At 69.7% G+C, this 48,612-nt stretch carries 43 protein-coding genes; 22 read left to right on the top strand and 21 right to left on the bottom strand.

The genetic code is table 11. The features are described from left to right. The first annotated feature begins 897 nt into the window (after nucleotides 1–897). From ACWEPL_RS40920 to ACWEPL_RS40900, 5 genes are read left to right on the top strand one after another with little or no spacing between them, the layout of a single operon-like run. Nucleotides 898–1,230 carry a hypothetical protein gene (locus tag ACWEPL_RS40920; RefSeq protein WP_452439366.1) on the top strand — a complete coding sequence of 111 codons (333 nt, stop codon included), beginning with the start codon at nucleotides 898–900 and terminating at the stop codon, nucleotides 1,228–1,230. Next, nucleotides 1,227–1,853 carry an ATP-binding protein gene (locus ACWEPL_RS40915; RefSeq protein WP_452439365.1) on the top strand — a complete coding sequence of 209 codons (627 nt, stop codon included), beginning with the start codon at nucleotides 1,227–1,229 and terminating at the stop codon, nucleotides 1,851–1,853. The genes ACWEPL_RS40920 and ACWEPL_RS40915 overlap by 4 nt, the downstream gene beginning before the upstream one ends. Then, a complete protein-coding gene (locus ACWEPL_RS40910) occupies nucleotides 1,799–2,563 on the top strand; it encodes an alpha/beta fold hydrolase (RefSeq protein WP_452439364.1) in 765 nt (254 codons plus the stop codon). Before ACWEPL_RS40915 ends, ACWEPL_RS40910 begins: the two co-directional genes overlap by 55 nt. 31 nt (nucleotides 2,564–2,594) lie before the next feature. Then, nucleotides 2,595–3,860 carry a cytochrome P450 gene (locus tag ACWEPL_RS40905; RefSeq protein ID WP_452439363.1) on the top strand — a complete coding sequence of 422 codons (1,266 nt, stop codon included), beginning with the start codon at nucleotides 2,595–2,597 and terminating at the stop codon, nucleotides 3,858–3,860. Continuing rightward, nucleotides 3,857–4,576 (top strand): IclR family transcriptional regulator, encoded by a 720-nt coding sequence (locus ACWEPL_RS40900; protein ID WP_452439362.1) that lies wholly within the window; start codon nucleotides 3,857–3,859, stop codon nucleotides 4,574–4,576. Before ACWEPL_RS40905 ends, ACWEPL_RS40900 begins: the two co-directional genes overlap by 4 nt. A 50-nt stretch (nucleotides 4,577–4,626) precedes the next feature. On the opposite strand, the gene ACWEPL_RS40895 is transcribed toward ACWEPL_RS40900, so the two are convergent. The 3 genes from ACWEPL_RS40895 to ACWEPL_RS40885 all read right to left on the bottom strand — a co-directional run bounded on the left by ACWEPL_RS40895 (nucleotide 4,627) and on the right by ACWEPL_RS40885 (nucleotide 9,543). Next, on the bottom strand, nucleotides 4,627–6,384 hold the full coding sequence (locus tag ACWEPL_RS40895; protein WP_452439361.1) for an ABC transporter ATP-binding protein: 1,758 nt from the start codon (nucleotides 6,382–6,384) through the stop codon (nucleotides 4,627–4,629). Between the two features lie 142 nt (nucleotides 6,385–6,526). Next, complete coding sequence (locus tag ACWEPL_RS40890; protein ID WP_363970882.1) at nucleotides 6,527–8,215, bottom strand: ABC transporter ATP-binding protein; 1,689 nt, start codon at nucleotides 8,213–8,215, stop codon at nucleotides 6,527–6,529. Nucleotides 8,216–8,292: 77 nt separating this feature from the next. Next, nucleotides 8,293–9,543, bottom strand: a complete 1,251-nt coding sequence (locus ACWEPL_RS40885) for an MFS transporter (protein WP_452439360.1) — start codon at nucleotides 9,541–9,543, stop codon at nucleotides 8,293–8,295. A 45-nt stretch (nucleotides 9,544–9,588) separates the two neighbouring features. Between ACWEPL_RS40885 and ACWEPL_RS40880 the strand changes: the two genes are divergently transcribed. Genes ACWEPL_RS40880 through ACWEPL_RS40860 form a run of 5 tightly spaced genes read left to right on the top strand, consistent with a single transcriptional unit; the run spans nucleotide 9,589 to nucleotide 16,599 of the window. Further along, nucleotides 9,589–13,083 carry a nitrate reductase subunit alpha gene (locus tag ACWEPL_RS40880; protein WP_452439359.1) on the top strand — a complete coding sequence of 1,165 codons (3,495 nt, stop codon included), beginning with the start codon at nucleotides 9,589–9,591 and terminating at the stop codon, nucleotides 13,081–13,083. Further along, the gene (gene narH / locus ACWEPL_RS40875) at nucleotides 13,083–14,690 is read left to right on the top strand and encodes a nitrate reductase subunit beta (RefSeq protein WP_452439358.1); all 1,608 of its coding nucleotides are present in this window, start codon (nucleotides 13,083–13,085) and stop codon (nucleotides 14,688–14,690) included. The genes ACWEPL_RS40880 and narH overlap by 1 nt, the downstream gene beginning before the upstream one ends. Continuing rightward, complete coding sequence (narJ, locus tag ACWEPL_RS40870; protein WP_355197250.1) at nucleotides 14,687–15,253, top strand: nitrate reductase molybdenum cofactor assembly chaperone; 567 nt, start codon at nucleotides 14,687–14,689, stop codon at nucleotides 15,251–15,253. Before narH ends, narJ begins: the two co-directional genes overlap by 4 nt. After that, nucleotides 15,250–15,930, top strand: a complete 681-nt coding sequence (narI, locus tag ACWEPL_RS40865) for a respiratory nitrate reductase subunit gamma (RefSeq protein WP_363970874.1) — start codon at nucleotides 15,250–15,252, stop codon at nucleotides 15,928–15,930. Before narJ ends, narI begins: the two co-directional genes overlap by 4 nt. Before the next feature lie 48 nt (nucleotides 15,931–15,978). Next, a complete protein-coding gene (locus ACWEPL_RS40860; RefSeq protein WP_452439357.1) occupies nucleotides 15,979–16,599 on the top strand; it encodes a phosphotransferase in 621 nt (206 codons plus the stop codon). A gap of 7 nt (nucleotides 16,600–16,606) precedes the next feature. On the opposite strand, the gene ACWEPL_RS40855 is transcribed toward ACWEPL_RS40860, so the two are convergent. Together ACWEPL_RS40855 and ACWEPL_RS40850 are read right to left on the bottom strand one after the other, a co-directional pair. Then, nucleotides 16,607–17,272 carry a phosphotransferase gene (locus ACWEPL_RS40855; RefSeq protein ID WP_452439356.1) on the bottom strand — a complete coding sequence of 222 codons (666 nt, stop codon included), beginning with the start codon at nucleotides 17,270–17,272 and terminating at the stop codon, nucleotides 16,607–16,609. 10 nt (nucleotides 17,273–17,282) lie between these two features. Continuing rightward, on the bottom strand, nucleotides 17,283–17,783 hold the full coding sequence (locus ACWEPL_RS40850) for a GNAT family N-acetyltransferase (protein ID WP_350725569.1): 501 nt from the start codon (nucleotides 17,781–17,783) through the stop codon (nucleotides 17,283–17,285). 61 nt (nucleotides 17,784–17,844) lie between these two features. On the opposite strand from ACWEPL_RS40850, the gene ACWEPL_RS40845 reads away from it, so the two are divergent. Together ACWEPL_RS40845 and ACWEPL_RS40840 are read left to right on the top strand one after the other, a co-directional pair. Next, nucleotides 17,845–18,924 (top strand): serine hydrolase domain-containing protein, encoded by a 1,080-nt coding sequence (locus ACWEPL_RS40845; protein WP_452439355.1) that lies wholly within the window; start codon nucleotides 17,845–17,847, stop codon nucleotides 18,922–18,924. Nucleotides 18,925–19,010: 86 nt separating this feature from the next. Then, a complete protein-coding gene (locus tag ACWEPL_RS40840) occupies nucleotides 19,011–19,226 on the top strand; it encodes a hypothetical protein (protein WP_363970866.1) in 216 nt (71 codons plus the stop codon). A 63-nt stretch (nucleotides 19,227–19,289) separates the two neighbouring features. On the opposite strand, the gene ACWEPL_RS40835 is transcribed toward ACWEPL_RS40840, so the two are convergent. The 3 genes from ACWEPL_RS40835 to ACWEPL_RS40825 are packed head-to-tail and all read right to left on the bottom strand — an operon-like array spanning nucleotide 19,290 to nucleotide 20,620. Further along, on the bottom strand, nucleotides 19,290–19,697 hold the full coding sequence (locus ACWEPL_RS40835; protein ID WP_350725575.1) for a hypothetical protein: 408 nt from the start codon (nucleotides 19,695–19,697) through the stop codon (nucleotides 19,290–19,292). After that, nucleotides 19,694–19,942 (bottom strand): hypothetical protein, encoded by a 249-nt coding sequence (locus ACWEPL_RS40830; protein ID WP_185068507.1) that lies wholly within the window; start codon nucleotides 19,940–19,942, stop codon nucleotides 19,694–19,696. Before ACWEPL_RS40830 ends, ACWEPL_RS40835 begins: the two co-directional genes overlap by 4 nt. Nucleotides 19,943–19,996: 54 nt before the next feature. Beyond that, on the bottom strand, nucleotides 19,997–20,620 hold the full coding sequence (locus ACWEPL_RS40825) for a TetR/AcrR family transcriptional regulator (RefSeq protein WP_363970864.1): 624 nt from the start codon (nucleotides 20,618–20,620) through the stop codon (nucleotides 19,997–19,999). Nucleotides 20,621–20,700: 80 nt separating this feature from the next. Here ACWEPL_RS40825 and ACWEPL_RS40820 point away from each other — a divergent pair, with 80 nt between their 5' ends. Together ACWEPL_RS40820 and ACWEPL_RS40815 are read left to right on the top strand one after the other, a co-directional pair. Beyond that, nucleotides 20,701–22,128, top strand: a complete 1,428-nt coding sequence (locus ACWEPL_RS40820) for a DHA2 family efflux MFS transporter permease subunit (protein ID WP_452439354.1) — start codon at nucleotides 20,701–20,703, stop codon at nucleotides 22,126–22,128. Further along, nucleotides 22,125–22,919 (top strand): SDR family NAD(P)-dependent oxidoreductase, encoded by a 795-nt coding sequence (locus tag ACWEPL_RS40815; RefSeq protein WP_363970860.1) that lies wholly within the window; start codon nucleotides 22,125–22,127, stop codon nucleotides 22,917–22,919. Before ACWEPL_RS40820 ends, ACWEPL_RS40815 begins: the two co-directional genes overlap by 4 nt. Here ACWEPL_RS40815 and ACWEPL_RS40810 read toward each other — a convergent pair. Further along, nucleotides 22,907–25,024, bottom strand: coding sequence for an RtcB family protein (locus ACWEPL_RS40810; RefSeq protein WP_452439353.1), 2,118 nt, complete (start codon nucleotides 25,022–25,024; stop codon nucleotides 22,907–22,909). The two genes, ACWEPL_RS40815 and ACWEPL_RS40810, sit on opposite strands and share 13 nt — an antisense overlap. Nucleotides 25,025–25,175: 151 nt before the next feature. Beyond that, entirely contained in the window at nucleotides 25,176–25,463 is a 288-nt protein-coding gene (locus ACWEPL_RS40805) for a DUF4287 domain-containing protein (RefSeq protein ID WP_355197268.1), read from the bottom strand. A 95-nt stretch (nucleotides 25,464–25,558) separates the two neighbouring features. On the opposite strand from ACWEPL_RS40805, the gene ACWEPL_RS40800 reads away from it, so the two are divergent. Further along, nucleotides 25,559–26,206 carry a winged helix-turn-helix transcriptional regulator gene (locus ACWEPL_RS40800; RefSeq protein ID WP_363970856.1) on the top strand — a complete coding sequence of 216 codons (648 nt, stop codon included), beginning with the start codon at nucleotides 25,559–25,561 and terminating at the stop codon, nucleotides 26,204–26,206. Nucleotides 26,207–26,262: 56 nt separating this feature from the next. Here ACWEPL_RS40800 and ACWEPL_RS40795 read toward each other — a convergent pair whose 3' ends face one another. The 4 genes from ACWEPL_RS40795 to ACWEPL_RS40780 form a co-directional block, all read right to left on the bottom strand. Beyond that, entirely contained in the window at nucleotides 26,263–27,732 is a 1,470-nt protein-coding gene (locus ACWEPL_RS40795; RefSeq protein ID WP_452439352.1) for an AAA family ATPase, read from the bottom strand. A 380-nt stretch (nucleotides 27,733–28,112) separates the two neighbouring features. Next, on the bottom strand, nucleotides 28,113–28,853 hold the full coding sequence (locus tag ACWEPL_RS40790; protein ID WP_350725586.1) for a succinate dehydrogenase/fumarate reductase iron-sulfur subunit: 741 nt from the start codon (nucleotides 28,851–28,853) through the stop codon (nucleotides 28,113–28,115). Next, nucleotides 28,850–30,772 carry a fumarate reductase/succinate dehydrogenase flavoprotein subunit gene (locus tag ACWEPL_RS40785; protein WP_350725588.1) on the bottom strand — a complete coding sequence of 641 codons (1,923 nt, stop codon included), beginning with the start codon at nucleotides 30,770–30,772 and terminating at the stop codon, nucleotides 28,850–28,852. The genes ACWEPL_RS40790 and ACWEPL_RS40785 overlap by 4 nt, the downstream gene beginning before the upstream one ends. Continuing rightward, on the bottom strand, nucleotides 30,772–31,521 hold the full coding sequence (locus tag ACWEPL_RS40780) for a succinate dehydrogenase cytochrome b subunit (RefSeq protein ID WP_449954444.1): 750 nt from the start codon (nucleotides 31,519–31,521) through the stop codon (nucleotides 30,772–30,774). Before ACWEPL_RS40780 ends, ACWEPL_RS40785 begins: the two co-directional genes overlap by 1 nt. Before the next feature lie 134 nt (nucleotides 31,522–31,655). Between ACWEPL_RS40780 and ACWEPL_RS40775 the strand changes: the two genes are divergently transcribed. From ACWEPL_RS40775 to ACWEPL_RS40745, 7 genes are all read left to right on the top strand, one after another. Next, entirely contained in the window at nucleotides 31,656–32,585 is a 930-nt protein-coding gene (locus ACWEPL_RS40775) for a LysR family transcriptional regulator (RefSeq protein ID WP_363970852.1), read from the top strand. A 32-nt stretch (nucleotides 32,586–32,617) separates the two neighbouring features. Then, complete coding sequence (locus ACWEPL_RS40770; protein WP_363970850.1) at nucleotides 32,618–33,751, top strand: fused response regulator/phosphatase; 1,134 nt, start codon at nucleotides 32,618–32,620, stop codon at nucleotides 33,749–33,751. After that, the gene (locus ACWEPL_RS40765; RefSeq protein ID WP_452439351.1) at nucleotides 33,748–34,893 is read left to right on the top strand and encodes a sensor histidine kinase; all 1,146 of its coding nucleotides are present in this window, start codon (nucleotides 33,748–33,750) and stop codon (nucleotides 34,891–34,893) included. Before ACWEPL_RS40770 ends, ACWEPL_RS40765 begins: the two co-directional genes overlap by 4 nt. Continuing rightward, a complete protein-coding gene (locus ACWEPL_RS40760) occupies nucleotides 34,886–35,335 on the top strand; it encodes a response regulator (protein WP_350725597.1) in 450 nt (149 codons plus the stop codon). The genes ACWEPL_RS40765 and ACWEPL_RS40760 overlap by 8 nt, the downstream gene beginning before the upstream one ends. A 195-nt stretch (nucleotides 35,336–35,530) precedes the next feature. Continuing rightward, the gene (locus tag ACWEPL_RS40755) at nucleotides 35,531–36,316 is read left to right on the top strand and encodes a hypothetical protein (RefSeq protein WP_350725598.1); all 786 of its coding nucleotides are present in this window, start codon (nucleotides 35,531–35,533) and stop codon (nucleotides 36,314–36,316) included. 12 nt (nucleotides 36,317–36,328) lie between these two features. Continuing rightward, nucleotides 36,329–38,227: a fumarate reductase/succinate dehydrogenase flavoprotein subunit gene (locus ACWEPL_RS40750; protein WP_363970845.1), complete on the top strand. Its 1,899-nt coding sequence runs from the start codon at nucleotides 36,329–36,331 to the stop codon at nucleotides 38,225–38,227. Further along, nucleotides 38,224–38,976, top strand: a complete 753-nt coding sequence (locus ACWEPL_RS40745; RefSeq protein WP_350725602.1) for a succinate dehydrogenase/fumarate reductase iron-sulfur subunit — start codon at nucleotides 38,224–38,226, stop codon at nucleotides 38,974–38,976. The genes ACWEPL_RS40750 and ACWEPL_RS40745 overlap by 4 nt, the downstream gene beginning before the upstream one ends. 53 nt (nucleotides 38,977–39,029) lie before the next feature. Here ACWEPL_RS40745 and ACWEPL_RS40740 read toward each other — a convergent pair whose 3' ends face one another. From ACWEPL_RS40740 to ACWEPL_RS40710, 7 genes are all read right to left on the bottom strand, one after another. After that, nucleotides 39,030–40,334, bottom strand: coding sequence for a hypothetical protein (locus tag ACWEPL_RS40740; protein WP_452439350.1), 1,305 nt, complete (start codon nucleotides 40,332–40,334; stop codon nucleotides 39,030–39,032). 78 nt (nucleotides 40,335–40,412) lie between these two features. Beyond that, nucleotides 40,413–41,867, bottom strand: a complete 1,455-nt coding sequence (locus ACWEPL_RS40735) for a hypothetical protein (protein WP_452439349.1) — start codon at nucleotides 41,865–41,867, stop codon at nucleotides 40,413–40,415. 112 nt (nucleotides 41,868–41,979) lie between these two features. Then, entirely contained in the window at nucleotides 41,980–42,384 is a 405-nt protein-coding gene (locus ACWEPL_RS40730) for a (deoxy)nucleoside triphosphate pyrophosphohydrolase (RefSeq protein ID WP_350725608.1), read from the bottom strand. After that, a complete protein-coding gene (locus tag ACWEPL_RS40725) occupies nucleotides 42,381–43,475 on the bottom strand; it encodes a C40 family peptidase (RefSeq protein WP_452439348.1) in 1,095 nt (364 codons plus the stop codon). The genes ACWEPL_RS40730 and ACWEPL_RS40725 overlap by 4 nt, the downstream gene beginning before the upstream one ends. Further along, nucleotides 43,472–44,098, bottom strand: a complete 627-nt coding sequence (locus ACWEPL_RS40720; RefSeq protein WP_363970838.1) for a hypothetical protein — start codon at nucleotides 44,096–44,098, stop codon at nucleotides 43,472–43,474. Before ACWEPL_RS40720 ends, ACWEPL_RS40725 begins: the two co-directional genes overlap by 4 nt. A gap of 6 nt (nucleotides 44,099–44,104) precedes the next feature. Then, nucleotides 44,105–46,417, bottom strand: coding sequence for a type IV secretion system protein (locus tag ACWEPL_RS40715; protein ID WP_452439347.1), 2,313 nt, complete (start codon nucleotides 46,415–46,417; stop codon nucleotides 44,105–44,107). After that, nucleotides 46,414–48,612, bottom strand: a 2,199-nt coding sequence (locus tag ACWEPL_RS40710; protein WP_452439346.1) for an ATP-binding protein, incomplete at its 5' end; no start/stop codon positions are given. The genes ACWEPL_RS40715 and ACWEPL_RS40710, both read right to left, overlap by 4 nt.

Below are 48,612 nucleotides of genomic sequence, written 5' to 3'. Positions count from 1 at the left end.
AACACCCGAGTGCAACGCGAACACCGCCACACCACCCGACATCCAACGCAGCACCACCCGACGTCCCGGCGCGCGCATAGGCCTAACCGCTAAAGTCCCGGCGTCGCGCTCAGACCCTCGCCACACGTGTACGTCGCCGGGAGGGTTATGGCTTCACGAGATGCTCCAGGCTGAGGGCCGGTTGGGGCGCAGCAACCGTGCTCTCTGCTCCGTTGGTGTGGCGCGATGGCCCATGTACGCCCACGTCCCTGAGGGGGGCCATACTTGCGCCAAGCGAGGTCGTCCCTTCGTTGGCCGAATACAGCAGCAGCGTCGGGGCCGCCAGGGGTGAGTTTGTTGGCTACCGGGAAACCCACGGACGCTTAGCTCTGCGGTCATCGTGCCTTGAGGACTTGAGGACTTGGGGGCTTGAGGGGCTTGAGGGCTTGAGGGGCTTGAGGGCTTGAGGGGTGGCGCGCACCGTCCGGCTCTCGGTGCGTTCGCTGAGCACCTCCACCGACACACCTTGCCGGCGGGCGACCAGCACCGATGTCGCGGCGTCCGACGTCTCCCGAACCAGCGGCCGCCACCCGATCAGCCGTCGACGATGAGACAAACGGCGCCGACGCCAGCAGGAACGGAGCCACCAAAGAAAGAATGACCCCTGGGATGCCGCGCCAGCGTACGGCATCCGGCAAGGACGCATAACGGCGGCGATGAGATCAGACGAATCCGCCATCCCTGATGACCGGCGCCAGCCCCGAACCCGAGGATCTGGGCGAGTACGCCGCCCCCGCACGTCGCGTCGTTCCCTTTGTCTACGAAGTAGCCCGCGCCACCACGCCCCGTTCGATCTCACGTCACCGGCATTGACCGGGGAGAACGAGCGCGCGGTCCTCGAAGGAGTCACTGCGGGCTTTGCGCGGGCTTTCACCGCTGGACGTGGCGCATCAACAGAAAGATCCACATCTTGCGGCATTCGCGTTGACAACGGCTTTGTTTCGACCGATGCTTTCTTCGCTGCACGCCCACTTTTTGACCATCACGCCCAATATTTGGGCATCCGGAGAAGCCGACGCCGTGTTCGCGATGCATCGCTTGAAACCCGAGTTCGGACGCGCCGCAGCCGCCTCAGGGCGGCCCATGCAGGGCGGCGTGGGATCGGAAGCGTCCGACGACAGGAACGTCACGCAATGCCCTGGTGGCGTATTGACCTGTCATTTACCGCCAATCACAGCGGGGGCGCCGTGAATGTCGCCACCGAACTTCAGAGCCGGCTGCTCTCCCGCTGGTGCGATCTGCCGCGCTCGCCGATCGCGTCATCCATCGCCCGCCGCTGGGTGTCGACGATGCTCGTCTCCTGGGATCTGCCTCTCTGTCCCGCGCATGAGGCGACGATCGCTGAACTGACCAGCGAGCTGGTCACAAATGCGGTCCAACACGCGGTCCCGCCCGCTTGCGGATCTCCCGACATTAGGATCAACGTTCGAGTGGGGGGCGCCACGATCTGGCTGGCGGTATGCGACCACGATCCGACCCTCCCGACGCGGCGTGCCCCTGACTTCCTCGCCGAAAGCGGGCGTGGGCTGTTCCTGGTTGAGGCGCAGGCCGACCAGTGGGGCACCGTCCAGCATGCAAACGGCAAGTACGTCTGGTTCAGCCTGGACTGCGTCGGCGGCACCGGACGTGCGGGTGAGATGCCGCCCGCCACGGCATCCGGCGACTGCTCCGCATCCGACGCCACGAACGCATCCGACGCCACGAACGCATCCGACGCCACGAACGCTTCCGACGCCACGAACGCTAAGGAGAATCCGTCATGTCCCCCGTCGTCCTTCCCCATGACGTCCTCGGTTCCGGGCCCCACCGCGTGATCGCGTTGCATGGCTGGTTCGGAGATCGCGGCTCCTTCGGGAAGATTCAGCCCTACCTGAACGGCGAGGCCTTCACCTACGCCTTCCCCGACTACCGGGGGTACGGCGAGGCTCGCGATCTCACTGGTGAATACACTCTCGCTGAGATCGCCGCCGATGTGACGGCGCTCGCCGACAAGCTGGGGTGGGAGACCTTCTCCTTGATCGGTCACTCGATGGGCGGGACGGCGATGCAGCGGGTGATGCTGGACGCGCCCGGCCGGGTCCGCAAGCTCGTGGGCATCTCTCCGGTGCCGGCCTCGGGCGTGCCGTTCGACGACGAGGGGTGGGCGCTGTTCTCCGGCTCCGCCGAGGAGCCCGCCAACCGTCGCGCGATCATCGATCTGACCACCGGCAACCGGCTTCCGGATGCCTGGCTCGATGAGATGGTCGACAACTCGCTGCGGAAGTCCACGGTGACCGCTTACCGGGCCTACCTGGACGCCTGGGCCCGCACCGACTTCCACTCCGAGGTGGTCGGAGCCACCACGCCAGTGTTCGTCGTCGCCGGCGAACACGACCCCGCGCTGTCCGCCGATGTCATGCGGGGCACATGGCTGCAGTGGTACCCGAACGCCGAACTGCTGACATTCGCGGACGCCGGCCACTACGCGATGGACGAGACGCCGTTGGCTCTGGTGTCCGCCGTCGAACGCTTCCTGGCCGCCTGACGATCTCTTGGAGGGGCTGCCCGTGACCTGTATGAGTACGACGGCCAACGTGTTCGACCCGCGTATCTACGCACAGGGCATCCCGCACGAGACGTATCGCTGGCTGCGTGACCACGACCCCGTGCGCTGGCAGGAGGAGCACCAGGTTGGGAACTGGCCGGCGGGGCCCGGTTTCTGGGCGGTGACCCGTCACGCGGATGTCGTGCGCGTACTTCGCACGCCGACCGAGTTCAGCTCCTGGCTCGGCGCCACCCAGATCCGCGACCCGGACCCCGCCGACCTGTCGTTCATCCGGCAGATGATGCTCAACCTTGATCCGCCGGACCACGGCTGGCTCCGGCGGATCGTCTCCGGCGTGTTCACCGCCAGGCGCATCGAACGCTTCACCACCGGTATCGCGGCACGAGCACGGCTGCTCATCGACGAGATCGCCGAGCGAGGCGAGTGCGACCTGCCGGCGGACGTGACCGATGACTACCCGATCCACAACCTCGCGGATCTCCTCGGCATCCCGCCCGAGGATCGCGGCCGGATCCTGGAGTGGACGAACCGCGTGATCGGCTACCAGGATCCCGATCACGCAAGCGCCGTCCACGGCCCGGATGGCAAACCGGTCAATCCACGATCCCCCGCCATGCTCACCGACATGTTCGAGTACGCTCACTCACTCGCCGCCTACAAACGCCGGAATCCGGCAAGCGACGTCATGACCGCGCTCGCCACGGCCGAGGTGGACGGGCGGCGTCTCACCGATCCCGAATTGTCGATGTTCTTCTTTCTCCTGGTGATCGCGGGCAACGACACCGTACGTTCGGCTCTGCCAGGCGGGATACTCGCCCTGCTCGACCACCCTGACCAGCATCGTCGCCTGCTGGACCACCCCGAACTCCTCGACTCGGCCATCGAGGAGATGCTGCGCTGGCATCCCCCCGTCCTCAGCTTCCGCCGCACCGCCGTACACGACACAGTCCTGGCCGAACGGCACATCGCCGCAGGCGACAAGGTCGTCGTCTTCCATGCTGCCGCCAACTTCGACGAGCGCCGCTTCCCCGACCCGACGCGTTTCGACATCGCGCGCTCGCCCAATGACCACGTGTCGTTCGGCGACGGACCGCACGTGTGCCTCGGCTCCCGTTTCGCCCGGCTGCAACTCCGCGTGTTCTACCGGGAGCTGCTCTGGCGGCTGCCGGACGTGCAACTCGCCGGGCCGCCCGTCCGGCTGGTGTCGAACTTCATCGGCGGCATCAAGCACCTGCCCCTGCGCTACACCCCCGCACCTTCCCTAGGCATCGAATGACCCCTGACCAGCAAGACCCGGCCCCTGACCAGCAAGACCCGGCTGCCTCCACGACCGGCTCGAAAACGATCGACACCGGCCTGCGACTCCTGGAGATTCTCAAGGACCATCCGGACGGGTTGACGATCACCGAACTCGCCCAGCTCGCCCGGATCCATCGCAACGCCGTCTCCCGTCACTTGACAGCACTCGGCAACCACAGGCTGGCCGCCCGGGTGGGCACCCGCTTCACCCTCGGCCTCGGCATCGTCGAACTCAACGCCGCCGTCCAGCACAGGCTCCGCAGCGCGGCCGCCGCAGCGCTCCAGGTGCTCGCCGACGCCTGCAACGCCACCGCTTTCATCACGGTGCTCGACATCGACGAGAGCCAGGCGGTCGTTCTGACCGTGACCGAGCCGCGCGTCTCGCAGATCCACGTCAGCTATCGCGCCGGCACTCGGCATCCGGCGAACCGCGGCGCCTCAGGGATCGCCATCCTGGCCGGCCGCCCGCCCCTCCCCGGGGAGCGCTCGGAGATAACGCAGGCCCGCGCCACCGGCTACTCGGTCACGGCAGGAGAGCTACAGCCAGGGGCATGGGGCATCGCTGCCCCGATCGTCGCAGCGGGGCGCCCGGCCGACGCAAGCGTGGGCGTGGTGACCATCGGGACGCGGGATGAGAACGAGATCGCCCCACGCGTACGGCTCGCCGCAAGCGAGATCGCGCGACTCCTCTGACTTCCTCGCCTGCGGACGCCAAGCCGGGGAGCCGACGTGACGATCCTCGTTCAGGAACGGGTGGTGGTCGGAGTGCCGTGCCAGCTGGTCCAGAGGGCGGCGTAGGAGCCGCCCTCTGCCACCAGGTCATCGTGGGAGCCCAGCTCGCTGATCCGGCCGTCCTCCACGACCGCCACCCGGTCGGCGTCGTGGGCCGTGTAGAGGCGGTGGGCGATCGCGATCACGGTGCGGCCGTCGAGGACGGCGGCCAGCGAGCGTTCGAGGTGGCGGGCCGCTCGGGGGTCGATGAGGGAGGTGGCCTCGTCCAGGACCAGGGTGTGCGGGTCGGCGAGCACCAGGCGGGCCAGGGCGAGTTGCTGCGCCTGGGCGGGTGACACCGCCAGGCCTCCGGAGCCCACCTCCGTCTCCAGGCCCCTGGGCAGGGCGAGGACCCAGCCCAGGGCGTCCACTGCTTCGAGCGCCTGGCGTACGGCCGCGTCGGAGGCGTCCGGGCGGGCGATCAGCAGGTTGTCGCGCAGCGAGCCCTTGAACACGTGGTGCTCCTGCGTCACCAGCGCCACGTGCCCCCGCAGTTCGTCCAGCGGCAGGTCCACGAGCGGGACCCCGCCCACGGACACCGAGCCGGTGCGCGGTCCGTGGATGCCCGCCAGCAGCCGGCCCAGCGTGGACTTTCCGGCCCCAGAAGGGCCCACCATGGCGAGTCGTTCGCCGGGCCGGACGGTCAGGGACACGCCGTGCAGCACGTCCCGGCCCTCCCGGTACGCGTACCGGACGTCGGACGCCTCCAGCAGTTCGCCCGAGGGACGCGAGGAGCCGGCCGCACGGTCGTCGGGGACGTTGGCCACGCCCAACAGCCGGGCCATGGAAGCCCCGCCCACCTGCAGCTCGTCGATCCACGACAGGAACCTGTCCAGCGGGTCGATCAGCTGCTGCGCGTAGAGCGTGGCGGTGGCCACCTGGGAGAGCGCCACCCAGCCATTGGTGTAGAACAGGCCCCCGACCAGCAGCGTGGTCACGACGGGGATCACGTAGCCGAGCTCGACGGCGGGGAACCACACCGTGCGGAGCCCGAGCGTGTAGCGCTCGGCGGCGAAGGAGCGGGTGATGTCGTCGTCGGTACGCGATCGGCGGCGCGCCTGCAGGCCGAGCGCCTCCACGGCACGGGCGCCCTCGACGGTTTCGGCCAGCCCTTCCGTCATGTCGGCATAGGCGGCGTTCTCGCGGAGGTAGCCGTCTCGTGCCCGCTTCAGGTACCAGCGCGTGGAGACCCAGATCACCGGTACGGCGATCAGCATCGGCAGCATCAGCAGGGGGCTGACCAGCAGCAGCGCGCCGACCGTGATCAGGAAGGTGACCAGGGCGATCAGCGTCTCCGGGACGGCGTTCCGTACGGTGCGGGAAAGTGAGTCGACGTCGCGGGAGGTACGGGTGATCAGGTCGCCGGACCCGGCCCGCTCGACGGTGGACAGCGGCAGCCCGAGCACCCGGCCCACGAACTCCTCGCGTAGCTCCGCCAGCACCTTCTCGCCGAGCCTGGCGGAGGCCAGCACCGCGAACCGCATGAGCGCGCCCTGCAGCAGCAGGAAGCCTCCGATGGCGGCGGCCACGACGGCGACGTTGACCTCGACGCCGTACTGGACGTCCTCCACCAGCCCGCCGAGCTGCCACGGCACCGCCAGCCCCGCGACGGCCGCCAGGCCGTGCAGGGTCAGCGCGATCGTGAGCTGTCGCGGGTAGCGGAGGGTGAGCCGCCTGGCGTAGGCACGCACCTGTTTTCGATCGGCGACCGGCAAGATCTCGCGGGCCATCCTGCTTCACCCCTTCCGAACGAACGAGCGAGCGAGCGTTCCGAATGTGCACCGTGCCCGTCGGTGGTGGTCCCATCCGTCCCGGAGTCGAGAGCCGAGGGTGGGCAGGGGGCAGCGCTTCCCGTGGGTCCGGGGCATGAGGTCAGTCCTCTCCGCGGGTCACGGTGGCGGCGTAATGTGGCGAGCTGTCCAGCAGTTGCCGGTGCGTGCCCTCGGCGAGCACCCGCCCGTCCTGCACATAGACGACGTGGTCGGTACGGTCGAGCACCAGCGGGCTGGTCGTGCAGATCAGCGTGGTCTTGCCGGCCCGGGCCTTGGCGAGGCGTTCGGCGATGCGGGCCTCGCTGTGGGCGTCGACGGCGCTGGTGGGTTCGACCAGGATGAGCACCTCCGGGTCGGCCAGCAGCGCCCGGGCCAGGCGCAGCCGCTGCTGCTGCCCGCCCGAGAACTCCCGCCCCGCCTCGGCCACCGTGGCGGACAGCCCGTCGGGCAGCGCCTCCACGATGTCCTCGGCGCAGGCCGCGTGCAGGGCCTCGCGCAGTTGCGCGTCGGAGGCCTCGCCGCGCACGTCGAGCTCGTCGCGCAGGCGGCCGGTGAACAGCCGGGCGCCGTTGTCGGCGACCAGGATGCGGGCGCGGACCTCGTCGATGGGCAGCGTGGACAGGTCGACCGGGCCGAACGTGACGTCGCCGTCGGCGTAGCGGCCGAGCCGGTCGGCGATGGCGATGGCGTCATCGGAGGTGTCCGCCGCGACCGCCGTGAGGCAGCCGGGCTGAAGGGTCACGCCGCTGTACGAGTCGCGCAGGACGCCGCCCGCGCTGGTGCCGGTGCCGCCGGTGACCTCGGGCTGGATGGCCAGGATCCGGATCACGCGCCCGGCCGCCACGTGGCCCTTGGTGAGCTTGTCGGCGGCCTCGGTGAGCGTCCGCATGGGGCCGATCAGGAAGACCGCGTAGAGGTAGAACGCGACGAGCTGCCCGGTGGGGATCTCCCCGGCGACCGCGAACGAGGCGCCGACGCCGGTGACGGCCGCGATGAGCAGGCCGGGCAGCACGATCTGGGCGCCTTCGAGCACGGACTCGACCCCGGCCACGCTCACCCCGGCCCGCCGGACCCGCTGCGACTCGGCCCGGTAGCGGTCGGCGAAGACCTGCTCCCCGCCGATCCCGCGCAGCACCCGCAGGCCCGCCACGATGTCGGCGGCCCTGGTGGACAGGTCGCCGGACAGCTCGCGCTGCCTGGCCTGGCGCCTGTGCAGGGGCCTGAGCAGCGGCCCGACGGCCGCGGTCATGAGCGGCACGCCGAACAGGACCAGCAGCCCGAGCGGCAGCGAGGTCGAGATGAGGATCACCGTGACGGTGACGATGGCCACGATGGAGCCGGTGCCGCGCAGCAGGATGTCGATGGAGTTGCCGATGTGAGCGATGTCGGAGTTGCCGACGCTGACGACCTCACCGGTCGAGAGCCGCTTCGGCAGCGTGGCGCCCAGCCGGGCGGACTGCCTGGCGGTCAGCTGCACGGTGCGGTACGCGGCGGCCAGCCAGTTGTAGACGGCCATCCGGTGCCGCATGATCCCGGTGAACGCCTGCATCAGCCCCAGGCCGAACAGGACCGAAGCCCAGAGCAGCAGCCCCCCGGTGTCCTTGGCGGTGACGGCGTCGATGCCCTTCCCGAGCGCCGCCGGCATCAATGCCTGCACCAGCCACCACAGGGTGGCGAAGCCGATGCCCACAAGAAGGTGTGCCGACTGCCGCCGCGCGTTCCACCACAGGTAGCGGAACGGGCTGCGAATGTCGGGCACGCCGGGATCGGCTTCAGGAAGGGATCGCATGGCCTGACAAGGTTGACAAGGCGCACCCCGGCTCGGCAAACGGTTTTCGAGCAGCTGGAACGTACGAAAACCCGCCACTAGAGCGTCCGGAATGCCCGGTACGTGTACGTGAGCGCCGCCAGCGCAGTCACCGCCAGCAGCAAATACCCCACCGTGTACGCCCCCGTCGCGGTGAAGACGACCCCCATCACCAGCGGCGGGAAGTACCCGCCCAACCCTCCGGCGGCCCCGACGAGCCCGGTCACCGTCCCCACCCTGGACGCCTCGACCAGCCTGGCCACCAGCGCGAACACGCCGCCGGTCCCGAGGCCCAGGAAGAACGCCATGAGCACGAAGCTCAGCCCGGCGGGCACCTCGGGCGGCGGCCTCAAGGCCAGCACCAGCGCCATCACCACGGTCCCGCCGAGCGCGACGAACAGCACCCTGACCGGCCCGATCCGGTCGGAGAGCGCCCCGCCCAGCGGTCTCGACAGCACGGCCGCGATCGAGAACCCGGCCGTACGTAGCCCTGCGTCGGTCTGAGCGAAGCGGTACACGTTCTGCAGCAAGGTCGGAAGATAGGTGGAAAAGGCCACGAAGCCGCCAAAAGTCACCGCATAAAGGAATGCGCACTGCCAGGTCGCCTTGATCCGCACCGCCTCCCGCATCCCACGCAACGCGGCCGCCCCCGCGACCGATCCGGCCGGCGCCCCCGCGACCGACCCCGCTGCCGCCCCCGCGACCGACCCCGCTGACGCCCCTGCGGAGGACCCCGCAGGCGACCACGCGGGCGAGTCCCGGCTGCCGCCCAGCATGATCACCCCCATCAGCGCCAGCACCGCCGCCATCAGCACATGAGCCCCCGCCCGCCCGAACTCCTCCACCAGCCGCGGCGTGCAGAACGAGGACAGCGCCGTGCCACCCATGCCCGCCCCGAAGACCCCGGTCGCGAACCCCCGGCGCGCGGGCTCGTACCAGGCGTTCACGAACGGGATGCCGACCGCGAACGACGTCCCCGGAATCCCCAGCAGGAACCCCCAGAACAGCGCCCACCCATACGAACCGGACCACCCTACGAACAGCACCGGCACGATCGACACGAAGCAGACGGCCGCGAACATCCGCCGCCCGCCGAGCCGGTCGGTGAGCACCCCCACCGGGATCCGCCCCAGCGCCCCCACCACCACCGGGATCGCCACCAGCAGCGAGGTCTGGGTCGGCGACAGCCCCAACTGCCTGCTGTAGCTCCCGGACAGGGGCCCGATGAGGTTCCACGCCCAGAACGTCACCGCGAACGCCGCGGTGGCCAGGGCCAGGTTCGACACCTGACCTTTACGAAGCTCAGACATACACCCTGTGTAACAGAGAGTCACTATGTGTGATGAAGTGGGGGTATGAGTGTGGAGGAGCTCCTGCTGAAGACCGGTCGCTATCTGCGCAGGTCGGTCACCAGCGCCGATCTGCACACCCTCTACCTGAAAGGCGGCGTCGAAGGAGACGTCTTCTACCGTGACCGGTGGAGTCACGACAAGGTGGTCCGCTCCACGCACGGCGTGAACTGCACGGGCTCGTGCTCGTGGAAGGTGTTCGTCAAGGACGGCATCATCACCTGGGAGGCGCAGGAGACCGACTACCCGAGCGTGGGCCCCGACCGCCCCGAGTACGAGCCGCGCGGCTGCCCGCGCGGCGCCGCCTTCTCCTGGTACACCTACTCGCCGACCCGGGTCCGCTACCCGTACGCCCGGCGCGTCCTCGTCGAGATGTACCTGGAAGCGAAGAAACGCCTGAACGGCGACCCCGTGGACGCATGGGCATATGTCGTGAAAAACCCGTTGAAAAGGCGTCGCTACCAGTCCGCCCGAGGCACCGGCGGCCTCGTCCGCGTCACCTGGGACCTCGCCACCGAGATGATCGCCGCCGCCCACGTCCACACCATCCAGCGGTACGGCCCCGACCGGATCGCCGGCTTCTCCCCCATCCCCGCCATGTCGATGGTCTCCCAGGCGGTCGGCTCGCGGTTCCTGTCGCTGATCGGCGGCGCCATGCTCTCCTTCTACGACTGGTACGCCGACCTGCCCGTGGCCTCCCCCCAGGTGTTCGGCGACCAGACCGACGTGCCGGAGTCGGCCGACTGGTGGGACGCCGCGTACCTGATCATGTGGGGCGCGAACGTCCCCGTCACCCGCACCCCCGACGCGCACTGGATGGCCGAGGCCCGCTACCGGGGCCAGAAGGTCGTCGTGGTCTCCCCCGACTACAGCGACGCCGCCAAGTTCGCCGACGAGTTCGTCAGCGTGCGGCCCGGCACGGACGGCGCGCTGGCCATGGCCATGGGGCACGTGCTGCTGAAGGAGTTCTTCGTCGAGCGCGCGACGCCGTACTTCACCGACTACGTCAAGCGCTTCACCGACCTGCCGTTCCTCGTCCGGCTCGAGGAGCGCGCGGGCGCGTACGTGCCCGGCAGGTTCCTCACCGCCAAGGACCTGGGCTCCCAGGAGGAGGCGGCCGAGTGGAAGACCGTGCTCATGTCGGAGGCCGGCGAGCCCGTCGTGCCGAACGGCTCGGCCGGCTTCCGCTGGACCGAGTCCGGCAAGGGCCGCTGGAACCTCGACCTCGGCACCGACCCCAAGCTCACCCTGTACGGGGGCGAGCCGGCCGAGGTCCTGCTGCCGCGCTTCGACGGCGGCGGTTCGGTACGCAGGGGCGTCCCGGTGACCAGGGTCGGGGAGCACCTGGTGACCACGGTGTTCGACCTGCTGCTGGCCCAGTACGGGGTGGCGCGCGACGGGCTCCCGGGCGTCTGGCCGGCGGGCTACGAGGACGCCGGGGAGCCGTACACGCCGGCCTGGCAGGAGGAGATCACCGGCGTGCCCGCCGGGAGGGCGGTGAAGATCGCCAGAGAGTTCGCGAAGACGGCCGAGTCGACCCGGGGCCGATGCATGATCATCCTCGGGGCGGGCACCACGCAGTGGTTCCACGGCGACACGATCTACCGGGCGTTCCTGTCGCTCCTCCTGCTGACCGGCTGCCAGGGCCGCAACGGCGGCGGCTGGGCGCACTACGTGGGCCAGGAGAAGTGCCGGCCCCTGGGCGGCTGGGCGCTGCTGGCGGGCGCCCTCGACTGGGCGCGGCCGCCGCGGCAGGTCCCGGGCACGCCGTACTGGTACCTGCACACCGACCAGTGGCGCTACGACCACTTCGACGCGGGCGACCTGGCCTCGCCCCTCGGCCCCGGCACGTTCCGCGGCAAGCGCACCGCGGACCTGGTGGCGGAGGCCGTCAGGAACGGCTGGATGCCGATGGCCCCGACGTTCGACCGCAACCCCCTGGAGCTGGGCGACGCCGACGACCCCATCGCGTACACGCGCGAGGAGCTCCGCTCGGGCCGGCTCGGCTACGCCGCCGAACGCCCGGACGACCCGCGCAACTGGCCCCGCGTGCTCATGCTCTGGCGTTCGAACCTCCTCGGCTCCTCCGCCAAGGGCAGCGAGTACTTCCAGCACCACCTGCTCGGCGCCATCTCGAACCTGGAGGACGCCGACAACCGGGCCCCGAGCGGCAAGCTGGACCTCCTGGTCACGCTCGACTTCAGGATGACGTCCTCGACGATCTTCTCCGACATCGTGCTCCCGGCCGCCACCTGGTACGAGAAGCACGACCTGTCGTCCACGGACATGCACCCGTTCGTGCACGCGTTCAACCCGGCGATCAGCCCACCCTGGGAGACAAAGACCGATTTTTCGGCCTTTCATGCCATCGCTCGCACCTTCAGCAAGCTCGGCGAGAAGCACCTCGGCATCCGCAGGGACGTGGTCGCGACGGCGTACCAGCACGACACCCCGGGCGAGCTGGCGATGGGCGGCGGGCCCGAGCTCAAGGTGGTGGAGCGCGACTACGGCGCCATCGCCGAGAAGCTGGCGGCGCTCGGCCCTCTCACGGAGAAGCTGGGGATCCCGGTCAAGGGCGTGACGTTCATGCCCGACGAGGAGGTGGCCTGGCTGGGCCAGGCGTGCGGCCTGGTGCCGCGCGGCGCGGCCAAGGGCCGGCCGGAGCTCGACACCGACGCCAAGGCGTGCGAGGCGATCCTGGCGCTGTCGGGCGTCAGCAACGGCAGGCTGGCCGCGCAGGGCTTCAGGCAGCTCGCCGAGCGTACGGGCACCGACTTCGAGGACCTGGTCAACGTGTGGCACCGGATCGTCTTCTCCGACACCCAGGCCAGACCGGTGCAGGTCGCCGCCAGCCCCGAGTGGTCGGGCAAGGAGTCGCACGAGCGCCGCTACTCCCCCTTCACGATCAACGTCGAGAACGGCAAGCCCTGGCACACGCTCACCGGCCGCATGCACTTCTTCCTCGACCACGACTGGATGCACGAGTACGGCGAGTCGCTGCCGATCTACCGCCCGCCGCTGGACCTGGCCGCGCTGTTCGGCGAGGCCGGCACGCTGCGCTATCTGACCCCGCACAGCAAGTGGTCGATCCACTCCGAGTTCCAGGACAACCTGCTCATGCTGTCGCTGTCGAGGGGCGGCCCGACGATCTGGATGTCGGTCGAGGACGCGGCCGGGCTCGGGATCGCGGACAACGACTGGATCGAGGCGGTCAACCGCAACGGCGTGGTCGTGGCCAGGGCGATCGTCTCGCACCGCATGCCGAAGGGCACGGTGTACATGTACCACGCGCAGGAGCGCCTGATCGACGTGCCCAAGTCGGAGGCGACCGGCCGCAGGGGCGGCATCCACAACGCGCTGACGAGGGTGCTCATCAAGCCCACCCACATGATCGGCGGCTACGCCCAGCTCTCGTACGGCTTCAACTATTTCGGCCCCACCGGCAACCAGCGCGACGAGATCACCACCATCCGCCGCAGATCACAGGAGGTGCGCTTCTGATGGCCACGATCATGGCCCAGATCGCCATGGTGATGAACCTGGACAAGTGCATCGGCTGCCACACCTGCTCGGTCACCTGCAAGCAGACCTGGACCAACCGGTCGGGCGTCGAGTACGTCTGGTTCAACAACGTCGAGACCCGCCCCGGCCAGGGCTACCCGAGGCGCTACGAGGACCAGGAACGCTGGCGCGGCGGCTGGACGCTGGACAGAAAGGGCAGGCTCAAGCTCAGGGCGGGCGGCCGCCTCCACAAGCTGCTCACCATCTTCGCCAATCCCCTCATGCCCGCGCTCCGGGACTACTACGAGCCCTGGACGTACGACTACGAGAACCTCATCAAGGCGCCCCTCTCCGAGGACGTCCCCGTCGCGCCGCCCAGGTCGCTCATCAGCAACCAGACCACCAAGATCGAGTGGAGCGCCAACTGGGACGACGACCTCGGCGGCGACCCCTCGCCCGACCCCGTGCTCGCCAAGGTGTCGGACCAGGTCAAGCTCTCCTTCGAGCAGGCGTTCATGTTCTACCTGCCGCGCATCTGCGAGCACTGCCTCAACCCGTCGTGCGTGGCCTCGTGCCCGTCGGGCGCCCTGTACAAGCGGGCCGAGGACGGCATCGTGCTGGTGGACCAGGACAAGTGCCGGGGCTGGCGCATGTGCGTGACGGGCTGCCCGTACAAGAAGATCTACTTCAACCACAAGACCGGCAAAGCGGAGAAGTGCACGTTCTGCTACCCGCGCGTGGAGGTCGGGCTGCCGACGGTCTGCTCGGAGACCTGCGTCGGGCGCCTGCGCTACCTCGGGGTCCTGCTGTACGACGCCGAACGCGTGGCGGCGGCCGCCTCGGTGGCCAATGAGCGCGATCTGTACGAGGCCCAGCTGGACCTGTTCGTCGACCCGTACGACCCGGCGGTGGATGCCGCGGACCTGCCCGCCGACTGGGTGGAGGCCGCGCGGCGATCCCCGGTGTACGACCTGATCAAGAAATATCGGATAGCACTGCCGTTGCACCCGGAGTACCGCACCCTCCCGATGGTCTGGTACGTCCCGCCGCTCTCCCCCGTCGTGGACGCGCTCGCCGAAGGCGGCCACGACGGCGAGGACGCGGTCAACCTGTTCGCCGCCATCGAGTCGCTCCGCATCCCCGTCGGCTACCTGGCCGAACTGTTCTCCGCCGGCGACCCGGCGCCCGTGACCGCCGCGCTGCGCCGGCTGGCGGCGATGCGCTCGTACATGCGCTCGGTCAACCTGGGCGAGCCGCCCGTCCTGGCGGAGACGGGCCTGTCGGAGGAGCAGATACGCGACATGTACCGGCTGCTGGCGCTGGCCAAGTACGACGAGCGGTACGTGATCCCGACCGCCTACGGGAACATCCCGCCCGGGATCGTGGAGGAGGGCGGCTGCAGCCTCGACTACGACGGCGGGCCCGGGATGCAGGGCCCGTTCGGCGAGGCGTCGGGCCGGCCCGTCCCGGTATCGGTGGAGACCTTCCACAGCCTGAAGCAGCGCCAGACCAGCGAGGAGGTCACCCACGACCGGGTGAACCTGCTCAACTGGGACGGCCGCGGCGCCCCCGCCGGCCTGTTCCCGACCAAGAGGAGAAGACCATGAGCAGCGCCGTCGTGGGGGCCGTCGTCTGGCAGGCCGCCGCCCACCTCCTCGCCTATCCCGACGAGCGGTTCTGGCACCGGCTCCCGCTCATCAAGGAGGCCGCCGAGCCGCACTTCGGGACGTTCCTGGCGCGCGTCTCCGACCTCGGGCCCGGCGAGCTGGCCGCGCACTACGTGGAGACGTTCGACCTGCACCGGCGCTGCTGCCTCTACCTCACCTACTACACCGACGGCGACACCCGCCGCCGCGGCCGGTCGCTGGCCGCGCTGAAACAGCGCTACCGGGCGGCCGGGTGGGAGCTGATGGACGACGAACTGCCCGACTTCCTGCCGGTGCTGCTGGAGTTCGCCGCGCTCGATCCTTCGGGCGCCGAACTGCTCAGGGAGCACAGGCTGGGGCTGGAGCTGCTGCTCACGGCCCTGACCGACTGCGACTCGCCGTACGCGTACGTGATCGGCGCGGTGTGCGCGGCCCTGCCGCCGATCACCGCCGCCGAGCGGCTCCAGGCCACGCGCCTGGCCCAGGCCGGGCCGCCGGCCGAGACCGTGGGGGGTTACCTGTGAGCTGGGCGGAGAGCACGCTCTGGGTGGTCCTGCCGTACCTGACCCTGCTGGTCTTCGTGGGCGGGCTGATCTGGCGCCACCGGTACGACAAGTTCGGCTGGACGACCCGCTCGTCCCAGCTCTACGAGAGCCCGCTGCTGCGCGTGGCCAGCCCGCTGTTCCACTACGGCCTGGTCTTCGTGATCGTCGGCCACGTGACCGGCCTGCTCATCCCGGCGAGCTGGACCGACGCCATCGGCGTGTCCAACGCCGCCTACCACCTGAACGCCCTGGTCTGGGGCGGGCTCGCGGGCCTGGTCACGCTGGTGGGGCTGGCCCTGCTGATCTACCGCCGCCGCGCCACCGGCCCGGTGTTCATGGCGACCACGGCCAACGACAAGGTGATGTACGCGGTGCTGGCCGCCTCGATCGTGGCGGGCGTGGTGACGACGGTCACGGGTTACGTGCCGAGCGACGTCAGCTACCGGACCACGGTCGCGCCCTGGTTCCGCGGCATCTTCATCCTCCAGCCGGACGCCGCCGCGATGCGTCAGGCCGACGTCCTTTACAAGGTGCACACGCTCATCGGGATGGCACTGTTCGTACTTTTCCCGTTCAGCCGCCTGGTGCATGCTCTTTCCGCCCCGTTGGGCTATTTGTTCCGTCCTTACATCGTGTATCGGAGTCGCACGCGATAGCGTGCCGGAGCGTCTGGCAGGGGCGGGAGTAGGCCAGAATCGACCCTTGTGAAGCACGGGTACACCAACAGCACAGTCGGCGACGGCGCCCTGGTCGTGAAGTGTTACCAGGGCCCGGAGGCGGCGTTCCGGCTGGGCACGGAGAGCAGATACCTGCGCCGGCTGCGCGGCCGGCTCCCGGTCCCCCGCGTTCACCAGGTCACCTCGACCAGCCTGACCACCCGCTTCGTCTCCGGCGCCCACGGCCAGGACCTCATCGACGAGGGGCACGGCGCCGAGGTGCTCGCCGAGTGCGGCCGGGTCCTGTCCGGCATCCACCGGCTGGGCATCGTGCACGGCGACTTCGGCCCGCAGAACATGCTGTTCGACCCGGCCACGTTCCGGACGACCGCGATCCTCGACTGGGAGTGGGCCCACCCCGGGCGCCCGGTCGAGGACCTCGCGTGGTGCGAGTGGATCATCCGCAGCCACCACCCGGAGCACGTTCCGCTGCTCTCGCGCTTCTTCGCCGCCTACGACGGGCCCGTCCCCTCGTGGGGGGAGCGCCGGGAGGCCATGGTGGCGCGCTGCCGCGACCTGATCGACTTCTGCGCCCGCTGGGAGCCCGGCGGGGCAGCCGAGAAGCTCTGGTACGAACGCCTCGAAACCACGGCCGCCTGGACGGAGTAGCGGCGCCTCACCGCAGGCCGCGGATCAGCTCCACCGCCGCGTCCACCAGCCCGGCCTCCCGCTCGGTGAGCGCCCTGTCGGCGGCCCGGCGCGCCCCGGCCCGGTCGAGCCCTTCGCCGAAGTCCATGGCGGCGCCCAGCCCGGCGACCAGCGCGACGAGGCCCCGCCGCGCCACCTCGGCGAACTCGACCTCGTCCACGGCCGCCTGCGCGAAGATCACCGCGGACATCGCGCAGTCGAACCCGGGCGGCCCGTCCTGGCTGTTGCACCAGTCGATCACGACCGGGCCCCGGGGCGTCAGCATGACGTTGTCGGGGTGCAGGTCCAGATGGAGCACCCGGTCACCGGGGTCGGCGGACGCCAGCGCCGGGATCTCGTGCAGCCGCCGCAGCAGCCCCGCGATGATCCCGCCCGCCTCCTCGGCCGTGATCTCCCCGTCGGACAGCGCCCGCAACATCGTCGGCCCCGACAGCCGCCCCATCACCAGCTCGGTGGCCGCCCCCGCGTCGGGGTAGAGCTCGGGCACCGGGTATCCGTGGCCGGCCACGTGCGCGATGACCGCCGCCTCCCGCCGCGCGTCGATCGGTATCCGGTAGCGGCGCAGGACCCGCTCGTCGTCGATCGCGTACACGTCCGCGGTGCGCCCGGACCCCAGCAGCTCGCCGACCTCCATGCGGCGCAGCCTACCGACGCTGGCCGTAGACGTGGACCGGCTGGCCCCGGTACTCGGTATCGCGCAGGTGGGAGTGGCCGATGCGTTCGGCGACGGAGACGGACCGCGCGTTGCCGGGCAGGATGAGCGAGATCACTTCCGTCGCGCCGAGCGTGCCGAAGCAGTAGTCGAGGGCCGCCCGTGCCGCCTCGGTGGCATAGCCCTTGCCCCAGTGGTCGCGGGCCAGGCACCAGCCGACTCCCAGCCCCGGGAAGCCGTAGGGCCGCCAGGGCCCCGCCCGCCCGGCGAACCGGCCCGTGGCCTTCTCGACCAGCGCCCAATGCGAGTAGCCGCGGATCTCCCTGTGCCCGATGAACGTGGCGAGGCTCCGCCAGGCGTCGGCCCGGGAGGTCCCCACGCTCTCCGCCAGCCCGTCCGCGACCTCGGGATCGGCGAGCATCCTGGCGTAGTCGTCGAAATCATCGCCCGTCAGCGGCCTCATGACAAGTCGTTCCGTCTCGAGCACGACCATGACCAGGAGTATGCCAAAAAATCCGTGGCCCGCCCGCGGGGCGCCGGGCTACTTTCCGTCCATGGCCGAGATCCATGGTGTGTGCGAGGACCGCTTCGGCGAGGTGCGCGAGCTGCTGGCCGCCTCCCTGGACAAGGACGACGTCGGCGCCTCGGTGGCCGTCCACGTGGACGGCGAGGCGGTGGTGGACATCTGGGGCGGGTACGCCGACGCGGCCCGTACCGTCCCCTGGGAGCGCGACACCATCACCAACGTCTGGTCCACCACCAAGCCGATGACGGCGCTGTGCGCGCTGATCCTCGCCGACCGGGGCGAGCTCGACCTGGCCGCGCCGGTCGCCGCCTACTGGCCGGAGTTCGCCGCCGCGGGCAAGGAGCGGGTGCTCGTACGCCACCTGCTCTCCCACACCGCCGGCCTGCCCAGCTGGGACGAGCCGATGACGGTCGAGGACCTCTACGACTGGCGGCTGGCCACGACGCGGCTGGCCGGGCAGGCGCCGCGCTGGGAGCCCGGCGCCGAGGCCGGATACCACGCGATCACCCAGGGTTTCCTGGTCGGGGAGGTCGTCCGCCGCGTCACCGGGCGCAGCCTGGGCGCCTTCTTCGCCGAGGAGGTGGCGGAGCCGCTGGGGGCGGACTTCCACATCGGCCTCGCCGCCGGGCACGACCCCAGGGTCGCGCCCGTCATCCCGCCCCCGACACCCATGGAAGCCCCTCCCGACCTGCCCGCCAATCCCGCGCTGCGGCCCGAGGAGGCCAACACCACCCCCTGGCGGCGCGCCGAGATCCCGGCCGGCAACGGGCACGGCAACGCCCGCTCGGTCGGCCTCGTACAGTCGGTCCTGGCCTGTGGCGGGACGCTGCGCGGCGTGCGGCTGCTGTCGGAGGAGGGCTGCGCGCGGGCCGTCGAGGAGCAGTTCCGGGGCTTCGACCGGGTCCTGGGCACGCGGATGTGGTACGGCATGGGCTACGGGCTGCTGGAGCCGCGTACGTGCTTCTGGGGCGGGATGGGCGGCTCGCTGGTCGTGATCGACCTCGACGCCCGCATGACGGTGGCGTACGTGATGAACCGGATGCTCAGCCAGGGCGACGACCGTGGCATGGGTTTCCTGCTGGCCGCCTACCAGGCGCTGTCCTCCTGACGCATTTGTGGCCGCTCTATAGCAGTCTTGTAGGACCGTCCATGATCGTTGTATGCGGAACCCCCCGGAGGAAGGGAAGATCACGCATGCGCGTTCGTGCAGGTATCGTCGCCGCGGGCATCGCGGCGCTGGCCGCCATCGGCATCGCCGCCCCCGCCCAGGCCGCCAGTTGGACATACATCGGCGAATACACCAGCTACAGCAAGTGTGTGGACATGGGCCAGTCGTACCAGCGTGAGGGCTGGGACGAGTACAAGTGCACGCTCAACGGCACCGGCTGGTACTACCTCTGGGTCAGGTAGTCCCCGATTCCCGGCGGCGCCTCCTCGCGAGAGGGGGCGCCGTTCGCGTGCCGGGACGCCGCTCTAGGAGACCTGGCGGGACTCGTCGTTCGCGCTGCTGCGGATCTGCTGGATGCGCTGCTTGGTCAGGCCGAGCAGCTCGCCGATGTCCCCGTCCGACAGGCCGAGCTCGTGCATGTGCTTGACGCGCTTCTTGAGCGTTCGCGTGTAGTCCTCGGCGATCGCGGCGGCCTGGCGCTGGAGGGCGGCGAAGTCGTCGAGGTCCTGCTCCGACAGGCCGGGCAGCGCGTAGTGGTAGACGGGCTTGGGCGCCTGCGGGCGGTCGGCGAAGAGGAACGGCAGCCCTTCGGCGACGTCCCCGTGCAGCTCCTTCAACGTGCGGGCGGACATGCCGCCGGCCACGCCGTCCACCTGGGCCAGCCACAGGCTGCCCGCCAGGGTGATGTGAACGTCAACGCGGTCCGCGGTCATGGATCCTCCAGCCAGTCGTCACCGAACAGGTGCGCGAGCCCCCGTTCGAGGGAGTCCACCAGGTGCGGGGTCTCCCCAGGGTAGAGCGGGACGATCGCGCGGGCCGCGACCCGGCCCTCGGCGTCCCACAGCAGGAGGAATCGCTGGCGTTTCGTCGTTTCCGCCCAGTCGCAGCGCAAGCCATGGGTGTGGGAGAGCCCGATGATCCGATCGCGGATGGCCGCATAGTCGTCTCGTTCCACCACACGCGGCAGACTATATAGCTTGCCCGCTACCGACAAGGGACCTTGTCGGCGAGATTAGTCAGCACCCCAGGCGTCGAGGAACGCCCGGACCGCGGCGCGGGCCAGCTCTCGCAGCTCGCCCTCCGGGATCGTACGGGTGCCCATCTGGGAACGGGCCTCCAGCGGGCCGACGAGCAGAGCCATGAACTGCTCGGCCGCGATGTCGGGATCGGCGGCGCGCAGGCGCCCCGCGAGCGCGAGCCGGGCCATCCGATCGGCGAGGGCCTGGTTGAGGCGGTCCGGGCCGCTCTCCTTGACGATATCGAGGATGTCGGGAAAGCGAAGGATCTCCGAGTAGAGCAGCCGGCGCAGCGCGCACGAGCGCCCGTCGGTGTGCAGGCGCAGCAGCTCGTCGGCGACACCCTCCAACGTGGCACGCAGGTCCTCGCCCGGGTCGGCCAGCGGCTCCAGGGCGGCCAGGCGGGCGTTCAGCGTCATCTGCGCGGCGGCCTCGACGGCGCTCCTGAACAGGGTGGCCTTGTCCGTCATGTGGTTGTAGACCGTCGGCTTGGCCACGCCCGCCTCGTCCGCGATGTCCTGCACGCACGCCTGCGCGTAGCCGAGCCGGGCGAACACGGCGAACGCCCCCTCCAGGATCGCCTGCCGCTTGTCGATGCGCCCGCGCGTGGTGGTGGCCATGCCTCCGAATTGTACCCGCTAGTTCAACTTCATGGACGTACGGGTTGCGAGCGAACGAATGAGGTAACTAGTTTGAACCCATGAGTTCAAATGAGCCGGACGACCGGCTGGACGCTCGGCTGCTGGGCATGATCGGTGTGATCCTGCTCGGCGGCCTGCTGGGCATCCTCAACAGCACGATGGCCGCCGTCGCCATCGACACCCTGGCCGCGACCTTCGAGACCTCGCTCAGCACGATCGGCTGGACGTCCACCGGGTTCCTGCTGGCCGTGACGGCCACCATCCCGTTCACCACCTGGGCCGTCGACCGCTTCGGCGGCAAGCGGCTGTGGCTGGCCGGGCTGGCGCTGTTCCTCGCCGGATCGCTCGGGGCCGGGGTGGCCTGGGACGTGGGCGCCCTGATCGTGTTCCGCGTGGTGCAGGGGTTCGGGGCCGGGCTGCTCGACCCCCTCGTGCTGATCCTGCTGGCCCGCGCCGCCGGGCCGCGCCGGGCCGGGCGGGTGATGGGCCTGATGGGCGTGGTCCTGTCCCTGGGACCCGTGCTCGGGCCGATCGCGGGCGGCGCCGTGCTGGCCGGCCTGTCGTGGCGGTGGATGTTCCTGCTCAGCGTGCCCGTCGGCCTGGTGGCGCTGCTGCTGGCGCTGCGCGTGATCCCCGCCGACGAGCCGTCCGAGGAATCGTCGGCGCGGCTCGACGTCGTGGGGCTGGCGCTGCTCGGGCCCGGGTTCGCGGCCGTCGTCCTGGCCCTGTCGCAGACGGCCGAACAGGGGGCGTTCACCGCCTGGCAGGCGCTGCTCCCCCTGGGCGTGGGCGCGCTCCTGCTGCTCGCCTACGCGGCGCACGCCCTGCGTGACCGTCGAACTCCACCGCTGATCGACCTGCGGCTGTTCACCAACCGGGGCTTCACCGCCAGCGTCGCGATCATGGGCCTCGGCGGGCTGGCCCTCTTCGCCGCCCTGTTCGCCCTGCCCCTGTACTACCAGCAGGCCCACGGGCACGGCGTGCTCGCCGCCGGGCTGCTGATGGCGCCACTGGGGCTCGGCGGAGCGCTCGCCATGCCGCTGGCCGGGCGGCTCTCGGACCGCCTCGGCGCCCGCGGCCTGGCCACCGGCGGCGCGCTCGTGGCCGGGCTCAGCGCGCTGGCCTTCACCCGGATCGGCGCGGACACGCCCGAGATCTGGCCGGCGCTGGCGGCGTTCACGATCGGGCTGGGCAGCGGGTGCTTCAGCGCGCCCACGATGGGCTCCCTCTACCGGGCCCTGCCACCGTCCATGGTGGCGCAGGGCAGCTCGGTGCTCTACATGCTCAACCAGCTCGGCGCGGCGCTCGGCGTCGCCGTGGTCACGCTCATCCTCCAGACCTCCGGAGACGTGATCACCGGCTTCCACGGCATCTTCTGGCTCGTCGTGGCGGTGATCGTGATCATCCTGGCCGCCGTCCCGCTCCTGCCGGGCCGGCCCCGTACGGAGGCCATGACGGAAGCGGAGCCCGCGAGGAGCGCGTCATGAGGACACTGGTGATCAGCGGCGGCACGGACGGCATGGGACGGGCCCTCGCCCGCACCTACCTCGAACGGGGCGACACCGTGGCCGTCATCGGCCGCGACAGGTCCAAGGCGTTGCCCGGAGCGGTGTTCATCCCGGCGGACCTGAGCCTGATCAGCGAGAACCGGCGGGTGATCGCCGAAATCAACGCCGAATTCCCGGCTGTGGACGCGCTCGTGCTGTGCGCGCGCTACTTCCGCACGCACCGGTTCGTGACGGCGGAGGGCCTGGAGGGAACGTTCGCGCTGGACTACCTGAGCCGCTTCCTCCTCAGCCACGGCCTCACCGCGCCCCGCCTCGTCGTGAACGTCTCAGGCCCCGGACAGCCGACCGGCCTCATCCGCTGGCACGACCTCATGCTCGAACGCGGGTACGACGGCATGGCCGCCCAGTTCCAGGCCGGCAAGGCGAACGACCTGCTGGGCGTGGCCTTCGCCGCCCGGCACGGCAGCCGTACCCGCTACGTCCTCATGCATCCCGGAGGCGTCTCGACGAGCGTCGCCGGCGAGTACGACGCGGCGACCGCCGCACACGTGGAGGCGCTCAAGAAGCACGGGCTGCCGGTCGAGGAGGGCATCAAACCGATCGTCGCCCGCATCGACGACCCGCCCGCCGAGCCGCTCAGCGCCTTCATGCGAGAGCGCCGGATCGCCCTCGACCCCGGGTCCTTCGACCCGGCCGCCGCGGAACGACTCCACGAGCTCACGCTGAAGATGATCGGCTCGGCGGGGAACCGAGTGTCCTACCCCTTGTAGTTGAAGATCTGGCGGAGCGTGTGCTGGACCTCCACGAGATCCTGCTGGTCCGCCATCACCTGGTCGATCGACTTGTACGCCTCGGGGTGCTCGTCCACCAGCGCGGCGGCCCGATCCGCGTTCCAGGTGCGGCCGCCCATCGCCGCCTTGAGCGAAGCCGCGGACAGCTCCCGCTTCGCCTTGGTACGCGACATGCGGCGGCCCGCGCCGTGGGAGCACGAGTTGTACGACTCGGGGTTACCGCGACCGCGCACGATGTACGAGCGCGTGCCCATCGAGCCCGGGATCACGCCCTCGTCACCGGTGTCGGCCTTGATCGCGCCCTTGCGGGTGATCCACAACGTCTTGCCGTAGTGGGTCTCCTGCTGGGTGAAGTTGTGGTGACAATTCCGGGTAAGGATGTTGTCTTCCAGCGCGAAGGCGTGGGTGCCGTCCACCACGGCACAGAACACCTCTTCGACCCGGTCGGTGTCCTCGACGGCCAACACGGTCCAGCCCCGCCGTTCCACCGCACCGCGACCCGCCTCGAAGCGCTCCCGATGTTCCGGGATGAGGAAGAACGAAGGGTCGAGGTCCCCGCGCATCAGCCCCAGAAGATAGAGCGAGGTCGGCTTGGTTCCAAAGCCGACACGCTTGTGCTCGCGGATCCCGTACGTGCCGACACCAATCAGGTTGCAGATTACGCGTACCTGCTCCAGGTGCTTGCGGGAGGCCGAAGCGAGAGTGGGCCGTCCGGTCCTACCGACGTCGCCATCGGCAGCGAAGTATCCGGCCAGCCAGCCATACAGGTAAGAAGGTGCGCTGTCGAGGGGTGGCATGCTCGTCTTCCAATCGACGGGCAAGCCGTTGATCACCTTCATATTGTCGTACGTCCGCAGCGGTCTGCCGATCCCCTCGAAGAGTTCCAGCAGGTGGAGGTCCTTCTCGCCACAGAAGGTCGCACGGGACCTGTTGGGGGACGACACCGATCCGTCACCGAAGACGAAACCCCGGGCCGCACCTGTCCTGTCCACGCCCATGCCAGCTGGTCTCTTGGCGAAGGTCCAAGCGAGACGGTCGCCTCCCTTCAGCTGGGCCGTTGTCACCTCAGCGGGCCGCTTCCCCCAGTACCGGGTGCCGCCGCTGCTGTGCGCCCGGAGAAGCCACCGATGCTCAGGGGTGGCGTAGACGACCTTCTCGACGCCGTTCCGCGACAGCCGTACGCGCATGAGCTTCTGATGGCCGAAGGATCGGACGGGAGCCTTGACCCATTCGCCATCGGTACTGAGCAACTCATGGACGCCGCCGGACAGTTCGGCGATGGGCCGCACGCCTCCGCTCGTCATCACCCCGGTTTCGCCGGCGAAGCAATTGATCGTACGGACCCGCTCGCCCTTGCCGACGACCCTGAACAGGGCGTTGATCAGGACCCGGTCCATCCGCGCCCGCGAGGCCATGGCGTAGTGCTGCGCCCACAGCATGTCCTCGATGTACGCGGTGAACTCCGGCGTGCTCTGCACGAGATACGCCAGGTCCGGGTCCTCCAGGCCGGCGGCCTGCTGCTTCATCAGCTTCTTCGCGCCCGTGATGTGCATCTGGGCGAGCTGGTTGCCGATGCCGCGCGACCCCGAGTGCAGCACCGTCCAGACGTGGTCCCGCTCGTCCAGGCAGACCTCGACGAAGTGGTTGCCCGAGCCGAGCGTGCCGAACTGGTCGCTCACCTTCTTGGTCTGCTTGGGGGTGAGGTCGGTGTACGGGAGCCCGAGGTCGCTGAGCGCGCGGTCGACCGCCGGGTCTTCGTGCCCCTTGCCGACGCCGGCGGGAATGCGGTGCTCCACCATCGGCATCAGGGCGGCGAGGGTCTCGGGCAGGTCGGCGGCCGTGAGCGTCGTCTCGGTGGCCACCATGCCGCAGCCGATGTCCACGCCGACGGCGGCCGGGATGATCGCGTTTTCCGTGGGGATCACCGAGCCGACCGTCGCACCGATGCCGACGTGCGCGTCGGGCATGAGAGCGACGTGGCCGGAGACGAACGGCAGGCGGGCGGTGCGCGCGGCCTGCGTGATCGCGCCTTCGTCGATCTCGCTGGCCCACGACAGCAGGTTCGGTGCGGGCTGGTTAGGCATGGGATGAAATCTCCTCACTGGTTCTTGATCAGTGTGGCGTGACCAGGAAGGATTTCCCACCCATTATCGAGGACAGGGTGATTTTTGCGGTTGCGAGCAGGTGCGACTCCCAGACGCCCATGCCCTTGCTCCGGGCTACCGGGTCAACTCGTCAGGGTCGGTTGTTCTTGCCGTCCAGCCATAGCGTGTCGGACTCATCGCGATGGGAACCCGAGCCGCCGACGTGTTTGGCGTCGATCTTCGGCCCCTTTTTGATCACGTGCACCAACGCCATCGCGTGCCCACGTCCAAGGTCGTAGTCCTGCTTCAGCCAGTCAATGATCACGCCGGCTTTCACGGACGGTTCGTCGAAGCCGCGCTCCTTCGCCAGAGCGATGAACTCACGTGGAGTCAGTCCGGTCTTGTCCTCGATGTTGTCGAGGTACGCCTGGAACGACATGCGTTTCTCCATTTCACGGGGGAGGCCCTGCAAGCAGGAAGCTTGTCTTTTGCAAGTATGGTTTGTCAACTGAAGCATAATGTAAGATCTGCATCATGGCGTCCCGGGAGTACGGACAGTTCTGCGGCCTGGCCCGCGCGATGGAGATGGTCGGCGAACGGTGGAGCATGCTGATCATCCGCAACCTCCTCACCGGGGCCAAGCGCTTCACGGACCTGCACAGGGGCTTGCCCGCCATCCCGACCAACATCCTGTCGGCCCGCCTCAAACAACTCGAAGAGGCAGGACTGGCCACCCGTCGCGCGCTACCGCATCCCGAACGCGCGGTCGTCTACGAGCTCACCGACTACGGACGCGACCTCGAACCGGCGCTGATCGCACTGGGCCGCTGGGGCGCGCGGACACTCACCGAGCCTCGCCCCGGCGAGCTCGTCACCGCCGAGTCGGTCGCCATGTCCTTCCGCACCACTTACCGGCCGGAAGCAGCCCTGGGAGTCACCGTCGGCTACGAGGTCCGCATGGGAGATTTCACGCTCCGCCTGCAGATCATCGATGGAATGCTCACGGTCGGCATCGGCCCGCACCCCGCCCCCGACCTCGTCATCGAACGGCTCACCGGCCACCCCATCCGCGAACTGATGAGTGGCAGCAGGACCCCCGACGAAGTACTCCACGACGGCAGCGTGCGCATAGAAGGCAATCCCGCGCTACTCGATCGATTCGCCGAGATGTTCCGCTTCTGATCGCTCCCCCCCGCTGGGGGGATGGCCGCCCCGCGAAGCACATGGCGGCGCGCACGTCAGCCCCCTGAATACATGCGGTTCAGGTCCACGAGCTCAACGTCCGCCCGCCCGTGCGCCCCCTCCACCAGATCGCTGGTGAATCCGGAGCGTGCGAACAACAGCAGTTTGGGCTGCTTGCCAATCCGGGCGTCTGGAAGCAGCGCACGCAGGTGATCCAGCCGCTGAAGCTGAGGGACGTCCATAGGTGCGAGCGTGGCCTTGGCCTCACCGATCGCGATGATCCGATCGGTGGCGAAGGAATTGGTCTCGGTCACCACGATGTCGAGTTCATGTCCTTTGCGGTGCGCTGGGCAGGGGATTTCGCTCGGGCGTACGGCACTGGCCATCCCACCGAGCGTGTCGCCGGAGGCATGAAGGAAGCACCACTCCCGGGCGAGGTCTTCGAAGTGGGGACCGTAAATCTTCGAGGCGACCGTGTCGGCGTTGGCACGCCAGACGCGGGCGGCCTGGCCGCTGACGAGCTCGGGCTCGCGGCGCTGCGTGATCAACTGGTGCAGGCGGACGATCGGCTCGGCGATCCGGAAAACGCTTCGCTTGTCACGCAACGCGTCGTCGACCTGTTCGACGAGGCCGATGCTCCGCAACCCGTTGAGCAAATGTGCCAACGCGCTCACGGGGCGGCCGAGGGCGGCGGCGATCTCCGAGCGACGCTGGTTGCCCGCGCTGATGGCGCTCAGCGTGGCCGCGTACGAGGTGGGGTCGGAAATCGAAGGCTCCTCCCGGAGCAGCAGCCCACCTTCCCGAAACATCGCCGAGGCGGGATTCAGCAACCGCCGCTGCACCCATCGATCGAACCCGTCCAGATCAGCCGGACCTGACCCACCGCACATCTCCAGATACGCGGGGGTACCTCCGACGAGGGCATGCACCCGGAAAGCCAGCTCCGGGTCGCCGGTCAGGCCCCAGAAGGCAGCGGCATCGCGAAACCCGAAAGGCCGCACGATCAGCTCGAGCACCGCTCGGCCTCGTAGTGGCGCACCTCCACCCAGCAACTGAGCCATCGTGGTCAACGCGCTGCCACAGAGGATCAGACGGGTACGAGTGTGCTCCTTCGCGTATCCCGTCGGGCTCAACGCCTGCTGCAGGTACGACGGCAGCGCCGGGGTCGCGGAGACCAGGTAGGGGAATTCGTCGACGATCACGGGCATCGCCCGCTCCTCGCCGAGCCGGAGCAGTTCGTCGAGCCCTTCCCGCCAGTTGCCGAACGAGACCGGCTGCCGCAGCCCGCGATAGGCGGCGTAGGCGGCGCCGAGATCGGCCAGGTTCTGTGCCTCGGTCTGCTGGGTGGCGGCGAAAAGCAGGCCGCCGGTTTCCTGGGCGAGCAGTTCGAGCATGAGAGTCTTGCCCTGACGCCGACGCCCGTAGACCAGCCCCAAGGTGGCACCGTTCGCGGGGGCACTGGCGAAATCAGCCAGTTCCTCCCATTCCGTGTCACGCCCGAACAGGCGCTCCGGCTTACGAAGCATGCCGCCACCACCATCCAGGTAATCATGGTCACAGCTATGATAGGCCTGACTATCATAGCTTGGCGTACGGCTGGGACATCCGCGAAGGCGGTCTCAGTGCTGATATCCGTACGGCTACCGCTCGTACAGCCGAAGACCAGGCCGATGCGTTGTCGAATCGCTGCAAGGTATGCCCCTGCTGGGCGAAGACCTTGGTCCGGGGTGGGCTCCGGCAGGCCCAGCCGGTAACCAGGCAACGGGTGGGCCCGACCAGCCGCCGAAGGCGTGGGGTGCGCCGACAGGCGCCTTATGGAAACAGCCTGAGCCCCGAGCGCGAAGCGCTCCCTTGGGGAAGCCCTTTTTGCTCGGGGCGGCCTACTGTCCAATTGGGGTGCAACCTGCTACTTGGCGTTGGCCTTCAAGTAGTCGGTGTTCATGCGGGCGATGGTGTCCAGAGGGATGCCCTTGGGGCACACCGCCGTGCACTCTCCCGTGTTCGTGCAGCCGCCGAACCCCTCCGCGTCCATCTGGTCCACCATGGCCTTGGCGCGGGACAGGCGCTCCGGCTGGCCCTGGGGCAGCAGGCTCAGGTGGGTGATCTTGGCGGCGGTGAACAGGGAGGCGGAGCCGTTCGGGCAGGCCGCCACGCACGCGCCGCACCCGATGCAGGTCGCCGCGTCGAAGGCCGAGTCCGCGTCCTCCTTGCGTACGGGGATGCTGTGGGCGTCCGGGGCCGAGCCGGCCGGGACCGAGACGAAGCCGCCCGCCTGGATGATCCGGTCGAAGGCGCTGCGGTCCACGACCAGGTCCTTGACGACGGGGAAGGGGGCGGCGCGCCACGGCTCGATGGTGATCGTGGCGTCGTCCTCGAAGTGGCGCATGTGCAGCTGGCACGTCGTCGTCGCGCGCTGTTCGCCGTGCGCGACGCCGTTGATGACCATGCCGCACATGCCGCAGATGCCCTCGCGGCAGTCGTGGTCGAAGGCGATCGGGTCGTCGCCCTCCAGGATGAGACGCTCGTTGAGGACGTCCAGCATCTCCAGGAAGGACATGTCCGGGGAGACGTCCTCGACTCGGTAGGTCACCATCCGGCCGGCATCGGTAGGGCCGCTCTGGCGCCAGACCTTGAGGGTCAGGTTCACTTGTAGCTCCGCTGGCTCATCTTGACGTACTCGTACTCGAGCGCTTCCTTGTGCAGCACCGGCCCGTCGGGCGTGGACTCCCAGGCCGACACGTGCGCGAAGTGCTCGTCGTCGCGCAGCGCCTCGCCGTCGGCGTCCTGGGACTCGGCGCGGAAGTGGCCGCCGCAGGACTCCGTGCGGACCAGGGCGTCCAGGCACATGAGCTCGGCCAGGTCGAAGAAGTCGGCGACGCGGCCGGCCTTCTCCAGGACCTGGTTCAGCTCCTCCGCCGTGCCGCTGACCTTGACGTTCTGCCAGAACTCCGCGCGCAGCTCGGGGATGCGCTCCAGCGCCTTGCGCAGCGACTCCTCGGTGCGCTCCATGCCGCAGTAGTCCCACATGAGCTTGCCCAGCTCGCGGTGGAAGGAGTCGGGGGTACGGGTGCCGTTCACGGCCAGGAGCCGGTCGATCTTGTTCCGGACCTTGATCTCGGCCTCCGCCACGGCCTCCTCGTCCACGTCGCCGAACGGACCGGCGGCCAGGTAGTCGCCGAGGGTGGTCGGCAGGACGAAGTAGCCGTCGGCCAGGCCCTGCATCAGCGCCGAGGCGCCGAGGCGGTTCGCGCCGTGGTCGGAGAAGTTGGCCTCGCCGACGACGAACAGGCCCGGGATCGTGGACTGCAGGTCGTAGTCCACCCACAGCCCGCCCATCGTGTAGTGGACGGCCGGGTAGATGCGCATCGGCACGTCGTACGGGTTCTCGCCGGTGATGCGCTCGTACATCTCGAAGAGGTTGCCGTACTTCTTCTCCACGGCGTCGCGCCCGAGACGCCCGATGGCGTCGCGGAAGTCCAGGTAGACGCCCAGGCCGCCGGGACCGACGCCGCGGCCCTCGTCGCAGACGTTCTTGGCGGCGCGGGAGGCGATGTCACGCGGGACCAGGTTGCCGAAGGCGGGGTAGATCCGCTCCAGGTAGTAGTCGCGCTCCTCGTCCGGGATGTCCCCGGGGGCGCGGGTGTCGTTCTTGCGCAGCGGCACCCAGACGCGGCCGTCGTTGCGCAGCGACTCGGACATCAGCGTCAGCTTCGACTGGTACTCGCCGGAGACGGGGATGCAGGTCGGGTGGATCTGCGTGTAGCAGGGGTTGGCGAAGTACGCGCCGCGCTCGTGCGCCCGCCAGATCGCCGTCGTGTTGCAGCCCTTGGCGTTCGTGGACAGGAAGAACACGTTCCCGTAGCCGCCCGTGGCCAGCACCACGGCGTCGGCGAGGTGGCGCTCGATCTCGCCGGTCACCATGTCGCGCACGATGACGCCGCGCGCCCGCCCGTCGGAGACGATCACGTCGAGCATCTCGTGCCGGGTGTGCATGGTCACGGTCCCGGCCGCGATCTGCCGCTCCAGCGCCTGGTACGCGCCCAGCAGGAGCTGCTGGCCCGTCTGGCCGCGGGCGTAGAACGTACGGGAGACCTGGGCGCCGCCGAAGGAGCGGGTGTCGAGGAGGCCGCCGTACTCGCGGGCGAAGGGGACGCCCTGGGCCACGGCCTGGTCGATGATGTTCACCGAGACCTGGGCCAGGCGGTAGACGTTCGACTCGCGGGCGCGGAAGTCGCCGCCCTTGACCGTGTCGTAGAAGAGCCGGTAGATGCTGTCGCCGTCGCCGCGGTAGTTCTTGGCGGCGTTGATCCCGCCCTGCGCGGCGATGGAGTGCGCGCGGCGCGGCGTGTCCTGGTAGCAGAACGACGTGACGTTGTAGCCCAGCTCACCCAGCGTCGCCGCGGCCGAGCCGCCCGCCAGGCCGGTGCCGACCACGATCACGTTGAGCTTGCGCTTGTTGGCGGGGTTGACCAGCTTCGCGCCGAACTTCCGCTTCTCCCACCGCTCCTCGATGGGCCCGGCCGGAGCCTTGGTGTCCCGGATCTCCGGGCCTTCCGTGAACTTCATTACTTCACAACTCCGAAGGTGATCGCGAGCGGCGGCGCCAGGAACCCGATGACCAGCACGGCGGACACCAGCCCGGCGACCGGCCGGAGGGCCTTGTTCCGCGTGCGGTTGGCCCAGCCGAGGGTCTGGAAGGCGCTCCAGATGCCGTGCCGCAGGTGCAGGCCGACCATGACGACGGCGACCACGTAGATCAGGGTCACCCACCACCGGGACGCGTCGAAGCCGGCGATCATCCGGTCGGCGGGCGCGGAGTCGAAGCCCTTGGGGTTCACGACGCCGAAGGTCAGGTCCAGCAGGTGCCAGACGAGGAAGAGCAGGATCGTGAGGCCGCCGAACCGCATGATGTGCGTCGCGTAGCCGTTCGCCTGCGACTTCTTGGCGACGTACTTGACCGGCCTGGCCTGGCGGGCGCGGCGGGCCAGCGAGATCGCGGCCCACATGTGCAGGACGACCGACACGACGAGGCCGACCTCGAGGATGGTCAGCACCGTCCGATAGGGCGCGATCGGCTCCAGGAGCGTACGCAGCGCGTGGGCGTACTCGTTGAACGAGTCCCTGCCCAGGAAGATCTTGAGGTTGCCGAGCATGTGGAGGACGAGGAAGAGCACCATCACGGCCCCGGTGACGGCCATGACGGCTTTCTTGCCGTTCGACGAGCGCAGGAACCCGCCGGGCCTCCTGCTCGTTGGAGCGTTCTTGGGAGCGGTAACAGGCGCGGTGGCTGCGCCGCGCTCTATCGTGGCAGTCACGCCTTCAAACGCTAGGTATCCAGCAATCATCCGTCCAAGTCATCACGGGCCTGGTTTCGATAGCCACCGGCTATGATGTCTGGTTTGTACGGTCGCCCCACGGAAACGACGCCGCTCGGTGCGAGGAAAATCACATGCAGTTGCAGCAGCTCGCGTACTTCGTGGCGGTCGCGGAGGCCAGGCACTTCACCCAGGCAGCCGAGCGCATGAGGGTCGCGCAGCCGTCGCTCAGCAAGCAGATCAAGGCCCTGGAGGCCGATCTGGGCGCCCCGCTGTTCTCCCGGGCCCGGGGCAACGTCACGCTGACGCCGGCCGGTGAGGCGCTGCTGCCGCTCGCCCGCAGGATCCTCGCCGACGCCGACACCGCCAGGCAGGAGGTGGCCCAGCTCGCCGGGCTCCGCCGGGGCCGGGTGCGGCTCGGCGCCACGCCGTCGCTCTGCGCGGGGCTGATGGCCGACGCGCTGGCGCGCTTCCACCGCGCGTACCCGGGGATCGAACTGCTGGTGGAGGAGGGCGGCTCGCGTGACCTCGTCAGGGCGCTCGCGCGGGGGCAGCTCGACCTGTCGCTGATCATCATGCCGCTGCAGAGCGACGACCCCTCGCTGGTGACCGAGGAGATCCTGCGGGAGAACCTGGTGGTGGCCGCGCCCTCCCACGAGCGGCCGAAGGGCCCGTACATGGAGATCGAGTCCCTGCGCGGGCGCCAGATGGTGATGTTCAGGCGCGGCTACGACCTGCGCGAGGCCACGCTGGCGGCCTGCCGGCAGGCCGGGTTCGAGCCCAGGTTCTCCGTGCAGGGCGGCGAGATGGACGCCGTGCTGCGGTTCGTGGAGGCGGGGCTGGGCGTGGCCGTGGTGCCCTCGATGGTCCTCGACGGGCGCCCCGGGCTGTCCGGCACGCCGCTCGCGCCGCCGGGGCTCAGCCGTACGATCGCGCTGGCCCAGCGCAAGGACGTCGAGCCGACCAGGGCCGCCCAGGCGTTCAGGGAGACCCTGCTGTCGTTCGTCGTGGAGGCCGGTCACGAAGGTACGCTTCCGCAAGGGGTGGATCTCATCGCAGAATGACCTGGACGGACCGACCCCCCTGGTGAGGCGTTTTGACGGCACATCTTTCGGAGACGCTGACGTTGCTCCTGATCGAGGACGACGACGGTGACGCCTTCCTCGTGGAGGAGCTGCTCAAGCAGGCCCCCGCGCCGCCGAAGATCTTCTGGGCACGCAGCCTGCAGGAGGCCAGGGCCAAGCTGACGTCGCAGATCCAGTGCGTGCTGGTCGATCTCTCGCTGCCCGACGCGAGCGGCCTGGAGGCCCTGGAGGAGGTGCTCGCGCTGGCGCCGCACACCGCCGTGCTGGTGCTCACCGGGCTCAGGGACGCGCACGTGGGCGTGGCCGCCGTCCAGGCCGGCGCGCAGGACTACCTGGTCAAGGGCGACATCGACGAGCGGCTGCTGGCCAGGGCCATCCGATACTCGATGGAGCGCAAGCGGGCCGACCTGGCCCATCTCGACCTCGTGCAGGCGGAGCTGACGGCCAAGGAGAACGCCAGGCTGCAGGGCGCGCTGCTCCCCGGCCCTCTGCTGCGTACCGAGGCGATCGAGCACGTCACCCGCTACCTGCCGGGCAGCGGCGGCACGCTGGCCGGCGACTTCTTCGACACCGTGCAGACGGCAGACGGCTCGGTGCACATCGTGGTCGGCGACGTGTGCGGGCACGGCCCCGACGAGGCGGCGCTCGGCGTGGCGCTGCGCGTCGCCTGGCGCACGCTGGTCCTCGCCGGTCAGACGGACGACACGCTGCTGCGCACGATGGACGCCGTGCTGCGGGCCGAGCGCAAGACCCCCGAGATCTTCACCACGCTGTGCATGGCCACGATCAGCCCCGACCTGCGGCACGCCAGGATGCGCGTGGTCGGGCACCCGCCGCCGGTGCTGGTGCGCGACGGCGCCGTCCAGGTGGTCGACGGCACGCCCTCCGGGCCGCCGCTCGGGATCTTCTCGGACGCGGAGTGGTCGATGATCGACGTGCCGCTGGGCGACGAGTGGTCCATGATGCTCTACACCGACGGCCTCATCGAGGCCGTGGTGGGCGAGGGCCAGGAGCTGCTCGGCGTGGAGGGCCTGCTCGATCTCGTACGCGAGCACGGCGCCATCGACCTCGACCGGCTCATCAAGCACGTGGGCACGCTGAGCGACGACCTCGCCGTGGTCCTGGTCCGGAGGAGGAGACCATGAGCATCAACCCGCTGCCTCCCCCCAAGGAGCCGACCGGGCTGGGCAGGCTGCCCGTGGCCCGCTGGTTCCTGGTCATGGGGCTGGTGGCCGGCGTCGTGCTCCTGGCCGGGATCGTGGTCGCGATGATGTTCAGCGCGCGGGCTCGCGCGCTGGCCCAGGTGCCCGCCGTCGAGCAGCAGCTCGACCAGCTCAATCTGGCGCTGATCGTGCTCTTCGCGGTGATGCTCGCGTTCGGCATCGCGCTGGCCTTCATCATCCGGTACGTCGTGCTGAAGCCCATCGACCAGCTGACCCAGCAGGTCCGCACCGTGGCGGCCGGCGACTTCGACCACGCCCTGCACGTCGACAGGCCGGCGGAGCTGGCCGAGCTGTCCAGCCACGTCGACTCCATGCGCGGCCGCATCGTGTCGGCCTGGCGGACGGCCGACGACCAGGCCGAGGAGCTGCGCCGGTCCAACGGGGAGCTGGAGCAGTTCGCGTACGTGGCCAGCCACGACCTCCAGGAGCCGCTCCGCAAGGTCGCCAGCTTCACGCAGATGCTGGAGCAGCGCTACGGCTCCCAGCTCGACGATCGGGCCAAGCAGTACATCCACTACGCCGTCGACGGCGCCAAGCGCATGCAGCTGCTGATCAACGACCTGCTCGACTTCTCCAGGGTCGGCCGGGTGACCGGCGAGCGGACCACGGTCGACGCGGGGAAGGCGCTCGACACGGCGCTGGAGAACCTGTCGGCCACGATCGAGGACACCGAGGCCACGGTCACCAGGGACGAGCTGCCCGCGGTCAGGGGCAACCGGGTGCAGCTCACGCAGCTGTTCCAGAACCTGATCGAGAACGCGATCAAGTTCCGCTCCGAGGCGTCCCCGCGCATCCACATCGGGGCCACCAGGTCCGGCGACATGTGGGAGTTCAGCTGTTCCGACAACGGCATCGGGGTCGAGCCCAAGTACGCCGACCGCATCTTCCTGATCTTCCAGCGACTCCACCCCCGCGACGTGTATCCGGGTACTGGCATCGGGCTGGCACTTTGCCGCAAGATCGTCGAGTACCACGGCGGACAGCTCTGGCTCGACGGCGATGCCGAGAGCCAGGGCACGACGTTCCGCTGGACACTGCCGGCCGCGGGAGACGACGATGAATGAGGGGCGCCCCATCGAGGTGCTTCTGGTGGAGGACGACCAGGGTGACATCCTGCTCACCAAGGAGGCCTTCGACTTCAACAAGGTGCGAAACCGGCTCAACGTGGTCAACGACGGTGAGCAGGCGATGGCGTACCTGCGTAACGAGGACGGATACACCGACGCGCCGCGGCCCGACCTCATCCTGCTCGACCTCAACCTGCCGAGGATGAGCGGCATGGAGGTGCTGGCCGAGGTCAAGGCCGACGCCGGGTTGCGGACGATCCCGGTGGTGATCCTGACGACCTCTGAGGCGGAGGAGGACATCCTGCACAGTTACCGGTTGCATGCCAACGCGTATGTGTCCAAGCCGGTGGACTTTGAGCAATTTATCCGGGTTGTCCGGCAGATAGACGATTTTTTCGTGACTGTGGTTAAGTTGCCCGCCCAAGGGCAGCGCCCCTGACGGGCGTACGTGACAGGAATCACAGCTAAGCATCGAAATTGTGAGTGACCCCGCTCACAAATTCGCATGCTGTCGTCGTAACGTATCCCCCACCAACGCGCGCCTGAGCCGTCGCTCGCCGCCGCGCGCCCAGCGAATACGAAAACCACGGACCCCCTGCGCGACACGGGTCCGCGGGAGGTGGAGAGGTCCGCGATGACCCAGACTACGCCCGACGCTCCGGTCAGAAGGCAGCGAGCGCAAGTCAAGGTGCGCACCCTGCGTACCGACAGATGGTGGCTTGTTCCGCTGCTGACGTTCCTCGGGCTCAGCTCATTCCTTGTCTACGGCGTGTGGGCGATCATCGACAACAGCTATTTCGTCGATCCCTACATAGCGCCGTTCTCGTCGCCCTGTCTGGCGACGTCGTGTCCCGAGGGGGCCCGGCTGTTCGGCCTGGCGCCGTTCGGCGACTGGTACGCACTGCCGCCGGGGCTGCTCATTCTCGGCCTGCCGGGCGGTTTCCGGCTTACCTGCTACTACTACCGCAAGTCCTACTATCGCTCCTTCTGGCTCTCGCCTCCGGCGTGCGCCGTCCAGGAGCCGCACGGCAAGTACACCGGTGAGCGGCGCTTCCCGCTGATCCTGCAGAACGTGCACCGCTACTTCTTCTACGCGGCCATCGTGATCGGCCTCATCCTGGCCTACGACGCCGTCCTGGCGCTCGTCCACAAGCCGATCGGCCTGGGCACCTGGATCCTGGTCGTCAACGCCGTCCTGATCAACGCCTACACGCTGTCGTGCCACTCCTGCAGGCACATCACCGCGGGCAGGCTCAACCACTTCTCTCGCCACCCGCTGCGCTACCGGGCCTGGACGTTCGTGTCCAAGCTCAACGCCAAGCACCAACCCCTCGCGTGGGCCTCGATGTTCTCCGTCATGGGCGCCGACCTGTACGTCCGCCTGGTGGCCAAGGGCATCATCGCCTTCCCGTACGCGTAAGGACCAGCTTCAGTGGATAACTCGCTTAACACAGAGCGTCACGAATACGACGTCGTCGTCATCGGCGCGGGCGGCGCCGGCCTGCGGGCCGCGATCGAGGCCCGCCAGCAGGGCAAGAAGACGGCGATCGTGTGCAAGTCGCTGTTCGGCAAGGCGCACACCGTCATGGCCGAGGGCGGCGCGGCCGCCGCGATGGGCAACGTCAATCCGGCCGACAACTGGCAGGTGCACTTCCGCGACACCATGCGCGGCGGCAAGTTCCTCAACAACTGGCGGATGGCCGAGCTGCACGCCAAGGAGGCGCCCGACCGCGTCTGGGAGCTGGAGGCCTGGGGCGCGCTGTTCGACCGCACCAAGGACGGCAAGATCAGCCAGCGGAACTTCGGCGGGCACGAGTACCCGCGGCTCGCACACGTGGGCGACCGTACCGGCCTGGAGCTGATCCGCACGCTGCAGCAGCGCGTCGTCGCCCTCCAGCAGGAGGACTACGAGAAGCACGGCGACTACGAGGCCTACATCAAGGTCTTCGCCGAGTGCACGATCACGCGGCTGCTCAAGGACGAGGAGCGGATCTCGGGCGCGTTCGGCTACTGGCGCGAGACCGGAAACTTCGTGCTTTTCGATGCGCCCACCGTGGTCCTGGCCACCGGCGGCATCGGCAAGTCGTACGTCGTCACGTCCAACTCCTGGGAGTACACCGGCGACGGCCACGCGCTGGCCCTGCTCGCCGGCGCGAACCTGATCAACATGGAGTTCATCCAGTTCCACCCCACCGGGATGGTCTGGCCGCCCTCCGTGCGCGGCATCCTCGTCACCGAGTCCGTCCGCGGTGACGGCGGCGTGCTGCGCAACTCCGAGGGCAAGCGCTTCATGTTCGACTACATCCCGGACGTCTTCAAGGACAAGTACGCGACCACGGAGGAGGAGGGCGACCGCTGGTACACCGACCAGGCCAACAACCGGCGCCCGCCGGAGCTCCTGCCGCGTGACGAGGTGGCCCGCGCGATCAACGCCGAGGTGAAGGCCGGCCGCGGCTCACCCCAGGGCGGCGTCTTCCTCGACGTCTCGACCCGGCTGCCCGCCGAGGAGATCAAGAAGCGGCTGCCGTCGATGCACCACCAGTTCAAGGAACTGGCCGACGTCGACATCACCGCCGAGCCCATGCAGGTGGGCCCGACCTGCCACTACATCATGGGCGGCGTCGAGGTGGACGCGGACACCGGCGCGGCGGCCGTGCCGGGGCTCTTCGCCGCGGGCGAGGTGTCCGGCGGCATGCACGGCTCCAACCGGCTGGGCGGCAACTCGCTGTCCGACCTGCTGGTGTTCGGGCGCCGGGCGGGCGCGGGCGCGGCGGCGTACGTGGACTCGCTGGAGGCCAGGCCCCGGGTCCTGCCCGAGCTCGTGGAGGAGGCCCGGCAGGAGGCGCTGGAGCCGCTGGGCCGCGACGGCGAGAACCCGTACGAGGTCCACCACGAGCTCCAGAGGACGATGAACGACCTGGTCGGCATCATCCGCAAGGCCGAGGAGGTCGCCGAGGCGCTCCAGGTCGTGGAGAAGCTCAAGGAGCGCGCCCAGGTGGTCGGCGCGGCCGGGTCCCGCATCTACAACCCTGGCTGGCACCTCGCGATCGACCTGCGCAACATGGTGCTGGTCTCGCAGTGCGTGGCGCGCGCCGCGCTGCTGCGCGAGGAGAGCCGCGGCGGGCACACCCGCGACGACTTCCCCGGAATGAACCCGGAATGGCGCCGCAAGCTGCTCGTCTGCTCCACCGAGGACGGCTCCACGGTCAAGGTCGAGGAGAAGCTCCAGTCGAGCATGCGCGACGACCTGATCACCCTGTTCGACCGGGACGAGCTGAAGAAGTACCTCACCGACGAAGAGATGACCGAGTTCGACGGGATTTCGAAATGAGCTACAAGGCGAAGTTCAAGGTCTGGCGCGGTGAGGGCGGTGAGGGCAAGCTCGAGGACTTCACCGTCGAGGTGAACGAGGGCGAGGTCGTCCTCGACATCATCCACCGGCTGCAGGCCACGCAGGCGCCCGACCTGGCGGTGCGCTGGAACTGCAAGGCCGGCAAGTGCGGCTCGTGCAGCATGGAGATCAACGGCAAGCCGCGGCTGGGCTGCATGACCCGGATGTCCACCTTCGAGGAGGACGAGACCATCACGGTCACGCCGATGCGGACGTTCCCGGTCATCAAGGACCTGGTGACGGACGTGTCGTTCAACTACCAGAAGGCGCGGGAGATCCCGTCCTTCACGCCGCCGGCCGGCGTCCGGCCCGGCGAGTACCGGATGCAGCAGGTCGATGTCGAGCGGTCCCAGGAGTTCCGCAAGTGCATCGAGTGCTTCATGTGCAACAACGTCTGCCACGTCATCCGCGACCACGAGGAGAACAAGGCCGACTTCTCCGGCCCCCGGTTCCTCATGCGGATCGCCGAGCTGGACATGCACCCGTACGACGTGGCCGACCGCCAGGAGGCGGCGCAGGACCAGCACGGGCTCGGCTACTGCAACATCACCAAGTGCTGCACCGAGGTCTGCCCCGAACACATCAAGATCACCGACAACGCGCTGATCCCGATGAAGGAGCGCGTGGCGGACCGCAAGTACGACCCGCTGGTGTGGCTCGGCAACAAGATCTTCAAGCGCGCCAAGTAGGCACGCACGAATGAGGGGGGCTGGATCTCCAGCCCCCTCATTTCGTTTCCCGGCTACTTCTTGCGGCCCCAGCGCCTGCGCTTGGGGTCCGGCATCTCCTTGGTCTGCTCCGGCTGCCCGGGCTCCGGCGGCAGCGGCTGGATGACGGTCGCCTCCGCGTCGGGCGCCAGGTAGGGCGGCGGGTCGTACGCCTGCTGCTCCTGGTTCCGGTCCGGCGGGTCGAACAGGGACTGGCCGCCCTGCCACGGCTCCGAGTCGCCGGACTCCGACGCCGAGACCGGTCCGAGCGGGCGCTCCTGGCCGGGGACCTCGTACGGGTCGCCGCCGCCCGGCGGGATGTCCGCCGGCGGCGGGTCCGCCGGGACCAGCGGCTCGAACGGGTCGCGGAACTCCTTGGGCTTGGGCGGCTCGTGGTTGAAGGAGTCGAACTCGTCCGGGTGCAGCACCATGGGCTCCGCCACCGGCGGCGGCGGGGGCTCCTGCGCGTAGCCCTGGGGCGGGTATTGGTGCTCCTCGTAGCCGGGGACCGGGCCGCTCGGATACGTCTGCACGGGGACGAAGCTGATGATCGGCGCGTACGCCGTGCCGCCCGGGTAGCCGGGCGCGGGGAAGCCCGCCGTGGTGTAGTAACCGGGGCCCGCGGGGTAGCCGCCGCCCGGAGGAGGCGGAGGCATGTCCGGCCGGCCCATCGGCGGCCCGGCCTTGCGCACGGCGGCCGCGTGGGCCATCCGGCGGAGGCGTCCCTCGAAGATCAGGACGGCGAAGAGCGCGAGCAGGACCAGCACCAGCGCGGGGATGCTGAGCTTCTGCGTCAGCGACTTCTGGTCGAACTCCGGCGCCGCGTTCCGCAGCTCCAGCGGCACCTCCTCGGAGGAGGCGGGCTGCGTGTCGCTCGGCTGCACCGACGGCGCCGTGACCGGCTCGGAGGACGCGACTTCCGGGATGTCGATGGACGGCTCGGAGGCGGTCTGCGAGGGGGTCGTCGGGGGCGTCTCGATCGACTGGGTGGGCAGCGGCTGGGGGTTCTGGTTCTGCTGCGGCGGGGCGCTGGTGGTCGCCGGCGGCGTCGTGCTCTTGGTCGGCTTGGGGGTCTTGCTGGCCTTCGTCGGAGTCGAGGTGACGGTCTTGGTGATCGTCGTCTCCGGCTCCTCGGGCTCCGGCGTGCCCGCCGTCTCGGTGACCGTGACGGTGGTCTCCGGCGTGGTGTCGCACACCTCGCCGATGTCACAGGGCTCGACCGGCTGGTACGCCGACACGGACGCACTCGCGCTCTGTACGATGAACGGTGTCGCTCCGACGCCGGCCAGGCCCAGCGCCAGGACGACAGCGGACGCGGCCGTCGCTCGCGTGCGTGCCACCGGTGCCCTCCGCGTATCCCGGAACCTTGGTCAAGGGAATACTAGTCGGGTCAAAGTAACAGTAAAGCCCGAATTAACCTACGTTTTGCTTTTTCGGCGTCTTTGCACCGTGCCAATCAACCACAGGGCACCCAGCAGCGCTCCGATGCCTCCGGCGACGACCGGCAGCCCCTTCGGACCGTCCAGCGGGCTCGCCCATGCGACAGGGCGGGCGTGCTTCCGCGCCGCGGCCACATTCCACGGCAGCGGGACCACGCCTTCGGCGCCGCGCGCGGGCTGCCCGGCCGCTCCTGGAGCGGCTTGCGGCGCCGCCATGCCGGGCAGGAGAGGCGCGGCCCCCAGCGGGGGCGACGCGCCAGGCAGGACCAGCGCGGGCGGAGCGCCGGGCACCGGCTGCGGCACGGCCTCCGGCAGCCGCTGCAGGCCCTGAGGAGCCTGCGGCAGACCTTGGGGCAACTGCGGCACCTGCGGCAGCCCCTGAGGCAGCTGCGGGAGGCCTTGAGGTAGCTGGGGCGCGGCCTGAGGCCGCTGCAGGCCCTCGGGCAACTGCGGCGCGGCCTGAGGCAGCCGCTGCAGGCCCTGGGGCAGTTGCGGCACGGCCTGAGCCAGCCCGGGCGCCTGCGGCACAGCCTGGGGCAGCTCAAGGCCCGGCACGCCCTGAGGCCACTGCGGCATCATCCGGGGCTGCCGGGGCGCCTGCGGCACGCCGCCCTTCAGCCGGCGCGCGGTCCCTCCGGCCGCCTCACGCCGCGGCGCGGCCGCTTCGGCGGGCCACTGCCCCTCGAGCAGCACGCCGGCCCCGGCCAGCAACCGGCGTCTGGCCTGCGCCCCGGCGACCTCTGGCGCCTCCGCGTCGGCTTGCACCTTCGCCCAGGCCCGTGCGGGCGGGGCGGGCTGTTGCAGTTGAGCGAGGAGTCGTTCCTTCGCCTGGGCGTACTCGCGGCTCTTCCCCGGAGCCGCGCCGGGCACGCCGGGCAGAGGCTCTTCCGGGCTCACGCGGACCGCCGGGCCGCTGAAGCCCGGCTCCTCGTCCATGACGCGCGTTGCGGCCGTCTTGGTCTTGGTCGTCAGCGGGCCGCCCGCGTCGGCCCGCATCCCGGCCACCGCCGCGAGCACCACCTGCTTCGCCCCCGACGGCGTGGTGAGCGTCACGTCCACTTCCCGCTCGCCGGCGAGGTCGCCCAGCTCGCACACCCGCGTCCCGGGCGGGACCGCGCTCGGCAGCACCGAGCCGCCCGTGACGCTCAGCGCCTGGGCCGCCAGCGCCCGCGCGGCCCGCACGCCGCCCCGGGCCGCCCCCAGGCTCGCCTCCGCGGCGGGCGCGAAGGGCGTGCCCGGCGCCGCCGGGGCGCAGGACACCTGCGTCAGCGCCGCCGCCGGGCTGGCCGCGATCGCCACCTTGACCCCGTCGGCCATCCCGTTCAGCCGCACCCGGAACCGCTGGACGTCGCCCGTCCTGATCCACACCCCGGGCGTGCTCACCCGCTCCAGCACCAGCGACACCCGGGAGGCCGCCAAAGGCACGGAGGGCACAGCCGCAAGGATCAGTGCACCCGCAATGATCCAGCCACGCCGCATCACTCCCAACTCCCCCGCTGCGACAGATGTCACTCTTGGTAGTCATTCTGTCACACAGAGGAGGCACCTAATCCCGCGAAAGGAGCAGATTCTCCACAGTCTTCATAACGGGCAGATCCGCCCCGAGCCACTCGACCGAGTAGTACTCGCCGGGCCCCAGCCACCGCAGCGCCAGGTGCTCCCGGGCCTCCGGGACCCCCGAGGGCAGCGAGCACAGCCAGACGCGCAGCACGTACCCCTCGGAAAGCTCCCAGTCCCCGCCCACCTGCTCACCCACCGTGACCTCCACGCCGAGCTCCTCGCGGCACTCGCGGACGAGCGCCGCCGTCTCGCTCTCGCCGGGATCCACCTTCCCACCAGGGAACTCCCAGCCACCCGCGAGCGCCGGAGGCTCGGCGCGCTGGGCGGCCAGCACCCGAGCGCCCGGCGCGACGATCACCGCGGCCACCACGACCGTGTCGAAATCATTCACAGGGTAGGATTCTGCAGCTTCTTCAACTGCTCGAGCACGTCGGGGTTCTGCAGGGGGCGGGTGAAACCGAGGCGGTTGTCCCGGGCCTTGTAGCTGGTGACCTTGATCGGCCCGCACAGCCGGCACCGGGCCTCCAGCATCTTGCCCTTCGACACGACGAGCCCGACGTGGCCGGGGTTGTCGGCGGACGTGCCCGGACCGGCGTTGAAGAACACCAGGTCACCGGGCTGTTCCTGACCGTCTAAAACCTTCACGCCGAACGGCCACTGCCCGAACGTCGTACGCGGGATCATCAGCCCCGCCTCCCGATACGCCGCGAAGATGACGCCCGAGCAGTCGAACGCGTCGGGCCCCGTCCCGCCCCACAGATACGGCTTGCCGCGCTGCGCCAGCGCGTATTCCAAAATCTTGGCCACGATGTCGCTCGGCGCGGCCTCCACCAGCGAGTCGTCGCATTCCTCCGAAGCCTGCGGCGGCACCTTGACGTCGCCCGACTTGGCGTATTTCCTGGCGATCGCCTCGACCTGGTCCACGTACCACCAGGCCCGGTTGTAGACGAACAGCGCCTGCCGTACGTTCTCCGGGGCTCCGTTGCGCTTGAGCATCCGCGCGGCGCCGAGGATCGCGTCGGCCGGGTTGTAGATGTCGCCGACCCCGTCGCCGTCACCGTCGGAGGCGTACCCGGTGAACTTCGACGACATCGCGACCCTGGCCTTGCCGCCCCACGTGGAGATCAGGAACTGCATCGGCCCGGCCGCGCCCGCGTAGTTGGTGCCGCTCTTGACGCCCGGCAGGTTGGAGCGGCCGTGGTCGGTCTCGCGCTTGCCCACGGCGGCCAGGATGTTCCACTGGACGCCGATCTTCTTGCCGTACTGCTTGTAGAACTCCAGGTATTCGGAGGGGATGTCCGACGTCGCCGAGTCGGACACCTCCTCCACCTGCGTGGTGTCGTTGCAGTCGGGCGAGGTGCCGCCGTCGCTGAGGAACGACGGCATCGAGATCAGCAGCATCGGCGACACGACGACCGCCACCAGGAGCAGCACGCCGGCGGCACCGATGATCAGCGCCAGCCGGGTACGTGAGAGCTTCACCCCGAGGTGTCCCCCTCCTGGCCCTCCGTGGCAGGCCGGATGTCGAAGATCCGCCAGTCGGCTCCCGACTGGGTCACCGTGACCGCGTACTCCTCCTGAGCCGTCTGGTTACCGCTCTTGGCGGTGACCTGCCTGGCCGAGGCGACCACGAAGATGATGGAGTTCTTCTCGATCTGCCTGATCTCCTTCAGCCTGGCCGTGGCCTTGGAGACGATCTGGTCGTTGCGGTTCTGCTCGACGGTGCCCGCCGAGGTCATGGTCCTGGTCAGCTCGTTGCCGAGCTCGGCCGTCGTGTACGCCTTCACGCGGGTCGCGTACGCCGCCGGGTCCTCGTCGTACCTGAAGGTGCCGTAGTCGGCGGTGAACCGCTCGGCCAGGTCCGCCGTCGCGGCCAGCTGCTCCTTCTTCATCGGCAGGAACGAGTAGATGTCGAACGGGGCGGCGCTCGCGGTCGCCAGCGGCGTGCTCGACGGAGCCGGCGCGCTGACGACCCTCGCCGGCTCCTGACCGGGCCCGGCCTGCTCCTCCGGGTCGGGCCACATGGTCAGGTAGATGCCGACCGCGGCGATGACCACGACGACGACGGCGAAGGCCACCCCCCGCCTGTCACCTCCCTGCACCATGTTCGTTCAGTCCTTGTCCGGGTTGTTCGGCTTGAGCCAGAACGGCACATCCGGGCTGTCTCCTCCGGAGCCGCCGTTGCGGCTGCCGCGCAGCCAGAGCGGAGGAGCCTCGGAGGTGCGGGACGAGGGCTCGTCCGAGCCGAAGATCCGGGAGCCGGACGAGCCGCCGGACGGCCTGGAGCCGCCGCCCGACCGGGTGGCGCCGTTGGACCTCGAACCGCCGCCGCCGAAAAGCCCGCCACCCGAACCGCCACCCGAACCGCCACGCGATCCGCCGCCGGAACCACCGGAGCCACCTGAGCCGCCGCCGAACAGCCCGCCGCCGCTCCCGCGCGAACGCGTGCCGCCCGAGCCGCCCGAGCCGCCGAACCGGGAGCCGCGCGACCCGCCGGACGAACTACGCGACCCCGACGCCGAACCGCCGCGGGACGCCCAGCCGCCGCCGGACCGGCCGCCGAACCAGCCGCCGCCCGAGCCACCTGAGCCACTGGAGCCGCCGGAGGCCGTGCCACCGGCCGCGCCGGCCACCCGGGGGCCGCCCCCTGCGGGACCGCGCGTGCGCGTGGGCGTCGTGCCCAGGTTGAGCGGCGGCGCCGTACCCCTGCGCGGCTCCATCGGAGCCCTGGCGCCCGCCTTGCCGCCCTGCTGGTCGGTGTCCAGCGGCGCTGCCGTGGCCGGTACGCGGGTGCCCAAGGGAACGCCCTCGCCCTCCTCGGCGCGTACCCGGGCCTGCCCCGCGGTGGCCGCCGCCGTGGCCGCGGCGCCCGCCGCGTTGGCCGCGCCGGCCGCCCTGATGATCGGCTCGGCCTTGCGCAGCCCCCAGCGGCCGATCCTGGCCGAGGCGACCGGCGGCAGCGCGCCCGCGGAACGCTCGAGGACCGACGAGCTCGCCGCCTCGCCCAGCATGCGGGTGGTGACCGTGTGGCCGTTCATCGAGGCGAACAGGTGCTGGAACGGCCTGCGGTAGAAGAACACCGCGATCGTCAGCAGGGCCATGAACAGCACCTGCAGACCCCATGGCATGGCCGTGGAGATGATCAGCGCGTACCCGTAGACGAGGACGCTGAGCACGAGTGTGAGCACGGCCTGCCTGAGCAGCGTGCCGACGAGCATCTCCACCCAGCGCATGGCGACGATCCGGCCGCTGCCCGGATGGACGCCGATCAGCAGGAACACGGGCCCGAGGATCAGCAGCAGCAGGAAGCCCACCTTCAGCACCAGCAGCGAGACCGCCACCAGGAAGATGAGCAGGCCGGCCACGATCGCCGCGATGAACGCGCCGACCGCCACGCCGAGCCGGTTGGACCAGTCACGGCCGGAGAAGACGGTGTAGACGGGGTCGTTCTTGAGCTTGTCGGCCAGCGAGGCGTACTCCGACTGGCGGGCGCCCACGTCGGGCGCCGGCTGGCCGGCCACGGCCCGCGGGACCGACTGCATCTCCAGCACCTTGCGACCCCAGTCGCGCACGATCGGCTGCTGCGGGTCGGCGGTGCCGAACAGGCCCACCAGCCACGGCTTGCAGACCAGCGTGGACCACAGCGCGTCGGCGTTCTGGTCGACGCCCGGCGTGCCGGTCTGGGCGTAGCCGCCGGCCTGGACCTTCGCGTCGGCGCCGCCGGGCGGCGGCAGGCAGGAGGCGCCGCCCGCGCCCGGCAGGCCGGAGAAGGCCGAGTTGACGACCTCGCCGGTCTTGTCGGTCACGACCTTGCCCAGGCCCGTGAAGTCGCCGGGACGGCTGAGGAACCAGACTGCCACGGTGACCGCGAGCACCATCCAGATCACGCCCTCGGCGGTCGTGGTGGCGCGCTTGCGGATCAGCCCGTACCAGGCCAGCCAGATGGCGCCGAGGATGACGATCGGCTGGAGGAAGGGCCAGTACATGGCTTTGGAGAGGTTCGTGATGATGTCGTCGACCACGTCCTTGATCGCCTGGAGCGGTCCCTCCGTCGCCGCCGCCTGGTACGTGGTGATCGTCAGCCGGTCGATGGCCTTGGCCGCGGTGAAGATGCCGTTGGCCCACATGTTGCCGAGCACGGCCACGTAGTCGGAGCAGCCCAGGTCGTGGGTGTGCCAGAACTGGCCGCTCATGCCGAACTGGGAGTAGTTGGTGGTCGGCGTCTGCGGCGCGCCTTCGACGGCCGGCGCCTGGATCAGGCCGTCGGTGCCGCCGCCGACCATCTCCGGGTTGAGCGGGCCCGACAGGTCACAGGGCGCCGCGGCGGCCGGGGCCGACAGCCCGCCCACCACGATCGGCATCACGAGAATGCTCGTGACGAGCGCCAGTGCCAGTGCGAGCCGTCGAGACAGCCGGATCTTCATGACCGTACCTCCTGCGCCCTGCCCACGCCCCCCTGAAGATCATCATGCCCGCTGCCGTCGGGTTTGTCGTGCGTCGGGTTCGTGTCGAGCCAACGGAGAAGATCCTCGGAGATCAGGTCTACTCCGATCCGCCCCGCCCTGCCATCCAGATCACGGAATACGCATTCGCCGTTGCCGAGCGAGCGCAGCACGGCCTTGTGCTCCTCCGACGGCTCCACCCCGAGCAGGGACATGACGTGGTCCACCTCCACCCGTTCGGTGGACCTGAACGCGAAGACGGACGACAGGCAGTTGGTCACCTGCTCGTTGAGCAGGTCGCCCGCGTTCTGGGAGACCAGCACGAGGGCGGTGTTGCGGGAGCGGCCCATCCGGCTGACCTCGGGCACCAGCTTGGCGCCCTCGGGCGTGGAGGTGATCGCCCACGCCTCGTCCAGGAAGATCGCCTTGGGGGCGCGCCGGTCGAGGCCGTTCATCAGCCTGCGCGCGAACTGGGAGACCAGGTAGAGCAGCGCCACCGACAGCCGCTGCTCGTAGGAGTAGTCGTCCCTGGTCGTGGCCACGTCGGGCAGGGTCAGCCCGCCCAGCGTGAACACGGTCGTCCACCCCTCGCTGTCGATCTGGTCGCCGCCCGAGGGGTCGAAGCAGAGCCTGGCCAGGTGCATCTCCGACATGGAGCGCAGCACCGCGCCCAGGTTCTTCGAGGCGGGGTCGTCGGCCTGCTCCAGGAAGTCGACGACCTTGCCCAGCGACGGGTCGGGCGCGTTGGAGACCGCGGCCACCGCCTGGATCATGGCCGACTCGCGCTCCTCCGACATGCGGGGCAGCAGCAGCCTCAACGTCTCGGTGGCCATGGTCTTCTTCGCCGCGATGTCGTCGCCGAACGAGAACGGGTCGAGCAGCCCCGGCGCCGCCGACCCCAGCGGGATGATGCGGGCCTTGCGGCCCCGCTTCTCCAGCAGCCGCACCAGCGACTCGGCGTCGCCCTTCGGGTCGATCACCGCGACCGTCACGCCCCTGAGCGCCATCTGGTAGATCATCAGCAGCGCGAGCGTGGTCTTGCCGCCGCCGGGCTCGCCGGTGATCGCGATGGCGGTCGGCCGGTTGCGGGAGGCCGCCAGCAGCGGGTCGAAGTGCACGATGCTGCGGGCCCTGCCGACGGTCTCGCCGATGTACGGGCCGAGCCAGCCCTCGGTGCCGTCGCCCAGCCGGTCGCCGAGGTCGACGGTGGCGGTGGCCATGCCGCCCGCGATGGTACGCAGGGGCTGCCGCTGCGCGTAGGCGTTGACGCGTACCTTCTCGCCCGGCAGCGTCTCGCAGAACAGCGAGAACTGGTCGCCCGTCGAGTTGACCACGTCGATGCCCATGTCGCGGTAGTGCTCGACGACCGCCTCGACGCGCTGCACGCAGATGTCCTCGGTGGGGGCCGACACGATCAGGCGGTGCCAGCCGTACACGAAGGGCAGCCGTTCCTTCGTGATGCCGTGCTCCAGCATGCGGGCCGCGTCGATCTGCTCGGCCAGCGCCAGCGGCGCCTCCGCGCCGGCCTCGCGGATGTGGTGGTCCATGTCGCGGGCGTGCGCGAGCTTGCGCGCGACGTCCTTGGACGCCTTGACCGGCGGGATCAGCCGCATCCGCGACGAGATCTCCACGGGGAAGGCGAGCTGGTCCGCGAAGTGCATCCACGGCTCGCCGTCCGGGAACGGCATGAGGTCGGGGAACCTCGCGAACGACAGGTAGGCCACGTACGAGTCGCCCTGCGGCTGCACGATGCGCAGCAGCGACCTGCCGTTGTGGATCTCCCCCTCGACCAGCGACTCGATCTCGCCCTTGCCCCAGCGCCGCTTCGGGCTGGCCGACGGCGGCGGGTCGCCGAGCGCGCCGGAGGCCGCGTGCTGGAACAGCCACGCCACCTCGACGGAGGTGGCGTGCCTGGCGTAGAGGGCACTCGACGTGAGCGCCCTGCCGAGGCGTTCGGCCTGCTCGGTCCAGCGCCCGATCTCGCTGTCGGGGACGTGGTCGTCCTCCATCCCGAGCGCCTTCTCGGTCTTCTGGTAGAAGCCGAAGAGCTGGGACAGCACGCCTGCGCCGAGCTGCTTGCCGCGCGGGCCGAGCCGCACGCCGAGGAAGACCTCCTTGGACCAGAAGTCCTTCGCCCAGACGTGCCGGTACATCTCCTCCAGGTAGTCGCGCCAGCC

The organism is Nonomuraea sp. NPDC004186 (assembly GCF_053603495.1).
This window is presented reverse-complemented; position numbering and strand designations above follow the sequence as displayed.

Bases quoted from the DNA above. Each gene is read 5' to 3' on its own strand.
- ACWEPL_RS40910 (WP_452439364.1), top strand. From the start codon at position 1,799: ATGTCCCCCGTCGTCCTTCCCCATGACGTCCTCGGTTCCGGGCCCCAC.
- ACWEPL_RS40905 (WP_452439363.1), top strand. From the start codon at position 2,595: ATGAGTACGACGGCCAACGTGTTCGACCCGCGTATCTACGCACAGGGC.
- ACWEPL_RS40900 (WP_452439362.1), top strand. From the start codon at position 3,857: ATGACCCCTGACCAGCAAGACCCGGCCCCTGACCAGCAAGACCCGGCT.
- ACWEPL_RS40895 (WP_452439361.1), bottom strand. From the start codon at position 6,384: ATGGCCCGCGAGATCTTGCCGGTCGCCGATCGAAAACAGGTGCGTGCC.
- ACWEPL_RS40890 (WP_363970882.1), bottom strand. From the start codon at position 8,215: ATGCGATCCCTTCCTGAAGCCGATCCCGGCGTGCCCGACATTCGCAGC.
- ACWEPL_RS40885 (WP_452439360.1), bottom strand. From the start codon at position 9,543: ATGTCTGAGCTTCGTAAAGGTCAGGTGTCGAACCTGGCCCTGGCCACC.
- ACWEPL_RS40880 (WP_452439359.1), top strand. From the start codon at position 9,589: ATGAGTGTGGAGGAGCTCCTGCTGAAGACCGGTCGCTATCTGCGCAGG.
- narH (WP_452439358.1), top strand. From the start codon at position 13,083: ATGGCCACGATCATGGCCCAGATCGCCATGGTGATGAACCTGGACAAG.
- narJ (WP_355197250.1), top strand. From the start codon at position 14,687: ATGAGCAGCGCCGTCGTGGGGGCCGTCGTCTGGCAGGCCGCCGCCCAC.
- ACWEPL_RS40855 (WP_452439356.1), bottom strand. From the start codon at position 17,272: ATGGAGGTCGGCGAGCTGCTGGGGTCCGGGCGCACCGCGGACGTGTAC.
- ACWEPL_RS40850 (WP_350725569.1), bottom strand. From the start codon at position 17,783: ATGGTCGTGCTCGAGACGGAACGACTTGTCATGAGGCCGCTGACGGGC.
- ACWEPL_RS40845 (WP_452439355.1), top strand. From the start codon at position 17,845: ATGGCCGAGATCCATGGTGTGTGCGAGGACCGCTTCGGCGAGGTGCGC.
- ACWEPL_RS40840 (WP_363970866.1), top strand. From the start codon at position 19,011: ATGCGCGTTCGTGCAGGTATCGTCGCCGCGGGCATCGCGGCGCTGGCC.
- ACWEPL_RS40835 (WP_350725575.1), bottom strand. From the start codon at position 19,697: ATGACCGCGGACCGCGTTGACGTTCACATCACCCTGGCGGGCAGCCTG.
- ACWEPL_RS40825 (WP_363970864.1), bottom strand. From the start codon at position 20,620: ATGGCCACCACCACGCGCGGGCGCATCGACAAGCGGCAGGCGATCCTG.
- ACWEPL_RS40820 (WP_452439354.1), top strand. From the start codon at position 20,701: ATGAGTTCAAATGAGCCGGACGACCGGCTGGACGCTCGGCTGCTGGGC.
- ACWEPL_RS40815 (WP_363970860.1), top strand. From the start codon at position 22,125: ATGAGGACACTGGTGATCAGCGGCGGCACGGACGGCATGGGACGGGCC.
- ACWEPL_RS40810 (WP_452439353.1), bottom strand. From the start codon at position 25,024: ATGCCTAACCAGCCCGCACCGAACCTGCTGTCGTGGGCCAGCGAGATC.
- ACWEPL_RS40805 (WP_355197268.1), bottom strand. From the start codon at position 25,463: ATGTCGTTCCAGGCGTACCTCGACAACATCGAGGACAAGACCGGACTG.
- ACWEPL_RS40800 (WP_363970856.1), top strand. From the start codon at position 25,559: ATGGCGTCCCGGGAGTACGGACAGTTCTGCGGCCTGGCCCGCGCGATG.
- ACWEPL_RS40795 (WP_452439352.1), bottom strand. From the start codon at position 27,732: ATGCTTCGTAAGCCGGAGCGCCTGTTCGGGCGTGACACGGAATGGGAG.
- ACWEPL_RS40785 (WP_350725588.1), bottom strand. From the start codon at position 30,772: ATGAAGTTCACGGAAGGCCCGGAGATCCGGGACACCAAGGCTCCGGCC.
- ACWEPL_RS40775 (WP_363970852.1), top strand. From the start codon at position 31,656: ATGCAGTTGCAGCAGCTCGCGTACTTCGTGGCGGTCGCGGAGGCCAGG.
- ACWEPL_RS40765 (WP_452439351.1), top strand. From the start codon at position 33,748: ATGAGCATCAACCCGCTGCCTCCCCCCAAGGAGCCGACCGGGCTGGGC.
- ACWEPL_RS40760 (WP_350725597.1), top strand. From the start codon at position 34,886: ATGAATGAGGGGCGCCCCATCGAGGTGCTTCTGGTGGAGGACGACCAG.
- ACWEPL_RS40755 (WP_350725598.1), top strand. From the start codon at position 35,531: ATGACCCAGACTACGCCCGACGCTCCGGTCAGAAGGCAGCGAGCGCAA.
- ACWEPL_RS40745 (WP_350725602.1), top strand. From the start codon at position 38,224: ATGAGCTACAAGGCGAAGTTCAAGGTCTGGCGCGGTGAGGGCGGTGAG.
- ACWEPL_RS40720 (WP_363970838.1), bottom strand. From the start codon at position 44,098: ATGGTGCAGGGAGGTGACAGGCGGGGGGTGGCCTTCGCCGTCGTCGTC.
- ACWEPL_RS40715 (WP_452439347.1), bottom strand. From the start codon at position 46,417: ATGAAGATCCGGCTGTCTCGACGGCTCGCACTGGCACTGGCGCTCGTC.